At 42.0% G+C, this 57,671-nt stretch carries 31 protein-coding genes (2 of these 31 only partly in view); 14 read left to right on the top strand and 17 right to left on the bottom strand.

What is annotated here, in order from left to right; genetic code table 11:
- The 4 genes from FNH22_RS09035 to FNH22_RS09020 all read right to left on the bottom strand — a co-directional run.
- Positions 1–1,557: the 5' end (the start) of a TonB-dependent receptor gene (locus FNH22_RS09035; protein WP_143398029.1), read on the bottom strand. Its footprint begins 1,620 nt before the window's first position; only the first 1,557 of its 3,177 coding nucleotides appear in the window; its start codon is at positions 1,555–1,557; its stop codon lies beyond the left edge, outside the window.
- A gap of 92 nt (positions 1,558–1,649) precedes the next feature.
- Positions 1,650–3,068 carry a DUF6242 domain-containing protein gene (locus FNH22_RS09030; protein ID WP_185154142.1) on the bottom strand — a complete coding sequence of 473 codons (1,419 nt, stop codon included), beginning with the start codon at positions 3,066–3,068 and terminating at the stop codon, positions 1,650–1,652.
- A gap of 31 nt (positions 3,069–3,099) precedes the next feature.
- Positions 3,100–4,119: a FecR family protein gene (locus FNH22_RS09025; protein WP_185154141.1), complete on the bottom strand. Its 1,020-nt coding sequence runs from the start codon at positions 4,117–4,119 to the stop codon at positions 3,100–3,102.
- 107 nt (positions 4,120–4,226) lie between these two features.
- Complete coding sequence (locus FNH22_RS09020; RefSeq protein ID WP_143398026.1) at positions 4,227–4,802, bottom strand: RNA polymerase sigma-70 factor; 576 nt, start codon at positions 4,800–4,802, stop codon at positions 4,227–4,229.
- A gap of 241 nt (positions 4,803–5,043) precedes the next feature.
- On the opposite strand from FNH22_RS09020, the gene FNH22_RS09015 reads away from it, so the two are divergent.
- The 7 genes from FNH22_RS09015 to FNH22_RS08985 all read left to right on the top strand — a co-directional run bounded on the left by FNH22_RS09015 (position 5,044) and on the right by FNH22_RS08985 (position 18,831).
- Complete coding sequence (locus FNH22_RS09015) at positions 5,044–6,999, top strand: FG-GAP-like repeat-containing protein (protein ID WP_143398025.1); 1,956 nt, start codon at positions 5,044–5,046, stop codon at positions 6,997–6,999.
- Between the two features lie 332 nt (positions 7,000–7,331).
- Positions 7,332–8,528 carry a thioredoxin family protein gene (locus tag FNH22_RS09010; protein WP_143398024.1) on the top strand — a complete coding sequence of 399 codons (1,197 nt, stop codon included), beginning with the start codon at positions 7,332–7,334 and terminating at the stop codon, positions 8,526–8,528.
- A 36-nt stretch (positions 8,529–8,564) separates the two neighbouring features.
- Entirely contained in the window at positions 8,565–9,746 is a 1,182-nt protein-coding gene (locus FNH22_RS09005; RefSeq protein ID WP_143398023.1) for a thioredoxin family protein, read from the top strand.
- 340 nt (positions 9,747–10,086) lie between these two features.
- Positions 10,087–12,888 (top strand): pitrilysin family protein, encoded by a 2,802-nt coding sequence (locus FNH22_RS09000; protein WP_185154140.1) that lies wholly within the window; start codon positions 10,087–10,089, stop codon positions 12,886–12,888.
- 446 nt (positions 12,889–13,334) lie between these two features.
- Positions 13,335–15,542 (top strand): DUF6851 domain-containing protein, encoded by a 2,208-nt coding sequence (locus FNH22_RS08995; protein WP_143398021.1) that lies wholly within the window; start codon positions 13,335–13,337, stop codon positions 15,540–15,542.
- 234 nt (positions 15,543–15,776) lie between these two features.
- Positions 15,777–16,241 (top strand): endonuclease domain-containing protein, encoded by a 465-nt coding sequence (locus FNH22_RS08990; protein ID WP_255518014.1) that lies wholly within the window; start codon positions 15,777–15,779, stop codon positions 16,239–16,241.
- Positions 16,242–17,157: 916 nt separating this feature from the next.
- Complete coding sequence (locus FNH22_RS08985) at positions 17,158–18,831, top strand: carbohydrate-binding protein (RefSeq protein WP_143398020.1); 1,674 nt, start codon at positions 17,158–17,160, stop codon at positions 18,829–18,831.
- A gap of 119 nt (positions 18,832–18,950) precedes the next feature.
- Here the strand turns inward: FNH22_RS08985 and FNH22_RS08980 are convergent, their stop codons facing one another.
- A complete protein-coding gene (locus tag FNH22_RS08980; protein ID WP_143398019.1) occupies positions 18,951–21,515 on the bottom strand; it encodes a hypothetical protein in 2,565 nt (854 codons plus the stop codon).
- Positions 21,516–21,951: 436 nt separating this feature from the next.
- On the opposite strand from FNH22_RS08980, the gene FNH22_RS08975 reads away from it, so the two are divergent.
- The 7 genes from FNH22_RS08975 (at position 21,952) to FNH22_RS08945 (ending at position 37,408) form a co-directional block, all read left to right on the top strand.
- Positions 21,952–24,273 (top strand): GH92 family glycosyl hydrolase, encoded by a 2,322-nt coding sequence (locus tag FNH22_RS08975; RefSeq protein WP_143398018.1) that lies wholly within the window; start codon positions 21,952–21,954, stop codon positions 24,271–24,273.
- A 41-nt stretch (positions 24,274–24,314) separates the two neighbouring features.
- On the top strand, positions 24,315–25,598 hold the full coding sequence (locus FNH22_RS08970) for a glycoside hydrolase family 71/99-like protein (protein ID WP_143398017.1): 1,284 nt from the start codon (positions 24,315–24,317) through the stop codon (positions 25,596–25,598).
- A gap of 73 nt (positions 25,599–25,671) precedes the next feature.
- On the top strand, positions 25,672–28,971 hold the full coding sequence (locus tag FNH22_RS08965; protein ID WP_143398016.1) for a glycoside hydrolase family 2 protein: 3,300 nt from the start codon (positions 25,672–25,674) through the stop codon (positions 28,969–28,971).
- A gap of 23 nt (positions 28,972–28,994) precedes the next feature.
- A complete protein-coding gene (locus FNH22_RS08960) occupies positions 28,995–31,859 on the top strand; it encodes a glycoside hydrolase family 3 N-terminal domain-containing protein (RefSeq protein WP_143398015.1) in 2,865 nt (954 codons plus the stop codon).
- 495 nt (positions 31,860–32,354) lie between these two features.
- A complete protein-coding gene (locus tag FNH22_RS08955) occupies positions 32,355–35,411 on the top strand; it encodes a TonB-dependent receptor (RefSeq protein ID WP_143398014.1) in 3,057 nt (1,018 codons plus the stop codon).
- A gap of 17 nt (positions 35,412–35,428) precedes the next feature.
- Positions 35,429–37,021, top strand: coding sequence for a RagB/SusD family nutrient uptake outer membrane protein (locus tag FNH22_RS08950; RefSeq protein WP_143398013.1), 1,593 nt, complete (start codon positions 35,429–35,431; stop codon positions 37,019–37,021).
- Between the two features lie 27 nt (positions 37,022–37,048).
- Positions 37,049–37,408 (top strand): PKD domain-containing protein, encoded by a 360-nt coding sequence (locus tag FNH22_RS08945; protein ID WP_143398012.1) that lies wholly within the window; start codon positions 37,049–37,051, stop codon positions 37,406–37,408.
- Positions 37,409–37,834: 426 nt separating this feature from the next.
- Here the strand turns inward: FNH22_RS08945 and FNH22_RS08940 are convergent, their stop codons facing one another.
- From FNH22_RS08940 to FNH22_RS08885, 12 genes are all read right to left on the bottom strand, one after another.
- On the bottom strand, positions 37,835–40,309 hold the full coding sequence (locus FNH22_RS08940) for a glycoside hydrolase family 2 protein (RefSeq protein WP_185154139.1): 2,475 nt from the start codon (positions 40,307–40,309) through the stop codon (positions 37,835–37,837).
- Between the two features lie 140 nt (positions 40,310–40,449).
- Positions 40,450–41,895, bottom strand: coding sequence for a beta-galactosidase (locus FNH22_RS08935; protein WP_143398010.1), 1,446 nt, complete (start codon positions 41,893–41,895; stop codon positions 40,450–40,452).
- 1 nt (position 41,896) lies between these two features.
- Entirely contained in the window at positions 41,897–43,504 is a 1,608-nt protein-coding gene (locus FNH22_RS08930) for a sulfatase (RefSeq protein ID WP_143398009.1), read from the bottom strand.
- A gap of 112 nt (positions 43,505–43,616) precedes the next feature.
- The gene (locus tag FNH22_RS08925; protein WP_143398008.1) at positions 43,617–45,740 is read right to left on the bottom strand and encodes a heparinase II/III family protein; all 2,124 of its coding nucleotides are present in this window, start codon (positions 45,738–45,740) and stop codon (positions 43,617–43,619) included.
- A gap of 13 nt (positions 45,741–45,753) precedes the next feature.
- The gene (locus tag FNH22_RS08920; protein WP_143398007.1) at positions 45,754–47,406 is read right to left on the bottom strand and encodes an alpha-amylase family glycosyl hydrolase; all 1,653 of its coding nucleotides are present in this window, start codon (positions 47,404–47,406) and stop codon (positions 45,754–45,756) included.
- Between the two features lie 95 nt (positions 47,407–47,501).
- Positions 47,502–49,823, bottom strand: a complete 2,322-nt coding sequence (locus FNH22_RS08915; RefSeq protein WP_143398006.1) for an alginate lyase family protein — start codon at positions 49,821–49,823, stop codon at positions 47,502–47,504.
- 32 nt (positions 49,824–49,855) lie between these two features.
- The gene (locus FNH22_RS08910; RefSeq protein ID WP_143398092.1) at positions 49,856–51,274 is read right to left on the bottom strand and encodes a sulfatase; all 1,419 of its coding nucleotides are present in this window, start codon (positions 51,272–51,274) and stop codon (positions 49,856–49,858) included.
- A gap of 38 nt (positions 51,275–51,312) precedes the next feature.
- A complete protein-coding gene (locus tag FNH22_RS08905) occupies positions 51,313–52,161 on the bottom strand; it encodes an alpha/beta hydrolase family protein (protein ID WP_255518013.1) in 849 nt (282 codons plus the stop codon).
- 32 nt (positions 52,162–52,193) lie between these two features.
- Positions 52,194–53,042 carry a heparin lyase I family protein gene (locus FNH22_RS08900; protein ID WP_143398005.1) on the bottom strand — a complete coding sequence of 283 codons (849 nt, stop codon included), beginning with the start codon at positions 53,040–53,042 and terminating at the stop codon, positions 52,194–52,196.
- A 7-nt stretch (positions 53,043–53,049) separates the two neighbouring features.
- Positions 53,050–55,095, bottom strand: coding sequence for a glycoside hydrolase family 97 protein (locus FNH22_RS08895; RefSeq protein ID WP_143398004.1), 2,046 nt, complete (start codon positions 55,093–55,095; stop codon positions 53,050–53,052).
- A 129-nt stretch (positions 55,096–55,224) separates the two neighbouring features.
- Positions 55,225–56,703, bottom strand: coding sequence for a glycosyl hydrolase family 28 protein (locus tag FNH22_RS08890; RefSeq protein ID WP_143398003.1), 1,479 nt, complete (start codon positions 56,701–56,703; stop codon positions 55,225–55,227).
- 54 nt (positions 56,704–56,757) lie between these two features.
- Positions 56,758–57,671, bottom strand: the final stretch of a protein-coding gene (locus FNH22_RS08885; protein ID WP_143398002.1) for a GH92 family glycosyl hydrolase. The gene runs 1,357 nt beyond the window's last position; only the last 914 of its 2,271 coding nucleotides appear in the window; its start codon lies off the right edge, out of view — the gene reads right to left on this strand; the stop codon is at positions 56,758–56,760.

The following is a 57,671-nucleotide window of genomic DNA, read 5'->3' as shown; positions in this document are numbered from 1 at the left end:
AGTAGTTTCTATCGCTTCGCCATTGGGCAGAAATCCCGGAGCAGCGGCTCTTCGGCTATACGCCCGGGAGTTGTATAAATCTATACCAACTTCAGATTTCGCGGATAGCCAATCGAAGAAATCCACTGTAGCATATATTGTACTTACTGTCCTGGTATCTTCCAGTGAGTTGATGTTTTTGTTGGCTACTGCTACCGGGTTAACGTTAGGAAGCCCCAAACCATTGGTTTCGTCCAGGTCGAAATAGTATTCCCCTTCCTCATCCAGGACGGGTAAACTTGGTGATTTCAAAATAGCATCATAATAAACCTGCTGTGCATTAAGGGCCTGATTATCTGTATATGTAATTACCGTATTGGTTCCAAAGGAGATCTTTTCACTGGAATTATAGGTCAGATTTATTCTTCCGGAATAGCGTTCAAAGCCCTGGTTAATAATATAGGAGGGTTGGCTTGTGTAAGCTCCACTGACAAAATAGGAGCCCCTTTTATCTCCACCGGAGATAGAAAGTCCAACGTCACTGACGACAGGTTCCCTGATCACCTCATCTTGCCAGTTCGTATTTGGTGTAGTGTTTATATCGCGCCTGAAGTATTTGTTGTAAATATCATTATACTGTTCGCTATTGAGTAAATCATGTGTATCAACAGGTTGCAATACCCCGGTTACGTAGCTAAAATCCAATTTCGTATGGCCTCGGCTACCTTTCTTGGTCGTGATCAAAACCACTCCTGCAGCACCGCGTGAACCATAAATGGCTGTTGCATACGCATCTTTCAGGATTTCTATCGATTCGATGTCTGCCGGGTTAATATTAGCAAGCGGATTCCTTTCAAATTCAGGCTGGAGGTCAAAACTGGAAGCTACCCGTGTTCCTCCCGATACAGAAATAACCCCTGTAACTGATTCGCTAAAATTTGTTGTATTCAGGTCCTGACCGGTACCATATACCGGCACGCCATCTATTACAATCAATGGATTGTTGGCGTCACCGCTAAGTGATGTAAGCCCCCGAATGGTAATAGAAGTTGCGGAACCCGGCACACCTGAACTTGAATTAACCAAGACTCCTGCTGCTTTACCCGCAATAGCATTGTCAACGGAAAGTGACGTTGTACTTTCTATCTCCCGTGCACTGACAGAGCTTATGGAGCCTATAACTTCTTTCTTTTTTTGACTTCCGTAACCTGTTACCACCACCTCCTGCAAACTCATAATATCAGGCGTCAATTCTATCAAAGGAGCCCCTTCAATTAATCTGGCAGGTTGTTGAAGAGGGGTGAAACCTATCGCGGAGATGATTACCGAATCTTCGCTGCTGACCAATAATGAGAAATGACCATCTCTATCACATGCCGTTCCTTGTTTGGTGCTTTTTAACATAACAGTAGCTCCGGGAACAGGTTGTTTATCCTCGGCGTCCACTACCCTGCCCCTAAGTTCGATCGGGTTTTGTGTTAACCTCTTCGTAGCAGTCTGTGAAAAACAAGGCACAGCCTGAACTCCCAAAAAGACAATTAGTATTATTTGAAATCTTATGATGCTCCGATATCTCATTAATTATAGTTTAGTTAATGATCTCAGCCTGGAAAGTGGTAAAGAAAGAAGGGCTATCATATGCCCCCCTTGTTATTCAAGCAATTGAAGGGTTATTCAATCCCAACACCGCGCCATACCGAAGTGTAGTATGTGGGAAGCATGTCCGCATCGAGAGGCCCGGTACCTCCAATCATAAAGATCTCATTGCCTTCTACAAATACGGCATGATTACTTCTGGCAGTAAAGTTACTTGGTAACACAAACGGATCATTCACATCTACTTCCGTCCACGTAGCTCCATCTTCAGAAACCCACATATCAGCATATTGTACAGGATCGGTCCCGTCAGATCCCTCTCCTCCTATTAGAAACAGTTTGTCATTAAATGCAAATACGCCAGCTGATTTTCGGGCGGTAAATGCTGCAGCCGCGGTTTCCTGGGTCCATGATGCTCCGTCTGATGAGCTCCATACATCATTGAGCAATATACCTCCGGCATCAACTCCGCCAATGATGTACATTTTACCATTAAATACGATTGCTGACGGAGCTGTTCTTGCATCAAAACCCGCATCTGCTGTTACCTGGGTCCAGGTTGTGCCATTTGACGAACTCCAGACATCATTCACAGGACTACCAAGAGCGCCGAATGATCCCGGACTATTCCCTCCAATCACCCACAACTTATCATCAAACGTCAGAGCTGAAACAGCTTCTCGTTGTGAAAAGCCATCTTCAATAAAGTGACGTATCCAGTTTAAGCCATCTTCCGAGCTCCAAACATCTTTTGTCGGATCATCAAATGGAAGGCTTCCATCTTCATTTTGTCTTCCTTTCAGAAACCCGGCTATTGACCATAATTTATTATCAAAAGTCGTAAGCGCAATGCTTCTACCATAAGGAAATGGGTAGCCTTCCTCTTCATCGGCATAGTTAAACTGGTCATCTACTGCATTTTCTAACACCCAGGTTTCTCCACCATCAATAGAACTGTAGGCTTCCATTTGATCTGCGCCAAAACCACTGCCTTTGGTAAAAAGGTACACCCAAAGTTTACCTCCGAACGAAGTTGCCCTGGTAATTTCAAAGGCCGACCATTGTTCATTTGCGATTTGATTCCAGGATACAGTTTCAGGATCAATTTTGGAAACATTAACAGTAACTACATAATTTTTTTCTGTGACTCCATCTTCTGCCAGCACCTTATACGTTACCGGGTTGCTAAAGTCATTCACAGTGGTCCCACTTATTTGTTCTGTGCCATTTACGATTATTGTGGTAAGATCTATGGCCTCAAATTTTGCGGTCAGAGCGGTTATATCTGTTCCAAAAGGTAAGCTATCAGCGCCTACATTGGCGATGGTAAGTGACGATTCATCCACATCAAAGTTCACCGTATATTCTTCGAGACCATAAGAAAGTATACCGGTAAGATTACTTAGAGGTGCTTCATCATCTGAACAGGAAATGAGGGTAGTGAGTAAAAGTAGTGCAACAAAATTACAAGCGATTGTTAAAAGTTTCTTCATATCAATTAGTTTAGTTTCACTATGATTTCCATCATATACAGATTCCATTTATCAGTATATGATCTTCCTTTCTTATAAATTCCAGTGGGGGGCTTTCATTTGTCTTAATTGTCATCAGGATTTCATCAAGACTTTTACCGGCGTATTCACCGTTAAAAGTTTGCTGTCCGAGGCATCCGCTCACTGTGATATCAACACCATACCATCTCTCCAGCTTCTTGATCATTTCAACCGAATCAGCATTGTTAAAATAGATCACACCCTCCTTCCAGGCAGACACTTCTTTCTGGTCAAAATCTTCCCCTTTGCTCAGAGTATCTTCATCTTTATTGAAGGCTAAATATTCGTTGTCTCTGACGGTAATTGCAGGCCTTAATTTTGTTAGAGGAATGGTTTTGGGTTTATATAGTTTGAGTAGACGTTTATCACCCGTAACTTCGGCTTGGCCTTCCAAAACAGACACAACTACTTCTTCATCTTCCGGAAAAGCAGAAATATTAAAGGAAGATTGTGAGGCCCTGGCCTTAACATTTCCCGCAAAAATGGTTACCTCACTGTCTGATGAAATATCAAAATGAGCTTGGCCTTCAAGGTAAACAGGTTTATTACTGGCAAACTTTACAGGATAGCTAATAGTACTTCCGGCACTTAAGGTTACTTTCGAACCATCGTTAAAAGTGAATACAGACGGATTTCCTTTTTGAATGTGTTTTGTGATATAGGCATCCTCTTTCGTCTGATCATAGAAAAAGAGGACTAGTGATAAAGAAGCAACCAGTAACAAAGAGGCAGCTACCTTCATCCAGGGTTTAAGTCGGATAACTTTAGGTTGACTGTTAATTTTCTTTTGCAATTCTCCGAAGCTACGTTCGAACGTATCCTCCACAGGAAAATCATCTTCATTAATGCTCATCCAGTCCTGCTCTATCTTATGAAGCATGTTTTTATCAGACCTGTCTTTCATCCATTGCAAAACCTTGCCCTCTTCTTCAGCAGTACATTTTCCTTTAAAAAATTTTTCTAATAATTCCTTCGTCACCTTCGTTTTCATTGGTCGTTGATTATAGTTACACACAGTGAGAACCATGCACCTACTTTGTGCCTGAATATTTTTTATGAAGAAAATTATGTGGAGTGCTTTTGCCTAATAAAAGTACCTTATTGATTGCCTTTGTAGATTATTTCGGCGGTATGTCTGAGGTAATGTTTTAAAAACTTCAGACACTTATTCATTTGGTTTTCAACTGTACTCTTGGATATGTTAAGCGATTCAGCGATTTCCTGATTGCTCATTCCTGATTCCCGACTTAGCTTAAAAATGTTTTTCCTCTTGGGAGGTAATTGCTCTATGGCTTCGGAGGCTATCTTTTCTAGATCTAAATAGATAACTGACTTTTCAGTATCATTGTGAGAAAAATCGGAGCTGTCTAAGTCAGAAAGATAGGCCCTTTTATATGCACTTTTTCTAATCCCATTAAAGATCAAATTTTTGGCTATCGTTATTAAGTAGGAGTTAAAAGAATAGGCAGGATTTAACTCCTTTCTTTTCTGCCATACTTTAAAAAAAACATCCTGAACAATCTCTGAACTTTCGTCTTCGGATAGTTGATATTTCCGGCCCAGATAGTATAGTTTTCTTCCATAATAATCATATAAAGTTTTGAATGCTCGCTGATCTCCGGAACTTAATTTCCTCACTAATTCTTGTGTAATATTTGGATCAAATTTGTTCAAACAGGATGACTTTTTGAAAAAGTTATACTTCGTGCCATATTATAAAGTAAGTTGATTTTTTCTTTAAAATAAAAATCAGAGGTTATTACTATTCTTAACTAAATATAATTATTTGAAGGTGGCGGATAGGTGTAAAATACATTACGCGTGTACTACTAAGTAGGTGAATCAAATCATTTTAATTCCATTTCAGTGTCTTAGGCAACCAAAATCGAAATACAACAACACACTTTTAATAAATATGAAAAATCTGTTATATGCATCTGAAATAATACTATTCATAACGTGCATATTTTTTTTCAATCAAGGAAATTCTCAAACATTTACTAATGTAAGTGGATCTTCAGGCATCAGTCACAGCCACATATCTTCCAATCTTTTCGGTGGTGGTGTTGCCATTTTTGACTATAACAATGATGGCTTTGAAGATATCTATTTGACCGGTGGCACAAGGCAAAATAAGCTCTATCGAAATATAGGGGACGGTACATTTGAAGATGTGAGTGGAATGGCCGGTATTGTGCTCAAAGAAACGATAAAAACTTCAGGAGTAATTGCAGGAGATATCAATAATAATGGACTGGTAGATCTTTTCGTGACTACTGAAAGTTTACGCCCCAATTTACTCTACATTAACCAGGGAAACGGGACTTTCCTGGAACGATCAAATGAGGCAGGAATAACAGGCAATGTATGGAGTACGGGAGCAGCGTTTTCAGACGTTAACCGGGATGGCCTGCTCGATATTTATGTTGTTAATTATATTAAGGAGACAAAGCTGATCCGAAATATAAATGGCGAGGTGATTGGCTTTGATCATGGTTGTTACGCGGATCAATTTTATATTAATAATGGTGATGGAACCTTTACTGAATCAGCCGCTTCTTTTGGGATTGATAATGAAGGCTGTGGGCTGGCTGTGGCTTTTACCGATTATAACCATGATACGAAACCTGACATTTACATTGCGAACGATTTTGGCGGGTGGCTCACCCCTAACACGCTATATGAAAATCAATATCCTCAAACCACTTTTCACGATAAGAGTAAATCATCAGGTCTGAATGCCCGTATTTATGGTATGGGCATTGCTGTAGGAGACATCAACAATGATGGAAAATTTGATTACTACTCTACAAACCTGGGTAAAAACGTCCTTTACGAAAATCAAAATGACAACACCTTTAAAGACATCACAGACATTGCAGGCGTGGGCAATGAATTTGAGGGTGATCTTTTCTCAACCAGCTGGGGAGCCAACTTTTTCGACTACGACTTAGACGGGTACCAGGATCTGTTTGTGGCCAACGGTCATACACCAGCCGCTTCGTTCATTAAAAACGCAGAAAAAGACCCTAACAAATTATTCAAAAATTCAGGAGACAATACATTTGAAGATGTCTCTGAAAATGAAGGTGTTGCTGACTATGGTATTGCAAGAGGAAGTGCCACATTTGACTACGACAATGATGGTGACATGGATCTTATTATAACCAGTCTATCCAGAAGTTCAGGTGCCATTAATAACACATTGCTTTATAATAACAACCTGTCTACATCAAATCACTGGCTGAAAATCAAGTTGGAAGGTACGACAAGTAATAGAAGTGCCATTGGATCAAAGGTGGTTGTTTATCAACAGGATAATCTTCAGATAAGAGAACTATCGGGTGGCTCAGGTCATGCCTCTCATAACTCAAGCATCTTACACTTTGGTTTGGGGAGTAGCCAGCTCATAGATTCAATAAAGGTGATATGGCCCGGTATCCATACTCAGGTATTTAAAAATTTTGAGGCGAACGAATCCTACCATATTCTGGAAGGAAGTGATAAGGTCCGCATCATCGGATGTATGCAAACCGGTAATGACTACTACAATCCAAAAGCTTCTTATAACAATGGCTGTAAAGTATCAACGATAACATCAATCATCGATGAACAATGGGAAGATCCTGATTTCACTATATTTCCCAATCCAATATTAACTCAGGGAACAGTACGCTTCAATAGAATTGCGGGAGAACGGAATATATCGCTTATCATTTTTGATGCACATGGCAGAGTTGTATATCAACATCTCGATTTACCTGATGCTACTATCATTAAAAAAGACGGATTAAGTTCAGGTAGTTATTTTTATAAAGCCTATAGTGCTCTAAGAATTCTGGGTATTGGCCGATTAATGATCCAGGATTAACAATTACAAGTTCCCGGATAGGTGTAAAACACAATTCAGGCGTATTACCAGGTGAGAAATAAGTTTAACCTGGATATAACATCTTGAAATGTTGACACGCAGTACCTGGTTAATTACCGTTAAACAACATCAGGAGCCGTTCTTTTAATTTATTCAATATTTCCTACCTAATGGCCTTTTCAAAATAGGTGTGACACCCGGATTAAGTGTATATACTTCATAACCAAACTTAACATGTAGGATGTTTATGACAACTGTCCATTTCAGATAACAGCCCATCAACAAATCTTCATAGATGTTAAAGTATATTATAAAATAAATTCTCGGAACAATTGAATAAAACAAACAAATTCAAAGGTATCATATTGGTTTTCATATTGATCTCAACTTTTGGTTTTACACAAGGAATAGAATTCTGTGGTGGAAGCTGGGAAGAAATCAAAGCCCTGGCTAAGAAAGAAAATAAGCTAATTTTTTTCGATGCCTATACGAGTTGGTGTGGTCCATGCAAATGGATGGACAAAAACACCTTTTTGGACAAGGAAACAGGTGAATTTTATAATAAAAATGTCATTCCCTTCAAACAGGATATGGAAAAAGGGGAAGGTCCTATGCTTTCAAAGAAATTCAGGATCACTCAATATCCCACTTATTTGTTCATAGATAAAAATGAAAAGGTGGTGCATAAAGGAAGTGGTGCCAAAGGGCCAAAGGCCTTTATAGCATTTGCAAAACAAGCCATTGATCCTACAATGCGTCTCGAAGGGTTGAAGGTACAGTACAAAGAGGGAAATCGCACCCCTGAGTTTATACGGAGGTATTTATTTGCCTTACGAGATGCAAGTGAACCCAGGAAAGAAATAATAGATTGGTATTTTAACTATACTACTGACGAAGAGTTACTAACAGCAGAAAATTTCGAGCTAATAAAAAAGATGGCCGGTAATCCTCTTCACCCAAAGTTTGTTTTCCTGGAAAAGAACCGGGTCAATTATGAAAAACTTGTAGGTGCAGAAGAAGTAGAAAAAACACTGTATGATGCTTACAATACCTTACTGGTCATGGCTATGTACTCAGACGATGTTGATCGCTGGGAAAAGGCTAAGATGCGTACACACAAATCAGGATTCGAAGATGCCGGTAAACTCGTTACAAGGGTCAGCATTTACTACCATGCGCGAAACAAAAACTGGGATAACTATGTGACCACCATTAACGACTACATTAATAATTATGATATAAGTGCGGGAGATATAGGGTACTATACGTTACAGGTGGCTAAGAATGATGCCATTACACGTAAAGATCACTGGACACTGGCTTTAGAGTGGATCAACCTTTCTATAAAAATGGAAAATAAATACCGCAACAATCACGCAAAAGCCGCCCTCCTTTTAAAAATGAACAAGCCTAAAAAAGCACTTAAATCAGCAAAGACTGCACTGTCACTCGCAACTGAGGAAGAGAAAGAAAAATCATATACTTCACCCACCATAGAACTGATTACAAAGATAAAAGGATCAGTCTGATGCAACGATATTTTTATCAACTCAAATAATTGAACCATGAAGATACTAAAGTCGATCGGCGTTTTATTTTGTTCTATAATGATACCCTATTTAGTCTCAGGGCAGGGACTAGAATTTGAAGAAGGGACGTGGAATGAAATAAAGAAGCTGGCAAAAGCATCTGACAAACTGATCTTTTTTGATGCTAATACAAGTTGGTGCGGGCCCTGCAAATGGATGGTCAAAAACACATTTACCGACGAAAAAGTAGGGAAGTTTTACAAAGAGAATTTCATATCCTATGAACTGGATATGGAAAAAGGAGAAGGCATAGAACTAGCCAAAGAATTTGAGATCAAAGCTTATCCAACATTACTTTTCTTAAACAGTGATGGCGAGATAGTACACAGAACAACTGGTGCTCTCGATGCAGAAAAATTCCTTGCCCTGGGAAAAATTGCTGCAGACCCTGAAAAGAACTTTGCCGGAATGGTGAAACGCTATAAAAACGGTGATCGCTCAAGACCATTTATCAGGGAGTATATGTCAAGTCAAAAAGAAGCCGGAAAGTCAGTGCAAGAGGTTTTAGACTGGTACTTTTATCAATTACCGGATAGTGAACTACTGACCAAAGAGAATTTTGAAGTCATCAATAAGCATGTCAACCGCTCCGGTCATCCCCAGTTCGTATTCCTTCTGGAAAACAGGGAGGCATATGAAAACATCACCTCAGAAAAAGAAGTAAATGATAAAATCTATAATGTATATCGTTCCAGTCTTTTTAATGCACTATACTCCAATGATTCCTTACAATGGGAAATGAAAAAATCAGAAGTTAAGGCTTCATCGATTGATGATCCGGACAAGCTTTTGGCTTATGCTGATATCTATTACTTCTCGAGAAAGAAGGATTGGACATCTTATGTAAAAGTAGTGGACCATTATGTGACGACATATGATACCGGCAATTGGCAATCACTTAATGCATATGCTTGGCAGGTATATAAAAACAAAAATATAACAGATAAATCATCCCTGAAGTTGGCCTTATCATGGGTTAATCGCTCTATCAAACTTAAAACTTGCTATGCCAATAACGACACCAAAGCTGCACTACTTCATAAAATGGGAGATAACAAAGGAGCGTTAAAGGCGGCTACTAAAGCCATTTCAATCGCTGAACCTTCTGAGAATACCTCTGAAACAAAGAAATTAATCTCTCTAATCTCTATGCAATAGTTGGTTATGAAAGCTAATGGAAACAGCGCGAGTTTGGTTCAAATTTCTACTATACAAAATACAAATAAATAATTGATTATCAATCAAATACAAAAAAGTTATTAACAATTTTGCTGTACCGGGATGGCAAACCGATGCTCAATCCGCCTGCCGGCTATACGTCAGATAGTGATGAGTACGCTGAATTTTTGGAATGTGGATCAAAGTCATTCAAAAAGCTATAGATTTGAGCTTTACAAGAAACTCAAAAATAAGATTACAACAACCAAAGGCCATGTTATTTACATTTTACAGATCGCATATTGAACTTAATAAAAAGCTAAAGAACAAAAGAGGAATAATGAAAAAACTAAAACTGACATGGGTGCTATGTGTGTTTGGTACGCTTACCCTAACCGCCCAGGAAAGACCTCAATTGCTTGATCCTGATATTCGATATGGGGTACTGGAGAATGGCATGACTTATTATATCCTTCATAATGAAGAGCCAAAAGACAGAGCTAGTTTCTACCTGGTTCAGAATGTAGGTGCTATACTGGAAGAAGATCACCAGAATGGGCTGGCACATATGCTTGAGCATCTTGCTTTCAACGGGTCTGATAACTTCAAAGGTAAAGGGGTTAAAGATTTCCTCGAAAGACAGGGTGTGCAATTTGGGAAAAATATCAATGCTTATACCAATACAGATGAAACCGTGTACAACTTCAGTAATGTACCCACAGGAAACCCCGACGTGATGGATTCCTGTGTGTTGATTTTGCACGACTGGTCCGGTTCGCTGACATTGGCAGGTGAAGAAATCGATGCAGAACGGGGCGTGATCAAAGAGGAATGGAGAACAAGAAACAACGCAGGAAGGCGTATGTCAAAAAAATTAGCGCCAATCACTTATTATGAGTCCAAGTATGCCATCAGAGATGTGATCGGTGATATGGATGTTGTAGAAAACAGCCCTTATAGTGCGATCCGTTCTTTTTATAAAAAGTGGTATCGCCCGGACTTGCAGGCAGTTGTGATCGTTGGCGATTTTGATTCGGACAAAATGGAGGAACGTGTTAAGAGAATACTCTCCGGAATTGGTGCTCCAAATGATCCTGCTAAAAGGTTAGAATACCCTGTTGGTGATAATGAAGGTATTATCTATGATTTTGCTACCGATGAAGAAGCACAGTACGTGCAATTCACCATCATGATCAAGCACCCCACTACTAAGAGGGAGAATAGAGATATTGACTACTTGCGCGATGACCTTTTGACGTCGTTGCACAGATCTATCATGGCCGAGAGATTGAACAATATCCAGCAAAAACCCCATACACCCTTTAAGGGCGCGCAAATAGGATACTACAATTTTGTAAGGACCTCGGATGTCTTTTATATGGGTGGAGCTAAACCTGATCATAAGGATGTATTGGGGGCTATGAAGGCATTGCTTATCGAAAATGAGCGGGTAAAAAGACATGGCTTCACTCCTACTGAATTGGAAAGAGCTAAAATAAAAATGTTAACTGCTTACGAAGAGGCATTCAAAAACCGAAAGGAAGTGAGTAATGACAGGTTAGCAAGAAGTATCCAAAATCATTATTTAGTAGGTGAGCCAAAGCCGGGAGTAGCCTTTGAGCTGGACTTTGTGAAGAATGAATTACCAAAAATCACTGTGGGAGAAGTTGGCATTTTAGCCAAAAAATGGAGCACAGAGGATAATGTGACTGTTAAAATCACCGGTCCTAAAAATGTGGATTTTGAATATCCATCCAAAGAGCAAATTGAAGGAATATTCAAAGAAGTGAAAAAAGAGCCTGTTGAAGTATTTGTGGACCATGTAGTAAGTAGTCCTTTGGTTGCCAATGAACTCACTCCCGGGAAAACTGTAGCTACAGCCACTCTAAATGGGTTGGAAGCCAAAGAATATACATTGAGTAACGGAGCAAAAGTGGTGGTCTACCCTACCGATAAAAATGAAAACCAGATCCTGTTTAATGCTTACAGTCGAGGAGGTATGTCTTTACTTGCAGATGACGCCTTGCCAACCGCCAGTGCAACAGCTCAGATCGCTGATGAAAGCGGCATTGGTGAACATAATTTAGAAAATTTAAAAAAACTGCTGGTAGGCAAACAAGTTAGCATTTGGGCGCGGATCAGTCAATTTTCAGAAGGATTAAACGGGTCGTCTACACCAAAGGATATTGAAACCCTGATGAAGTTAATTTACCTGACTTTTGAAGCACCTCGTTTTGATAGGGAAAGCTATGAAACCGTAGTGGCCAACATGAAGCTACGCCTTAAAAATGCTGCTACAAACCCTCAAAAGATTATGAGAGATTCGATTTTAGTAACCATGTCCGGAGATAACCTATCGAGAAGACCCATTCAGAGCCTTGAATTTGTAGATAATATTGCTTTTGAGAAAGTAGAAGGAATTTACCGTGACAGGATCAGTAACGCGGGAGACTTTGTCTTTGCTTTTGTTGGGGCCATTGATGAAGCCTCCTTCATTCCGTTAGTAGAAAAATACATCGGAGCTATTTCCGATAACGGGAGAAGAGAACATTGGAAAGATGACGGGGTTCGTCCGCATGGTAATGGATACATAAAAATGTTTTCGCAGCCCATGGAAGTTTCGAAGCAGACGAATTTTATAAAATACCAGGGGGAAGCAAAATATTCAAGAGAATCCGCCATGGTATTAGCCATAGCTAAAGGAATACTTTCACAACGATACTTTGAAACCATAAGAGAACAGGAAGGAGGAAGCTACGGGGTGAGCGTCTACAATTCATTCTCCAGCATTCCTTATGATAGTTATAGTCTCACCATGTATTTTGACTGTAATCCTGATAAAGCGGATAAACTCGTTGGAATTATTCATGCAGAAATGAAGAACCTTCTGGACAACGGCCCGAAAGAAGAAGATTACAAAAAAGCTGTAGAAGAAATGATCAAAAGCCGGGAGCAGTCGTTAGAGCAAAATAATACATTCCTTTCCGGAATCATTAATCAATATCAAATTGGATATAATACAGCGCTATCAGAAAATTATGAAACTATTTTAAACAAAATGACCATTGAGAAATTCACAAAGAAATTGAGGGATATCATGAATACCAGCAATACTGTAAGTGTTATTATGAAACCTGAGTAAAATATCAGCTCGTCAGTATAGGTCTCGGTGCAGACCTTGTGTCAGCAGATGGAGTAACTTCTACCCTATAAGGAAACTTCTTCTTCACTCTTACCTTGATTCGGCAGTGACGATAAGTGGTAATGGTCTTTTCTGAAATGGTCATCCCGAACTCATACTCTGATGTTGATTTTCTTGGCATTGATTAACTTGTTGTGTCATTTTTTTTGAATAATATTATCGCGAGTTTTTTGGATTTAAACCTATTAACCGTATTAGCAAACGTCTTTAGGAAGCTTTTGGGTAGGGTTTCGTGTTGAAAAGCTGGAGCAATCTCCTCAAACAGGGAGGATGCCACCTCTTTACCTACTCTTATGCCCGCAAAAAGCATGGTGACAAGAAATGTTTTATATTCGGATTTACATTAATATTAAGTTCACTATCTCATGGATATTAAACTGAAAGACATGAAAAAAACATTACTTTTTTCTCTTTTAATCTACTTGCTAACTGTTGGTTATTCTTCCAGTGCCCAGCATACTGTGGCCAGAATGTGGAATGAAGTGCTTTTGGAGGGTATTCGAAATGATTTCGCCAGACCTACGGTTCATGCCCGTAACTTGTTCCATATTTCTGCGGCCATGTATGACTGCTGGTCGGTATATGACCCCGGGTCAGTCAATTTTTTTCTGGGAAGAAGTATAGGAGGGTTTAAGATTGATTTTGATGGAGTTTCTTTGCCTTCAAACATTGCTGAAGCACAAAAAGAAGCTTTAAGCTATGCCTCTTACAGACTTATTACCCACCGATTCAAAAATTCTCCCGGTTCAGTAGAAACGAATACCCTGGCAAACGATTTAATGATTACGTTAGGCTATAATATCAACGAGGAATCGCAGGATTACACTTCCGGTTCGCCTGCAGCTTTGGGAAATTATTTGGCAGCAAAAATAATCGAATTTGGACTTCAGGACGGCTCAAATGAAGTAGATGAATATGAAAACCTGTTTTATGAACCTGCCAACGTCCCCATGGTTGTCGCCAAACCAGGCAGCCAGAATATAACGGACCCTAATCGGTGGCAACCATTGGCTTTTGACGTGTTTATAGACCAGGCAGGAAATGAGATCCCAGGGGAAATCCCGGAGTTTTTAAGCCCTGAATGGGGAAATACCGTTCCATTTTCATTGACAGAAGAAGATGCTATCACCTATGATAAAGATGGAGTAGAATATAAGGTCTATCATGATCCGGGTGCACCAGCTTATATCAACCCTGCCAACAATGCTGCTTCAGACGATTATAAATGGGGATTTAACCTGGTTTCAATCTGGTCTTCCCACCTGGACCCATCGGATGGGATAATGTGGGATATTTCTCCCGGTGGTATCGGAAACCTTAATATTTCAGACTTTCCAACTACTATAGCCGGACTCAAAGCGTTTTATAATCAAATAGAAGGAGGAGATCCTGGTAGCGGGTATACGATAAACCCCAAAACAGGACAACCTTACCCGGAGCAACTTGTTTCGCGTGGCGATTATGGCCGTGTATTAGCAGAGTTTTGGGCCGATGGGCCAGACTCAGAAACACCTCCGGGCCATTGGTTCACTATTCTGAACTACGTAAATGATCACCCTGAGCTCGTCAAGAAGTTTAAGGGACAAGGCGATGTGATGGACGATTTGGAATGGGACGTCAAGAGTTACTTTATGCTTGGTGGCGCTATGCATGATGCCGCTATTAGTGCATGGGGAATCAAAGGGTATTACGACTATATCAGGCCCATTTCAGCCATCCGATACATGGCGGATAAAGGGCAGGCTTCAGACCCTGCTAAAATGAATTATAATGAAGCGGGTGTACCATTGGTAGAAGGATATATTGAATTAGTGGAAGAAGGTGACCCTCTTGCCGGATCGATGAATGAAAATGTTGGGAAAATAAAGTTGCTGGCATGGAAGGGACCTGATTTTATCGTCGACCCTAAAGTAGATGAAGCCGGAGTCGGATGGATACTGGCCGAGAATTGGTGGCCTTACCAGCGACCTACTTTTGTTACCCCTCCTTTTGCCGGATATGTTTCAGGTCACTCCACTTATTCGAGAGCTGCCGCTGAGGTACTGTCCTTATTTACCGGAGATGAATATTTCCCCGGAGGAGTAGGTGAGTTTATCGCTGCTAAAAATGAGTTTCTTGTTTTTGAAGAGGGGCCCAGTGAAGATATAATACTTCAATGGGCGAAGTACTATGATGCCTCCGATCAGTGTAGCTTGTCCCGCATATGGGGAGGTATACATCCTCCGGTTGATGATATTCCCGGCAGGTTGATAGGCGAAAAGGTTGGAAAAAATGCTTTTGAATATGGTGAAAAATTCTTCGATGGCACCATTGTAAGCATAGAAAGAGATCTGGAAGGAGCATTTAGTCTGTATCCCAATCCTGTATCCGGAGGGTCATTTATACATTTGACTGATATGGATCCGTTACCGTTGAAAAAAGTTCATCTCGTCAGTGCCAACGGACAAAATATTGACCTCTCCTACCAGTTTACAACAAGTCAGCCGTCAAATTCCATCAAAATAAAACTGCCACATTTACCAAAAGGTATTTATGTTTTGAGATTATTATCTGAGGACAATTCATTTTCCAGAAGGTTAAGTATTTTGGATTAAACGTAATTCATTATAGAAGATCAAAAGCAAGTATGATCTCTCCTGACTTCCGCAACCTAAATTCAATGATTTCATAACTTACTAATTATTATACTTTTAAGTTTTCATTCTGTCTTAATAGGGTGTTCCAACGGTTATTTGTGTAAGTTTTTGGGCGTTTGTTTGTGAAAAAGCTAACAAAGGCTGTCTTAGATAAAAGTGAGATTTTTGCATTGGATGATTTAATTTCAGCTAATGGAAATATTGAAAAACTGGATTGATTTCTATCGAAATGTTTCCCCCGCTGGCGGGGGCCAGGGGGTGGATCTTCACATAACTCTAAACATAAACCCAAATAATATGACCAACCAAAACAATAGTCATTGCAACAAGAAGCTTCAGCCATTCGCCAAAGCGCTAAGATCAGATATGACTAAGGCTGAAGCGTGCTTATGGAAGTATGTGTTGAAAGCAAGAATGATGAAGAGATACCAATTCCGCAGACAAAGGCCTGTTCTAAACTATATCGACGATTTTATGTGTAAGGAGTTAAATCTCATTATAGAAGTTGATGGAATTACACATACCTACCAGGGTATAGCTCTAAACGACAAGAAGAGAACCTCAGACCTCGAAAAACATGGTTTCACGGTTTTGAAGTATACTGATGAAGAAGTGCTACAGCAAATAGATCGAGTTTTCAGTAGCATTGCGAGTTGAATTGAAAAACATGCCAAAGCTCCACCCACTGGCCCCCGCCAGCTGGGGAAAATCATAACGCAGACATATCGGTTTAAAGTAATGGGTGTCCCAGTGTGGAAGTCAGGAAAGAAGTTCATCTCGTCAGTGCCAACGGATACAATATTGACCTCTCCTACCAGTTTACAACAAGTCAGCCGTCAAATTCCATCAAAATAAAACTGCCACATTTACCAAAAGGCATTTATGTTTTAAGGTTGATATTAGATGACAATTCATTTTCCAGAAGGTTAAGTGTTTTGGATTAAATGTTAATTTATCGTCGCGATGGCGTCAAGAGTAAAAGAAAGTATCCTCTCTGTCTTTTATTTTTCTCGTCGTCGCGGACACAGTTGCGCTGGCCAAAGCACGGTGTGAAGCGATCCCACAATCAGAAAACGTGAGCAGAAGATACAACGTTAACGAAAAAGGGATGTCCCGGTAATACCTCATATTAAACACTGCCATCTCACTGCTGCCATCATCAACACGGTCTCATTCAAATGAGTCCAGTTTTTCAAAATGCAGATATCCTAAATGATCGTATGTTGATTGTTTTGCACGTGTTCAGTTTTTGTCCAGTTGACTTTCTTCGAGTTTTAAGTTTTTATTAAAATATTGACAGCGTAACCGATGACCAAAGTGAATAACCAACGGCCGATGGATAGTCACTTATGGGTTAATTATTTTCAAATCCAAACATTAAAACTATGTCAATAAAAAAATTTACTCAAGTAAACATTACAAAAAACGACCTCCTAAGCCAGTCAAAAAGAATCTCTTGTAACTGGCCTCTTTGACGCTTTCATACTACTTAACCTGAACCTTATTCATCGGGATTTTCTAACCTCAGAAGTTAGTTGACCCGGTTTTAAGAACAACGAAAATTTAAAGAACAATGAAACAAATAATATATATAACGTTTGTGCTCGTTTATTTCAGTAATGGTGTTAAAGCACAAGACTGGAACGGAATACCTGTTCCCGCAAATGCCGGAGCCGGCAAAGTATGGCAACTCCAATCAGACATTTCAGATAATTTTAACTACACATTTAATCCTACCTCAAATGTTGCCACATTTGGTAATAAGTGGACCAACTTCTATCACAATTCTTGGGAAGGCCCCGGCCCTACGATATGGAGAAGAGATCACACTGCGGTATCCGGAGGTGTTCTAAACATTTGGGCATCCCGGGCAAATGGAGAAATGAAATCATTTGACGCGGATTGTAATGGAGATGGAACTTCAGAGACCTGGAACCTTCCCGCTACCCGAGCCGGGTGTATTACCTCTACAAGAAGGGTGAAATATCCTGTCTTTGTAGAAGCCCGTGTCAAAATTGCCAATGCTGTTATGGCTTCGGATGTCTGGCTACTCAGCCCTGATGATACCCAGGAAATTGACATTTTGGAAGCTTACGGTGGTAAAGCACAGCGCAATGACTGGCTGTCAAGACGATTGCACTTAAGCCATCATGTATTTATTCGTAACCCTTTCCTGGATTACCAACCCAGGGATGCCAGCACGTGGTACACAAGAAGCGACGTAACTTATTGGACAGATGCATGGCATCGTATCGGGGTATACTGGAAAAGTCCCACTCACCTGGAGTACTATGTAGACGGTCAGTTGGTCAAGGTCATGGACAATCTGGACAACGTAAATGGCAAGGACGGAATTGACCCTTTAAATATCACCTCCCCAACACGCCAGGCCTATAACAGAACGGGTCTTAACAAAGAGATGGACATTATTATCAACATGGAAGACCAGAATTGGAACGCCTGTCAGGGTCGCACACCTACCAACGATGAGATCACAAACTTCGACAACCATAATTTCACCGTAGATTGGATCCGTGTATACAAACCTGTAGACTCTCCAGGCGGTCCTGGTTCCTCCTTAATCATTGAAGCAGAAAGTTTTGGTGCCACAGGAGGCACCTACCACGATGGAGTAGTACCTTTAGGAGCGAACAAAGCGGGTAACATCATCAATTATGTGAATGGGGGTGATTGGATGGATTACAATGTGGTCATCCCCGAAGATGGGGCTTATGAGGTAGTTTATCAATATGCTACTCCTGCTGACAATCGTACCGTTCAGTTTTCAGTTTCAGGGACCCCGTTTTTCACCACCACACTACCCAACACCGGAAGTTGGAGTACCTATCAAAACCAAACCGCCGGTCAAACCGCTAATTTTACAGCAGGTAACCACATCATTCGATTGACCGGAGGAAGCGCAGACTGGCAGTGGAACCTTGATAAAGTGATACTGACAAGGAAAGGAGCTATGAACATCCGAATCGCTGATTACAAAACTTCTTCTGACCCTTTTGATATGAGCGGGGTGTCCATATATCCAAACCCTACAGAAGGCGTATTGCATATTCAGGGGTTGCAAGAGGGCCATCAGTCATTATCTATCCTTGATCCTTCAGGCAAAAAAGTATTGAGCGTAACTATCGATGTATACAAAGGGCAGGCACAACTAGAGGTGGAAACCTTACGGTCCGGTGTTTATTACCTGCTGGCAGCAGAAAAGGAAATAAGATTCGTCATCGAATAAGGTAAAAGTACCGTTATCTTAATGTGAGAAACCACTCTGGTTTTTGGAAAGCTTCATCGAAAACCTATGACCAGGGTGGTTTGGCATTCCACAGCTGTGGCAAGGTCTCGAATTTCCTGCTAAGAGAGTAGAGACCACCTGGCATCTAACCTTTTAAGTAATTCCTGAAAAGAAATATCAAAATCTGTTCCCATTAAATTTCTATATTCCAGGCAAAACGAATCGTACGCATGCTTAGCTTGTCCTTTTTTCCCGGAATTGTAAAGGGCCGAACATTTGATGGCTATAGCTTCATCGTTTATGCTGTCATGTTTTAGCAGACATTTAGCCATAGAATAAAGCAGATCATAGTCAGGTTCCTTTTCATAGATACGCTCGGCCAGCAAAAGAAATACTTCAATGAGCAGGTTTGAAAAGTCTTCCTTGAATACATCTATCCATTCATTTTGAACATCAGGGAGCAATTTTCCTACGGAAGCGATTGCAATGACTCTATGAATTTCATTAACCGGTAATTCTGTTGATTGTTGTATTTTTTTGAGTAAATACATGACCTCAATGTAATCGCAGTACAACTCCTGTTGGAGGTTGATTTTCCAGAATGTACCCTCCTTTGACAATTCAATACAACCAACGCCTTCCAGTAGTGGCCTGAGTTTACTCATATTCACATTTCGATTGTTCCGGGCACTATCTCCTGATTTATCAAACCATAGTGTTTCATTGAGTATTTGAGAGGATACTCCTTTCCCGTTTTTAAAAGAATTCAGGAATATCAGCAGAAATAATTCTTTCAGTGTAGGAGTAAAATGACTGGTAATAACCTGCCCTGATTTATCAAAGACCTGGAATCCTGCAAACAAATAGAAAGCTGACCGTTTTTGATCTTCTGCTGGTTTTTGTGAATTAAAAGCTACGTCATAACTGGCTACAGGAGTTGTTTGAGAGGGTGATGAAAGCGCTGTTCTCTTCTTTTTCCTCCTGTTCCAAAATATGGATAACATAAGTATAGTTATTGATGACAGGGAGATCAGGATCCAAAGCTTTGACCTGGAATTAAGCAAATTTCCCTCCTGGTAAACCTCCCTGGCTAATAAAGGCGGGCAGGCTAACGAATAAAGGTTCATCTCGGAGTTGTAGACCGTAACAGCGATCAGTTCTGATTTTGTTTTATTCATATAGAGATTACACCAGGATTTTGTATCGAGAAATTTATAGGGTATGGAATCTCCAAATACCTGTTTTTCAGGAGCATCAAGCCCAAAGCTGACAAGCTTGAGGGAAGTATCAAAATAATTACTGTTGTACAATAATGTTAGAAATTTTCCCGAGGTCGAATCAAAGAGCAGATCGTTACAAGGCACAAAACCTGAAGTGTTTTTAGCAGACCAGCGTTTATCAACAGACAGTTTTTCAATATCAACAGTATACAAGTCGTAGTAGAATTCAGGTGAAAGTTCCTGCCTCCCCGATTTACTTCCATACCCACCGAAAATCAAAACATTACTTTTATCAAGAAATCCTATGCCGCTTAAGTATCTGGGAGAGATTTTTTTACTGACATCAAGCTTTTCCCATAGTTCTTTTTGAGGATGAAAACGGTTAAATATACTTTTATAAGTGTAATGGCCGTATCCACCAAAAGTGATCAAAGAGGAGTCGTATGGTGAAATAAACCTGTTATGATGCCATAAATCAGGCTCAGCACAACTGGTATCCGATTCAGACCATTTTCGAGAGGCAAAATCAAACCTGTTTACATAGTTCTTATTAAAGTCATAGGACCAGAGTTCGTTGGAATAGGCATAATAAAAAATATGATTGTTTAGACAATGGAAGGGTGTTCCACCCAGGTATTTGAGCGTATCTAACTTATCGGAATCGGTGGAATAGCTGTATAAAACCTCATCATCTGCAAAAAAGATCTCTCCAGTGGCCTTATTTTGTGCTACACCAATTAAGTTATTGAACATTATTCTTTTCCGATGACGCCATTGGGTGTGCCTGTCAATCAACCAAGAAGGGTTCAACACCTCTGCCGGAGCATGAGCCACCTCATCATAAACATTCTGCTCTCCATGCCTGTACAATTTCCAATGTCTGTAGAGTTTTTGTTTGTCATCGTATAAGCGGACGTCTTTCAACGTCATAGGGGCCACATCTGAGTTGAGAAATGAGGTATAATTACAAGCTCCAAAAACGATATTGAGATGAGACAGGTCCAACTGACCATCGAATGTCTTTACTTGTTTATGATTATTGAGCGAAAGAGAAATTTGCGCATTGTGAGGGTCAACATGAAATTCAACTTTCATCCATTGATCAAATCCACCATTAGGAATATCTTTCCACTGATATGAAATAAGTGTGGTGTCTTTTAATATCAACCAAAAATTAACGGAATCCGCACCCAGATTGGAAACCAGGTCAATATTATTTTTTGTATCGATCATGCGGAATACATAGCCGTAATAGCCATCACCCGACCTAAAGTTTGCATCAAATGTTAAGGTAAACCCATTGGAAAGATCAAAAGCCTCATCTGCTGTAAGGTTAAGTGAAGTGCGTTTGTCTTTAATAACTTCGTACGAAGAAAAGTAAAGTCCTGACCAAAGTGCGTCCTGGGCCCTGACAGCATCAGAGATAAAAAATAAGATAAGCAGGAAAGGTACCTTCATTTTCATGACAGATCGGGTCTTGTTCTCTGAAAGTGGTTAAAAAAATTCTTCAGATGTATAGATTGTGCTGTTAAAAAACCCTGTTTCCGTTGTTAGAGAATGAATATAAAATTTATATCCATGAAATGCAATATGTAATGGATTCTTGTCTTTTTGACTTCTTGAAAAGGAATATTACCCCCAATTGTCATCTTTTTTTTATCCTATTTTATGCAACAATCGATTTATTCACAGCTTGATACACCTCCCTGGTTCCTGAATACAGATTCAAGCCCAACCAAAAATATAGTGAAACTTTCCAGGACATTTTATTTAGAAAAGGCCCAAAAACGATCATTAGATAAAAGTTAAGCGAAAAACAGGCTTTCGTTAATCAAATATTAACTCTTTTTTAATAGGGTCCGGCCTATGTTTGATCACATTTCAAACTAAAAATCACATTATGAAAATTTGCCGGAATTTAGTCTGGATGAGTCTGGTCTTAGGGTTGAGTTGTACAACTAAAAATTCGGAGGAAAGCGTTGTTGATTATACTCCATTTGTCAATACATTTATAGGAACAGGAGGCCACGGTCATACTTTTCCGGGTGCTACATTGCCTTATGGTATGGTTCAGTTGAGTCCTGATACGCGTCTCACCGGGTGGGACGCCTGTGCGGGTTATCATTATAGCGATGATACAATTCTTGGTTTTAGCCATACCCATTTAAGTGGGACTGGTATAGGTGATTATGGGGATATCTTGTTTATGCCCTTCACTTTCCCTACTGATGACAAGCATGCAGCCCCAGGTACCCAGCCGGTCAGTTTTGGTTCAAAATTCTCCCATAAAAATGAGACGGCAAGCCCGGGTTATTACCAGGTGCACCTGGATGATTATAATATCGATGTAGCACTTACGGCCACGAAAAGAGCCGGATTTCACAAATATATATATCCCGAAGATAAAGAAGCCGCGCTTTTGATAGACCTTACACATCACCTGCACCACCAAAAAAATGAAGATCTGCTAATAGAAGTTATAGGAAACAACACCATCAGAGGGTTAAAACGTACTTCCGGTTGGGCGAAAGATCAGTTTGTATATTTTTACGCTGAGTTTTCTCAACCTTTCCGTCATACTTTTACTACCAACACCCCGCCTTCTCCGAATCAAAAAAAGCTTACGGGTAAAAATGTCCAGGTCCTTTTGCATTTTGACACTAAAAATCAGCCAACGGTCCTGGCAAAGGTGGGGATATCGAGCGTTGACTATGCCGGTGCTGAAAAGAATTTGAAAAGTGAAATACCCGATTGGGATTTTAACCGGATCAGGCAGAAAGCAAAATCTACCTGGAACCACCAGTTGGGAAAAATTGACGTAAAAACAGATAATAAGCAACAAAAGACGATTTTCTATACCTCTTTATATCATGCTTCCATTTCTCCTAATCTCTTTGAAGATGTAGATAACAGGTATCGGGCGATGGATCATCAGATCTATACCTCTGAACAACATACCAATTATACGGTATTTTCATTGTGGGATACTTTCAGGGCCCTTCATCCCTTACTGACGATCATTGATCCGGAACGGGCCAAGGACATGGTCAGGTCTTTAATCGATAAGTATGACAAGGGTGGCGTTTTACCCAAGTGGGAACTATCCTCTAACTATACCGGCACCATGATTGGTTATCATGCCGTTCCGGTGATCGTTGACGCATATGCAAAAGGTATCCGGGATTTTGATGTTGAAAAAGCGTATGAAGCTTGCGTGCATGCTTCTTCATATGATACTTCCGGTATCACGAAGGTTATGCACAGCAGTATTTTACACCATAAGCTAATGCCTGCAGCCAAACATTATAAAAACAGCTTGGGTTACATTCCTTCCGATAAGGAAAATGAGTCAGTGGCCAGAGGACTTGAATATGCCTATAATGACTGGTGTATTGCCCGGTTTGCCGGGATGCTTGGTAAAAAAGAAGACTCTGAAAAATTTTTCACCCTAAGTAAGCATTATGAAAACTATTATGATCCTGAAAGCGGGTTTATGCGGGGTAAATTACTGAATGGTTCCTGGCGCACTCCTTTTAACCCTAAAGCTTCCAATCACCGGAGTGATGATTATTGTGAAGGCAATGCATGGCAATGGCTTTGGTTTGTCCCTCAAGACATCCAGGGCCTGGCTGGTTTGATGGGAGGCAGGGAAAAGCTTATCACTAAATTAGATTCACTATTTTCTATGGATTCTTCTCTGGAAGGAAGAAATGTCTCTGCAGATATCTCAGGCCTGATCGGGCAATATGCACATGGGAATGAACCGGGACATCACACAACACATATTTATAACCAGGTAGGTCAGCCCTGGAAAGTTCAGGAACGTGTAGATCAAATCTTACAATCACTTTATTTCAATGACCCTAATGGGTTACCGGGTAATGAAGACTGCGGACAAATGTCTGCCTGGTACATCCTCAATGCCATGGGTTTTTATTCTTTTCTGCCTGGTTCGGATCAATATTCCATCGGACGTCCGCTTTTTGATGAGGTCACCCTTCATCTTAAAGAGGGAAAAACATTTAAAATTAAAGCAGCAAACAATTCGAAGGAGAATAAATACATTCAGTCTGTAACATTGAACGGGAGAGATTTAGAGCAACCATTCTTTAGCCATGAGGAGATCGTGTCCGGTGGTGAGTTGTCTTTCATTATGGGGGATACTCCCAATAAACAATGGGGTACCAAGTCTCCCCTGCTACATGATGTACACCCGAGATAAAGATCAAACAATAATTTTTTGATGTAAGGCTTCAAAATCGAATGTACAAAGTAAATCCATATTTTCTATTATCCCTGCCCCTACTGCTTTTAAGCTGTTCTGCTGGTGAAGAAAACAGCCAGGGCTCTACGTACGACGAAACGGGGTTGCTATATACTGCCTATGAAAACCTGATCATGGCAGGCTACCAGGGTTGGTTTGCCGCAGAAGGCGATGATTCCGGAAGAGGCTGGTATCACTATGGAGGGGCCTGTGGGTTTGACTCTGGCTGTTCAACCATCGATTTTTGGCCTGACGTTTCTGAATATACTAAAAAGTATGTGACACCATTCAAACATGCGGATGGATCCAATGCCTATTTATACAGCCCTTACGATGAAGAGAGTGTTGACCTGCACTTTAAATGGATGAAAACCTACGGAATTGACGGGGTTTTTATGCAACGGTTTGTAGGGGAAATAAAAGACCCCAAAGGGAAACGGCATTTTAACAAAGTGCTTAAAAATGCTCTCAAAGCTGCTAAGAAATATGAAAGAGCCCTTTGCATCATGTACGATCTGAGTGGCACATCAGGTAAAGATATGGTCTTTTTGCTGCAAGATTGGGATGAATTACAAAAGCAATTTGACCTTTTCAATCATCAGGAAAATCCTACCTACCTGAGACACAATGGACGCCCGTTGTTGGCTGTATGGGGTGCAGGGTTCAATGATAATCGCAAATACGCTATTCCGGATATACAACAATTGGTATCTGATCTTAAAGGCCCTGAAAATAGAGTGTCGGTGATGTTAGGTGTGCCCTATTACTGGAGAACCCTGGATAAGGACACCCGGCATGACCCTTCGTTACATTCCCTGATCAAGCGTTGTGATATTGTGATGCCCTGGGCAGTAGGTCGCTACAATTCAGAGAGTTATAACATCGCAAAAGAAGTCCTGGCCGGCGATATTCAGTGGTGTAAAACCAATAATGTTGATTATGTCCCTCTGGTGTTTCCTGGCTTCAGCTGGGGTAACCTAAAAAATGATCCTGGTAAGTATACTATAGCCCCACGTAACCATGGGGATTTTCTGTGGAAACAAATTGCCGGGGCAAAACTTTCGGGAGCTAAATCATTGTATGTGGCCATGTTTGATGAGGTGGATGAGGGAACTGCGATTTTCAAATCAGTGAATCAACGTGATACGCCGGACCATGGGAATCGCAAATTTATAGGCATAGAAGATGACTTGCAGACAGACTATTATCTGTGGCTTACCGGGCAAGGTACGCGGTGGTTTCACGGAGACGATTCTTTTAGTACTGTCAAACCCAAACGATAATCGTTTGAGCAAGATATTTTCAGTCGTTTATGTTCAGAATTATTTAATAATTATCCGGTAAAACCAATTAGAGATGTTGAAAAGCGCGCAATTTTTCCGTTGTGTTTCCCTTTTAGTGTTTTTTCTTATATATGGAAAAACGTCCGCACAACAGATTTATGATCATGTCTTTAACCCTATGAAAGGCATGGTGAGTGAAGTGGAGAAGCCATTTCGTGAAGAACTAAGTTTAAATGGCAGGTGGCAGTTTATGCCGGTCTATACGAAAGATATCAGCCTCTTCCAAAAACCCGGATCTTTTGATTGGGATGCCATTCCGTTAAAAGTACCTTCTCCGTGGAATGTAAATTCCTTTGCCGAAGGTAACGGTGGTGATTTTCTGACTTACCCTTCTTATCCGAAAGCCTGGGAAAAAGCAGCTATGGGTTGGATGAAAAAAGAATTTATGCTACCCAAAAGCTGGGATAACAAACAGATCAAACTACACTTTGAAGCCATTGCCGGTTTTGCCAAGATCTATATAAATGGCCAACTGGCGGGGGAAAACCTTGATATATTTTTTCCTACAGAAATAGATGCTACCCCTTTTCTGAAAAATGGAAAAAATGAACTGCTTGTGGGTATCGCAAAGGCCAGCCTTACAGATGAACAAGGCAAATACGGACGGCGTAACTACGTGGCCGGCTCATTTTGGGGGCAACACATTGCCGGGATCTGGCAGGATGTTTCCCTGATTGCACTGCCTAAGCTCTCTATTTCTGATGTCTTCGTACAGCCGGATGTACAAAAGGATCAATTAACATTGGCGGTTAGTATTGAAAACAATACAAAGAAGCTCCGGACATTTACCATACAAGCTGCTGTAAGAGGCTGGGAAAAACCTGCATCACAGCATGTAAACATAGCCCCAGCAGACAACGGTATTTTGAGGGAAGAAGTTTTGCAAATGGAAGGTTCAGGTAAAGTAAAGCTGCAGGCCGGCGAAAGTATTACGGTGAAGCTTCATACGAAAGTAGCCGGTAAGTTGAAAAACTGGACTCCTGACGCACCCAACCTTTATGGGGCTGTCGTTCGTTTACAGACCTCTAAAACGAAAGCAATAGATGTCTGTTATACTCGTTTTGGCTGGCGCCAGTTTACCATGGAGGGTACACAACTGCTTTTGAATGGAGCACCTATTGTGCTGAAGGGAGATTCCTGGCATTTTATGGGGATCCCTCAAATGACACGTCGTTATGCCTGGGGGTGGTTCAGAATGTTGAAAGATGCTCATGCCAATGCCGTGCGTTTGCACGCCCAGCCCTTTCCGTCTTTTTACCTGGACGTAGCTGATGAAATGGGGATCTGTGTGCTCGATGAAACCGGCATTTGGTCCAGCGATGGTGGTCCGAAAATGGATTCGGACGATTATTGGGATTACTGCCGGGAACATGTAAAAAGCCTGGTAATGCGTGACCGGAACCATCCTTCAATATTTGGATGGAGTGTGTGCAATGAAACTCTTCCGGTAGCTCTGCATGTTTTTCATGCGCCTGAAAATATTGTTCAACGTCAGATCGACGAGATCAACAATTGGGTGAATATTGTCAGAGCATTGGATCCTACACGTGCCTGGATATCCGGGGATGGTGAGACATCACGCCCTACCACTCTTCCTACGGTGATCGGCCATTATGGTGATGAAAATTCTATGAAAAACTGGTCGTCTCAAGGCAAACCATGGGGGGTCGGTGAGACCGGTATGGGATATTACGGGACACCGAGACAGGTATCCAAGATCAATGGCAACCGGGCTTACGAATCACAGCTGGGACGCATGGAAGGCCTGGCTATTGAAGCCTACAATCTCATTCAACTACAGCAAAAATACGGTGCCACCTATAGTAGTGTGTTCAATATAATCTGGTACGGACTTAAACCTCTGGCATTCGGACTACCCGATACTACTCGCCCTCCCCTACCTGAAGATGGTATTTTCTTCCCCGAATTCAAAGAAGGTATCCCTGGCGTCCAGCCCGAACGCATTGGCCCTTATACAAGCACCATTAACCCCGGTTATGATGTTGACTTGCCTCTGTATAAACCCTGGCCACTGTTTGATGCGGTGCAGGCAGCCAATTCCAGCCCAATGAAAGCATTTAATATTCATAGCGATGCTCCCTTAGAGAAAACCCCAATACCGGAGGCTTCTGTCCATACCGTAGGCATCCTACCAGGTAACAGCCCTCTGTTGAAAGATCAGTGGGCAAACCTGGGTGTTCCATTCGTAAAAGCTGTTTCCGGAAAGGAATTGAAAATGATCGTTATCGATGGAACGGCACCTACTCTCGACCAGACTGACTTTAAGATCATTGATAATTGCCTGGCTCATGGGGGTAAAGTACTGGTCTGGAATGTTACCCCACAGAGTATAGAAAAACTGAACCACATATTGCCATACCCATTGAAGTTAACTGACAGAAAGGCAACTTCTTTTATTGTAAAAACTGATGATACTATGTTGGGCATGCTGAATAACAAAGATTTCTATTTTACGGAATGGATACAGAAACCGGTAATGAAGTATGGGCTTAGTGGTGAAATGGTCGAAAAAGGCAATGTTCTACTGGAAGCCTGTAATACGGATTGGAGCACATGGAACTCCAGGCCTGAGTATTTAAAAACTGCTGCGGTGTATCGAAGTGAGCTGGAATCCAAAACGGATGGCGCCGCCATGATCAGGATAAACAGTGGAAATGGACAAATATATTTAAGCACGCTTGATCTGTTGGCCCTTAAGGGAGAAGGGGAAGAGTTACAGAAAACCTTATTGAAAAACCTGGGCATCTCGTTAAGGAATGTACCCGTAAGAAACCAGCAGGCATTGTCTGCCGAAGCTGAACTGGAGCGTGCTTTGGTTTTGCGGGAATCCGACATTTCAGCCACAGCCATAGAAAAAATGACAAACGAACAGTTCAGTCAGCTATATGAATCAAAGCGTAAACCTGAAATGATCAAGACGAATGCAAGGGGCTTTTTGGATATTGGAAAGTTAAAAGGTCTGAGGCGTGAGAAGGACACGGTATACCTCAGTTTCTGGTTGCATAGTCCACGTTCGTTGGTAAATCTATTGGTTGAGCCAGACATGCCGAAGTTAGATCTGCTGGTAGAAGGCAGCCAACAAGTAAAGGTATCTGTCAACGGGGTATTGTGTTCTTCCGAAAGACCTGTGGAACATGAAAAGTTTGAAAACCTCCCTTTAGAAAAAGGATGGAATCATGTACTTATAAAACTTTCCTGTGAAAAGGATGTCCGCCATTGGAAAACAAAGATTCAATTAACTTCTAATGACCAGGATTTTATGAGCAAGTTGAATTCATCCGTCGGTCAATAAAAGTATATACTCCAGCAAAACAAATGACAGCATTCAGACTAAAATTAATCGCAACCTTACTGGTTTTTAATAGTTTTACCTCTTTAGCACAAAACCATGACTTCACCTCTGTTTCGGCTTCACTTCATCCCCGGGAGGCAGGAAAGGTATTTGACGGAGACAGGAGTACCGGATGGAAACTGGGAGGTAAAGAATTGGATACAGATCAGCACCTCCTATTTACATTGAGTACACCGGGAGATGTAAATAAGGTTCTTTTGCGTATCATCGGAATCTCAAAGGCGACATTAAAAAATTCGATACGATTGTTCGTGACCTATGACCCGATGAACCTGGGAGAGTCAATAACCTACGATGTGAGCGGCAATACCGATTTTATTTTAAACTTTCCGGCAAAATACGGCGCACACTTAAAAGTGCAGCTATTAGGAGGAAGAATCAAAAAAGCGATCTCCATCAATGAAATTGCCTTAGAATATACGAAAGAAATCAGTCAGCCAGTCGATGTAACTGGTCATGAAAGACCGTGGCTAAATCCTCAAATGCCGCTGGAAGAAAGGGTGAAAAATCTGATGGATGTCATGACTCCTGAGGATAAAATGGAGCTGCTTCGGGAAGGGTGGGGAATTCCGGGTATTCCACACTTAGGTGTCCCCTTCTTGAATAAAGTGGAAGCCATCCATGGTTTTTCCTATGGCAGCGGCGCCACTATTTTTCCTCAATCCATTGGACTGGGGGCCACCTGGAACAAAAAACTAATCGAAGAAGTAGCCGGTGTCATTGCTGATGAAACGGTGAGCGCCAAAACAGTACAAGCCTGGTCGCCCGTATTGGATGTAGCGCAGGATGCCCGTTGGGGGCGCTGTGAAGAAACCTATGGAGAAGACCCTACTCTGGTGTCGGAAATAGGAGGCGCCTGGATCAAAGGCTTTCAATCGCGGGATTTATTTGCAACACCAAAGCACTTTGCCGCGCATGGGGCGCCACTTGGAGGAAGGGACTCACACGATATCGGCTTGTCGGAGCGGGAAATGCGGGAAATACACCTGGTTCCTTTCCGCCACGTAATACAAAAATATAAGTGCCAGTCGGTGATGGAATCTTATTCTGATTATTTAGGCGTGCCAGTAGCCAAAAGTAAGGAATTGCTACAGGGTATTTTACGTGAAGAATGGGGATTTGACGGATTCGTCGTCAGTGATTGTGGTGCTTTAGGAAACCTCATGTCTCGAAAGCATTATACAGCTATTGACTATGTGGAAGCCGCAAATCAATCACTGGCAGCTGGTGTAGCTACCAATTGCGGTGATACTTATAACCATAAAAAAGTTATTGAAGCGGCAAAAAACGGACAACTGGACCAAGTGGCTCTTGATCGTGTTTGTCAGGGGATGTTACGTATGATGTTTAGAAACGGTTTTTTTGATTATAACCGTGCAGAGCCATTGGACTGGAACAAAATTTACCCGGGATGGAATAGTCCCGCACATAAAAAGGTAGCGCATCGTGCTGCGTTGGAATCAATGGTTTTATTGGAAAACAAGCAAGATATCCTTCCGTTATCAAAAACTGCCAATACCATTGCTGTTATCGGTCCGGGAGCTGATGACCTGCAGCCCGGTGACTATACAGCTAAGCTGCAACCGGGACAATTGAAATCGGTGCTTTCCGGTATAAAATCAAGTGTAGGCAAAGGCACAAAGGTGAACTATGCAAAAGGTTGTGCATTTGTTTCATCTGGGGAAACCGATATCGAAAGTGCCGTTAAGACAGCCCTTGCATCAGAGGTGACAGTACTGGTATTGGGAGATCGCTCCACCAGTGAATCTATCAAAGAAGCCAGGAAAACTTCCGGTGAAGGCAATGATCATGCTACACTCATACTGTCGGGAGATCAGCAAAAACTATTGCAGGCAATTTGTAAAACAGGAAAGCCTGTTATTTTGGTGTTACAGGCCGGTCGCCCGTATAATTTGACCTATGCCTCAAAGCATTGCCAGGCTATTCTTGTAAACTGGTTGCCCGGCCAGGAAGGAGGCCCGGCTACGGCTGATGTTTTATTTGGAGATTATAACCCTGCCGGTCGTTTGCCAATGACTTTCCCTCGTCATGTAGGGCAATTACCGCTTTATTATAACTTTAAAACCTCCGGAAGAGGATATCACTATGTCGATATGGATTTTTATCCTCTTTACTCTTTTGGGTATGGTTTGAGCTATACCAAATTTAATTATTCGGACTTGAAAACAATGGTAGACAAGAACGGCGTGATCACGGTAATTGCAAAAATAACCAATACCGGTACAGTGGCAGGTGATGAAGTGGTACAGCTTTATGTAACGGATATGTATGCCAGTGTGAAGACACGTATTATGGAGTTAAAGGATTTTACGAGAATTACACTATCTGCCGGTGAATCAAAAGAAGTTACTTTTCGACTTACACCTTATCAGCTGTCGCTGTTGAATGACCAAATGGACCGGGTGGTAGAACCTGGTACATTTAAGATCATGGTGGGCGGACGCAGCCCTTCTTTTATCGCCCATGACAGAATAAAAGATAGCGTGGGGTTTAGAACGCCCCGGGATGGTGTTATCGGTGTCTTGAACTATGACTCGTCTTTCATGGCAGATTTCACCCTTACATTTCAACGCTTTGTGACCAAACAAAACGGTGAAGGCATGTCGGTTTTTGTAAAGGTAAAGAATGAGGGAACTCTGACCGATGTAGGTAAAATAAAGATGTATGCTGATGGAATTCAAAAAGGAACTCAGCATTTTGAGCTTCAACCGAAACAGGAAAAAATCATTCAATTTGAGTTACCCAACACAAATTTGAATCAGGTGGCGGCTACCTCAAAATACAAATACATATCTCATAGGTTTTAGTCGTCCGTTAAACCAGCCATTCTTGGATGAGCATGTTGAAGAACAGGTTCTGTATTTCAATGCTTCAATACGTTGCATTTCTCTTTACGCATTTATTCTCCATACTTTTCGGATTACTACGGTTCTTCCAACTTGAGATCTCTTGCCACATTCCAAACTACAGTCTGAAATACTCAAACAGAACAGCGCTTTCAGGGATTTTATGAAAAAAAGAAATAAAAAAGCCACTAAAATGAAAATTAGGCGAAATATACGTCTATGTTAAGCGAAAATTAAGTCTTTTTTAATGCTCCAAAAATAAGTTTGTCAGCACCTGATAGACATGTGGCGGCTTTTCGACCTCCTTAGCCCAACAATGCCCGTCCAGACAACATAAAAAGGTAACACTATTTATCACTAATAAACCCTATGGCTTATGGAACATCATTTCAGTGAAGGAGCAACGTATTTCAACTCCTTTTCAATACTTCATTTTAACTTTTTAAATGCTACACTATGAAAAACAACTACAGTTTAAAAAAAGGAGATCTCATCAGTGGAATGAAATGGCTCTTGTTAGGTTGTGTGTTTTTATTTGGTTTTTTCTCCACTGCACTGAAGGCTCAGGATACTACTACCAGACGAATAACCGGTACTGTGAAAGATGAAACCGGTTCGGGGTTACCAGGAGTGGCCGTCTTGATCAAAGAAACCACCCAGGGCACGATTACTGATGTCAATGGTGCGTTTGTCATGGATGTATCCGGCGCCCGGACTGTTTTAGTATTCAGCTACCTGGGATATCATGCAGAAGAAATTGTGGTGGGAAATCAGTCCGTTTTTGACGTGGTGATGACACCGGATATTACTTCGCTGGAAGAGGTAGTAGTAATTGGGTATGGCACCTCGAAAAAATCTGATTTAACAGGTGCCGTTCAGTCTATGAATGCGGAGAATATTGCTGAAACACCTAATGTAACCGCTATGGGAGCCATGCAGGGGAAAATGGCCGGTGTGGATATTATACGCGCTAATAATAAACCGGGAGGAGGCCTGGAAATTCAGATCCGAGGGGTAAACGCTGTATTCAATTTTGATGACGATAATCAGACCGCACCTCAGCCTTTATTTGTGGTTGACGGCATTTTTGTGGATAACATAGATGATCTCAATCCGGCTGACATTGAAAAGATCGACGTATTAAAAGATGCATCAGCTACAGCCATTTACGGCTCCAGAGGTGCCAACGGAGTGGTGATTGTTTCTACTAAAAAAGGTACACCCGGAAGGGCAAAGGTTGAGTATAAAGGATTTACCAGTATAAGCGAGGCTATGAATCTACCGGATATGATGACCGGAGAGGAATTTATAGAGTATGCTTTTGATGCAGCTGTGGGGTCAGATAGAGCAGACTGGACCCTGGATAGGATTTTTGGGGCCGACGAGCTGGAAAACATCCGTACCGGCAATTATACGGATTGGGTAGATCTGTTGGTGGATGATTTTGGTGTCAAGACCAATCACTCCTTGTCTTTTTCCGGGGGTGATAATGGTATGAATTATAGTTTTGGAGGCGCTTACACCTCAGATGAGGGTATCGTCGGAGATGAAAAATACGAACGATATAACCTTCGTGCCAGTGTAGATAAAAAGATCAATGACCTGTTTGACATCGGATTTAAGATCTATGCATCCTATTCTGTACGGGATGAGGATAGTTTCGAAGCGATGAGAAATGCTTACCGCCTGAGACCCACAGCAGATCCCTACGATGAAAACGGAGAATTGCAATTCTGGCCTACTGAACGAGAACAGCAAATTTCCAATCCGCTTTTTGAAGCTGATAATATTACCCGCGAAAGACGCACCAACCGGACATTCGGCAACCTATATTTAAAAGTAAGCCCGTTGGAGGGTTTGAGTTATAAGATGAGCTTCTCCCCCGAAACCGAATTTAATAGATACGGGGAGTACAGAGGGCGTTATTCGAAGAGCTCCAGGGGGCAGTCGCAAAGAACAAGGGCTTATTATAATTCCTTTAACCGTTTACAGTACTCCTTTGACAATATCATTGATTATCAAAGGAATATTACAAACGAACATCATGTATCGGCCACCCTGATCTCCTCCATATGGTACAAGAGGCAAGATGAAGGAATAAGTCAGGTCAGAAACTTTGAGGATGACAGAGCTCAATTCTACAATACAGGCAACGGGCTTGAACTTCGTGAGATCAGATCCGACTTTATACAGGAGACCTTAGCCTCCTATGCAGCCCGAATACAATACAACTACAAGGGCAAATACCTGCTGACTGCCTCAGGCCGTTATGACGGCTCATCAAAACTGGCTAAAGATAACAAATGGCATTTCTTCCCTTCGGCGGCATTCGCCTGGAAGGCCAGCGAAGAAGAAGTGATCAAGGATAATCTCTCTTTTTTATCCAATCTTAAATTCAGAATTAGTTACGGAGAAACAGGAAACAATAATGTTTCACCCTATAGTTCAGGAGCCAGAATTGATAACGCATCATTTGCTTTTGGTCAAGAGGTGGTAGGTAGCTCCCAGATCGGTTCCATTAGCAATGATGAATTGACATGGGAAATTGGAAAGGAAGTGAACTTTGGTGTTGATTTCGGAATATTTGAGAACAGAATTTCCGGTAGCCTGGAACTTTATAACAAAAAGGTAGATGGTATTATTTTAAACCGCCAGATACCCAGAATTTCAGGGTTCGAATTTACCAGGTCAAATATCGGGAAAATAGAAAACAAAGGGGTTGAACTAGGTTTAAACCTGTCACCGATACAAACCCCTGCTTTTACCTGGACCGCTACCATTACCTATTCCCGAAATAGAAATGAACTACTTGAATTATTTGGTGACGGAAAAGATGATATCGGCAACCGATGGTTTATAGGAAAACCGGTATCGGTCTACTATGACTACGAGGTGGCAGGCATATGGCAAGAGTCTGAAGCTATCGAAGCCGAGGAGTATGGTCAAAGGCCAGGGCAGGTAAAAGTGGTGGATCAGAATGATGACGGTACGATTGATGCCGACAATGATCGCGTGGTTTTGGGGTCTCCGGATCCTGACTGGCATGGTGGAATTACCAATCGGTTTAAATACAAGAATTTTGACCTGTCCGTTTTTGCTTATACCCGTAAAACGCAGATGCTTCGTAGCGAATTTCACAGCAAGTTTGTATTCGACCAGGCGATTCACGGACCTTTTCCCGCCCGTTTTAATGGTTTAAATGCTGATTACTGGACACCGGAAAACCCCAACGGGGAATACGCTATGCCAGGATTCGGTGATTTTAATAACCTGACCCACTACAGGACAGATGTTAACTTTATTAAGGTAGGGTATATCACATTGGGATATCGTTTGCCAAAGCAATTGCTGGAAAAGTTAAAAATGAGCAGGCTAAGAATTTATACTACGGTAGAGAACCCTTTCATATTTACTGAATATGAGGGTTGGGATCCGGAAAATGCCCACAGGAACACCTGGGGGTACGGTTTTATGAGAAGATCCTATCAGTTGGGTTTGGAAGTAACATTTTAGATTTTAAAGATTTTACAATGAAAGCAAAATATATTTATAAACTATGCCTGGGATTGGCCATGCTGTTTCTTGCCACTGCCTGTGAAAATTTTTTGGAGGAAGAAAACTTATCTGGTGTCGATAGCAATAACTTTTTTATAAATGAAGAAAGCTTTGACAGGGCAATTGCTTCAATTTATCTTGAATTACGAGATGCTTACAAAACGTATCCCACAGATCTGCTAGGGACCGATATCTTTACTTTTACAGGCTTCCCTTTGAATAAGTATGATGATCTATCCGTACGTGAAGACCAGGTAAAAAAGGCCTGGGAAGAATATTACAAGGTGATCCAAAACTGTAATACCATTATTTCAAGGGCCACTGGCATTGATCTTTTAGAAGAAGTGAGAAAGAAAGGCGTGGCTGAGGCAAAAACCATTCGGGCGCTGATGTACTTTAAATTAGTACAACAGTTTGGGGATGTCCCATTGGTATTGGAAGAAGTAAGGACCGATAAGATCGATTATGTACGTGAAAGTGAAGCAATCGTTTATCAGCAGATCATTTCTGACCTGGAAGCTTCTATTCAGGTGTTGCCGGTCAGCCAGGAGTTATTTGGAAGAGCCACCAAGGGAATGGCGCAACACCTGTTGTCTAAAATATATTTGACCAGGGGGTATCTTCCTTATGGCAGTACTGCCGATTTTACGAAATCTGCCGGGTTGGCCGACTCCGTTATCGAATCGAATCAGTATCGCCTGCTTAGTACTTACCAAGAAGTATTCAACGACAACAATCAGATGAATGATGAAGTGATTTTCTCCGTTCAGTACACAACAGATGTGAGCGCCAACGGAGATGGTAATAACAAACATCAAATTGGCAAGTATTCACTGGACGGCCAGGACGGGTACGCCAGAATTAATTCTGTTTATTCCCGTCCTGGCGGATTTACCAACATTGCACCTTATCTATTTTCACTCTTTGACGAGTTTGACGCAGAAGATACGCGCAATGAAGCTTCTTTTCACTATACCCTGTTTGCCATAGTAGATGGAACAAATGTTTCTGTAGGAGATACCATCACCCATTATCCCAGGGTTCCATGGACTGATGAACAGAAGGCGGCAGTTTCCTATCTGGTAGTGAACCCCGACCAATACAATGATAATGCCTATCCTCTTTTTAAGAAATTTGATGATTTCACACCATATGGGGATAATGAAGGCACACGGGACACCTATGTATTTCGGTTGGCTGAAACCTATTTATTAGGAGCCGAAGCGCATTTAAAAGCTAACAATACGGCGAAAGCGCTGGAATATATCAATACCATCCGCCGCAGGGCTGCTATTTCTGATAGTGATAAATCGGCTATGGAGATTTCCTTAGACCAGTTAAGCATTGATTTTATCCTGGAAGAAAGTGCAAGAGAACTAGCCGGTGAAACAGCGCGCTGGAATGATCTGAAAAGAACCGGAAAGTTGATTGAACGAGCCATGGCTTTTAACGAAGATGTCCTGTTTCATAATACTTTGAAAGAATATCACCTGTTACGACCTATTCCACAAACTGAAGTTGATCTATCAGGCACCAGTTTGAAACAAAATCCGGGATATGGATTCTAAGTGTTTATAAACTTTAATATCAAGAAAATGAAAAATAAAATAGTTAGATACCTCCTGGCCGTATTAATGGGATCAGTTGTTTCTATTCAATATTCCTGTCGTGATGAATTTGAAAGAGAGCTTAAGATGAGAAGCTTTTTCAAGGTACATGAGGGAAATGAAGATAATATTTACTTCCAAAATGAACCCGTACAATTTTATAATTACTCTCTCCATGCCACCGGTTATTTGTGGGATTTCAACGACGGAACATCGACAAGTACGGAAAAAGAACCTATCCATACCTTTACTGAAGAGGGTAAATATGGGGTTTCACTAAAGGTTTCCAATGGAGTAGAAGAAGTAGTGTTTACAGATACTCTGACCATTGTGGTAGAACCGGGCTAATCTTCACGCCAGGTATTACAATAGGTTTACAAATTGGGACTTTCATCCTTGAAAAAAACAGTGTGAAGCATAACCGCTTGTTGCTACAATTGGGTGTTGTATGTCCCAAACCATATACTTAAAGCATTCCTTCATTTTTTGTTCGACAGCATAAGAACGAGAGAGGAGGAATGTCTTTCATAAACTTTGTTAGCTATAGTCTGATCTCTCTCCTATCGGGCACAACTAAAAATAGAGAAATTTGGTTTTGACATTACTTCTTCTACATAATCTGCGATTATAGTTAATTAACTACCTTCATAGCGCTATACTCTCTACAAATATACCGGGTTGTTAAAAACGGTTTTGTCGCCCTTCCTTTGAGTTGCAAAGGGTTACATATAAGTAGGAAGACTAAAAGGTTTAGATGTTCATTTCGGTCAACTCCTATTTATGCCTTGTCCCATTCAATGTCATTACCTTTATTCTATTTTGTAAATTTTCCAACGATATTTCATCATCAGTAACATAGGCTATCTCTCTGATTTCTCCAGGGTTCAGGTCAAAGAAATTAGCTTCAAACCTTCCGTTACCTTCCACGACTGTGAGGTAAACATTTTTTGCTAATACAGCAGACGAAGCTTTGACGGTATGTTTGCCTTCTTTCTCCATTACCTCTAATTTAACCCGTGCATCTGTCAGCCGAAGCTTCTTGTATTCTGTAAAAAAGAGCCTGTTATCACTTACTTTATTGCCTTTTTCATCACTTAGCTTCACATAAATAAAACTACTTGTTTCATTACCTTGAATAGACAGACTGCCCAATGGAATACGCTCAATAACATCACTATGATTTGCCTGTAATTCGTAGTGTTGTGATGAGTGTTTCAGTGTGTCTCCCTGAAAAGTAAGAAAATACCAGTCCAGCGCTACTTTTTGGACCTTCCTATGGTCTGAAACGGCATAGATATCAATCCTGTCATTTTCCTGTTTTGGACTGACCAAAACAGGACTGAAAAAGTCACGGGTGTAATACTGCAAGGCTTTCCAATTACCATAGTAATCCAGTCCTGCCCAGCTGGCTCCGGGCCAGCAGTCGTTGATCTGCCAATACAAGCTACCCATCGTGTAGGGCATCATTCTTCGATGATGTTCTACAGCTACTTTCATTGCTTCAGCCTGTAAAAGCTGACTTACATACAGGAAAGAGCTAAAATCATCCGGGACGCCATAGTATTTTTCCATATAGTTTTTGATCCTTCTGTTGCCTCCGTTATTCTTTTGATGAGATTTCATCACTTCCGATGCTATATCAAAATCATGCGGTTCGGCAAAAGTTTTTATGGTGGCCAGGGAAGGAAAAGACTGAAACCCGTATTCACTTACAAACCTACCGGTATTCTTATGCTCCAGGAAGGAAGAAAAAGGCTCTTCTCCATGCCAGACGCCCCAATAATGGATATCTCCGTAACGGCTATCCCGTGGCATATGGACCGTGTCATTGGACGTAGGTGAGCTTCTGTGGTAGTATCTTTGTGGGTCGTATGTTGCTACCATTTCAGAAAGCAATTCATGAAACAATTTTTTATAATCCTCCCAGAAGTAATTTGGAGAACGTTCCTTCAGGCCCCAATGATGCCACGCTTCTTCTATCTCATTATTTCCACACCATAAGGCTATACTTGGATGGTTTCTCAACCGTTTGATGTTATCAATGGCTTCTTGTCTTACATTTTCAAGGAACGCAGTATCTCCGGGATACATGCTACAGGCAAACATAAAATCCTGCCAAACCAGTATGCCATTTTCATCACATAATTCATAGAATACGTCTCTTTCATAAATACCACCTCCCCAAACACGGAGCATATTCATATTTGTGTTTTTACAATTTTCAATCAATTCGCGATAGTCATTTTCACTCACCCGGGGAGTGAAATTATCCATAGGGATATAATTTCCCCCTTTCATAAATACCGGTTGGTCGTTCACCCAAACCTCGAAGCTTCTTCCGGCGCTATCGGGCAGTTGTTTTATTTCCACCGTACGAAGGCCCGTTTTTAACCTCCGGGTGTCTGTCACTGCATTGTCTATGATCAGTTCTGTTTTTATTTCATATAAATTCGGAGCTCCTAAACCATTCGGCCACCAGCGTTTGGGGGCCAGCACTTCGGCTTGTACTATAGTGGTATTTTCACCTTTTTTTAATATGACTTCCTGTGTAAAGATCTTGCGGTCCACCTCAACTTGCAGTGTAGCAGCCGTTTCTCTAGTAGATTGAACTTCATGTGAGATCTCTAAAACCGCTGATTCATCCGTCAATGATTTTTGTACAACCGCCAAGCCTGAAAGCTTTGCTGTACTCCATGCTTCCAGGTATACAGGCTTCCAGATCCCGGAAGTAACAAACCTGGGACCCCAGTCCCACCCATAGTGGTAAGGAGCTTTACGTGTAAATACACTTAGTTTTTTTTCATGCCGATCGTTTCCGGCAAAATACTTTATTTGCATGGTATCATATCTTGCTCCGACCTCTTTCATGGGTGAGCGGAATTGAATGACCAACTGATTTTCACCTTTGCGCAGCAGTTCTTTGACCGACCGGCGCCATTCCCTGAACATGTTATACGTTTTTAATACCAGGGTATCGTTAAGGTAAACATCAGCATAAGTGTCCAGCCCTTCTAAGACAAGCTCTATTTCGTCGTAATTCGAAAGGTCGTCGGATCCAAAGGTAGTTCTATAGGTCCAGTTCTCATCTTCTATCCATTGCAGGTTGTGCTCATTGGTACGATAGAATGGATCTTCGATTTTAGTATTGGTCAGTAAATCGGTATGAACTGTACCAGGAACCCGGGCCTTCATCCATTCTTCTTTTCCCGTCTGCTGAAATTGCCAGTTATCATGAATAGTATGTTTCAAAGCATGAGGGTTTTGATTTGTACAGGAGAAGACCGCTATTATGCAACAAATTACAATCAGTATATTTTTAAGGATGGTGATCATTTCAGGTGCGTTATTCTAATTTTAGAGAAAAATTATTTAGACAAAATTGCTACTATTTAATTGTTTTTGAGCTTAATTAAGCCTTTATCCACAATCAAAATTGGCGAATCATATACAGGAATATCTTTAAAAATGTAATGGGTTCCATTCTTTTCCCATTGGTCCGACGGAATATTATACACCTTACCGGTTCTAACATCCAAATAGACAGGGTTTTCAAAGATTCCATTATTAAACTGAAAGTTGGCAGGGACCTTTTTTATTGAGCTATCAGGGACATAAGCGTCAAACCAAATGGCCACAAGCTGTTGATCAAAGTATTTTTTCCTGTAGCCGAAAACGGCTAAAGAGCTATCAATATCCGTCTTGTAGCTGTAATTAGGAATGCGTTCAAACGTATGATCAAAAATCGCCGTAACATGTTGATAGGCATGATAAGCCTGTTTTTTTCTGACAATTTCCCTCTTGAAATTAGCTTCTAACAACCCTTTTGAGTTTCGTGTATTTTCATCCAGTGGTCGTACCCCATCGTGTGTATAAATAATATCGGCAATCGTAAAGTATAATGACGGGATATCATGTCCTAAATCTCCCAAAAGCTTTCTTAGCAGCCATTTACTCTGAGAGACTTCTGTCCAGTCGTAGTTTTTAAGGGCATAGTAAGGAATGTTGGTAGAAGGGCACCCTAATTCGCCCTGGTTTAGCCTGATCCTGTCACTATAGCGCGCGATAACCTCATACAGTTTTTGGTAATGCGGATAGGTATCTTCCGGCCGGTAGGTATATCCATGCACAGTGATGTCGTCTACCAGTCTCAACTTATTTTCACGTGTTAAAATAGCGAGGAAACTCTCGAGGTAATCTGTCTTTTTTATCTCTGCCATCGACAGAGCGTATAGTGTAGCGGAAGGTATTTCCTTTCGGATAATTTCTGCGGTACGTACGTACAACCCGGCATAATCTTCTACGCTGTTTTTTTCCGGTTCATTCCATACTTCCCAAATATTCACCTTACCACGATATCGATTTGCTAAAGCGTACACCCATTTATCCCACGCGTCAAGCGCTTCTTTTGAGCGTGGAAATCCTGCATTTAAATGAATACCTCCCCCACTCTCATAAATCGGGTTTCCGTAGGAAGTCTGTAACCAGGGCTCGATGTCATTGGAGACCAAATAATCTATGATCTCATCGAGCCACTCAAAATCATACACTCCTTTTTGCTTTTCACATTTTGCCCATCCTGCCTGTAATCTCATTTTTTTAGCACCTAAGGGAGAGAGGTACTCCTTCCAATGGTCAAAGACCGTCAGGTCCCTGTCTAATGTTTCACCACCAATTGACCAGTTTGAAGCAATGATCTGCCTTGAGCTACGGACTTCAAGGTTTCCCAGGTATGGAAGGGGTGTCTCGTCTTCATTTTGAGCCATTGCATTGGATAGACAGATAAAAAAAAGAAAGGAAAACAGCAAAAAGTCATATTGAGGTTTGGTTGGTTCCATTTTATTCTCGATTATAAACCTTGGTTTTGTTCGAATCTATATCAGTGTATTTTATCTTTAACTTCTTTAATTTCTGGTGAAGGTCTTCCCGAATATCCCGATACCCTTCGGTGTTGTAGAGATTATTCATTTCCTCCGAATCATTTTTTAGATCATACAGTTCCCATGTGTCTATGTCATGATAAAAGTGGATGAGTTTGTACCTTTCCGTACGTACACCATAATGCTTTTTAACACTGTGCCAACCTTTCAACCCTTCATAATAATGATAATATAGCGCTTCACGAAAAGGGGCATGATCAGGATCGAGCATTACCGGTCGTAGCGACTTACCCTGCACCTCACCGGGAATATCAATGCCCGCAAAATCCAGGAAAGTAGCGGCATGATCTATGTTCTGGACTAACTGTTTAGCCACAGTACCGGCTTTAATCTCTTTTGGGTACCGTACTATGAGCGGTGTACGCATAGACTCTTCATACATAAATCGTTTGTCGTACCAGCCATGCTCTCCGAGGTAAAACCCCTGATCTGAGGTATATACCACGATGGTATTTTCCGCTAAGCCGCTTTTATCCAGGTGACCCAGCACCCTACCCACGTTGTCATCCACTGATTTGATGCAGCGTAGGTAATCCTTCATATACCGTTGATACTTCCATTCGGCCAGTTCCTTTCCCGTAAGCTTTGATTCAGCAAATGCTTTGTTGAGAGGCATATAATGTGCATCCCAGGCCTCTCGCTGCTTTTCATTCATACGATTGTAATTGGCTTTCCATGCACGTTCTGCGTCATAGTGATCGTTTCCCCCCGTACCGCTTTCACTATCGTAATCGTCAGGCATCAATTTCATATCTGCTGATAAGAACATGTCTGCTATTCTCATGTCGGCCGCTTCAGCAGCTTGCCGATTGTTATATTGATCAAAGAAGTTAGCCGGGAGTGGCAGGTTTTCATCTGCATACAGGTGAAGATCAGAAACATTGGGCATCCAGTTACGATGGGGTGCTTTGTGATGGTAAAAAAGACAGAATGGCTGCTTAGTATCTCTTCGGTTTAAAAAATCCAATACATAGTCAGTAATTACATCGGTGACATAGCCATCCACCCTGGTGGTATCGGACCCACTCACAAACCGAGGGGAATAATAATTGCCCTGACCAATCAGTATATTCCACTCGTCAAACCCCTGTGGCGTCGATTTTAAATGCCACTTTCCTATCATGGCAGTAGTATAACCTGCCCTCCGAAGCAACTTGGGAAATGTTTCCTGATCGCCATCAAATACATCCAGGTTGTCACGTTTACCATTGATATGGCTGAATTTTCCCGTAAGTATAGCCGCCCGACTGGGGGCACAAATAGAATTTGTCACGAAGCTGTTTCGAAACAACATACCTTCTTTAGCCAGACGATCAATGTTAGGCGTCTCGATCAAGTCATGCCCGTAAGCGCTTATAGCTTTTTCTGCATGATCGTCCGCCATAATAAAGATAATATTGGGACGAGTGGCGGCACTAGACTCCCGGGTAGTTTGTCCTTCCTTTTTGACACAACTCCACAAACATAGCAGAGTAATGAGGATGGATATATTCGTTCGTTCAGACATAATTTTTTTGTTTTCAAACCATTTATAATGAGACTCTTATGACTTAATTCAATCTGATTGACTCTCTTTTAGGTAGAATCGCTCCATTTCAATCTTTGAATTTCATCAACTTTTATAAATACTGAATATAAGCCTTCGAATAATTTCGCCCCTTATATTTCACTTCTTTCCCAGTCAGGTTGACCCCAATTTGTATGGACTCACCATTTTTTTCAATTTCAACCCGGTAAACTCCGGCATTATCGATTTGCTTCAACCGGATCTGCGGCTGTCTTCCGTCCAGTGCGATCAGATGAGCCGCTGCCTGAAAATTCCCTGTATTTCTAAAAATGACTGCGGGCACTTTTACTCCATTTGCATCCACACCATCTGCGGTAATGCAACTGGAATACCTGGCCAGACTGGTAGCCATATAAACCGGAACAGATCCTGTAGTTGTACTCAATCTAAATTCCTTTTTAGCTTTTGTTATCCTCGGTTCTTTCAGGTATTTATATCCATTTGCATCAAAATCTAACGGTTCTCCGACAGGGCGATCATTCCATTCACCTTCCATATGCAAGGCCAGATCGATGGTGTCCTTTCCAGTTGTTTTTATCTGATCAAAAAGTAAAAGGGTGTTTTCATCAATGACCATTACAGCGCGTGTAAACTCAAAGTTATCATACCCTTCGGAGGTTTGATATACCCCATAATTTGTCAGGCTATCAAAGGCCAGACACTTACCCTTGACCCCCATGACCTCCTGGTTTGATTGATTAAGCACAACCGTATTATGAGCCACGGACGTTTTGTACCATCCCTGATGTAGGTAAGAACTGTATCGGCCATGCCCTGGGTCAACCAGTAGCTGATGCTTACCCTTATAAATTGAGAATCCCAAAATATCAGGATGGGAATGCCATCCGTCAGGGTTCATGTATTTTAAGGTGACATTAAGTTGATCGAGTCCTGCACCACTTCTCAATATGGATACTCCGGAACCGGTCAAATTGGCACTTTTAGTGGGCTGCACTTGTGATTTTGGTAGATGATGGGCTCCGTAAAGAATGGGCAATTCCATGAACTGACCCTCAAAGTGCGGAACAGATGAGCGTTTATGACCTTTTAAGACGGCGAGAAATTTCTTATCTCTGAAACGACCATACCCCAAATCATAATAAGGCGCATACTTTTCAAGGTTGACCGGTTTGGAATCATTCATTTGCGGAAGTTCCAATTGAGAATTAGCCATGAGCAGCGGACCACTGAGCATCTTCCGGATTCCAGACCAATTCATTTTAATGCCGTAGTTTTCTGCCATTTGGGTGACTACCCAAAGGGGATAAAAACTGTAGAAGTGATAGCTGGGGGCCATTTCCCACCATAAACCTTCTGATGTAAGCCCTTCATTCAGCTGACGATAGTAACCCCTGGTTGTATCGCTGAGCGCACTGTTGATCAAAAACGTATTGTCATATAAAAAGCCCACAGCTGCCACTGCTGAGTTTTTCCAGCATTCGATATTATGTATCTCATCTCTCATGTGATGTGCTATGATCAGGTCAGTTGCTGGTCTGAACAGGCTATCATACAACACCTGACGATCATTTAATGTGAGTTTGTCCCAAACAAAGTCTGTCCCGATGGCCAATTGAAGCGTCCAAAGTGACTCTCCCAACGACTGTACGTGTACGCGCCCCGCCCCGGTCCATGCATTAATGTCCGATAGTCCGTTTTTATCACGAATGGGGTACTTTGGATACTTACGCGTGTAATCACGGAGTAATTCGATGGCTTTTTTCGCATATTGCTCTTCTCCGGATACCTGGTAAGCGAACCCAAGCATGGCGGTGGTATTAGCAAGTTTGTGATGATAGTAAAAAAGTGTTACCCCATCATAATCAGTAACCAGGTTGGAAGGGTCGCCATAATAGGCCTTTCCTGTTTGGGTACTTAAATGTTCCCATTGCCATTCTGCGATTTGTTTTCCCGTCTTTAGCACCTGGCCATCATCGGGGCTCACATAATAGTGCGACCAGCTACCACCTCTCGGAGGCACCTTTAATTCTTCTTGAAGTAAGCTATCACAGTGTTGTTTGATGCGCTCCCAGGACCTTTCCGCCCATGGCGCTGTCTTTATTTTTTCACGGATCTGATCCATGGCATTCGGGGTGACTAAAAGGCGCGGTTGGCTCAATCCCTTTAAAGCGAGTAAGACAAGCCCCAATAGCCATATTTTCCTAAATGTATTCATTAACCTTTACTTTTCAATACCGGAATATCCCGTAAGACCTTCCATCACAGGCCACTTGAGTGTATCCCTTTGACCGTTTCAGCTTAACGCCATCGCCCATCAACAGACGAAAATCACCTGTAGTTTTGACACCTACGGGCACATTAACCGGTTTTTCCGATGGATTCAATACTACCAGTATCTTTTCATCTTCATCGGTACGACTAAAAATAAAGGGATATGCCTTCTTCTTAGCGTAGACGATATCAAAGGCAGCATAGGCCTGCAAGGCTTTTTCCGTTTTTCTAAGCTCCACCAGTTTTTTGGTTTTCGCCAACAACCCCTGGTCATCACTTAATTGCCGGGCCACTGTGGGGGCATCTTTGGCCCCATCCTGTGGCAGGTAAAGCTTGTCTTTATCAGCTGTTGAAAACCCATAATTCTTGCTCGCATCCCATTGCATAGGTGTCCTGTTACCCGAACGCCCGCCATAGGAACCTTCCACGGCCGGAGCGTCTTCCAAAGGCAACTGCCGCATGCCTATTTCATCTCCATAATAAATAAATGGAATGGAGGGAAAGGTCATTTGAAAGGCATAAATAATCTCCAGGTCACGATCATCGCGATCGTAACTCTTCACCCTTATCATGTCGTGGTTATCAACCGGTATGGATATATACCCATTATCTTTTAGCTGCTGGTATTGATCATAAAACACATCCAGAAAAACTGTGATATCCCCTTTCCCGGCCGGCTCGAAAAAACTGTAAGTATCCTCATCATAGGTAAACCATTTCTTATGAAACAAATCGTCATAACCTTTAAACCAATGCATAAAATCAGCGTGAAATCCAGCCTCAATAGCCAGTGCAGGGTCACCCCATTCGGAGATCAACAAAGCTTCGGGGTAATCTTCATCAAACATCCGTCTTACGTCCAGCCAAAAGTCCTTACCGGCACTATAAGCCATATCCACTCTGAAGCCATCTACCCCCTGTGCAAGCCAGTATTTCAGCACATTTTTCATTTCTTCTTTCAGTGCTAACACATCGGGATGGTCGATCGGAAGCTGCCAGTCATACTTGATCTCGTCTTTTTCAAAACCGTAATTAAGCTTAGGCTGGCACCAGAAAAAATTAGTCATATAGGCACCATCACGGCTGGAATAGCCCCGGATAAATTTACTGGCATATTCTTTAGGTGTTTTCCAGGTATTGTCCGTCCAGATAAACCAGTTCTTATATTTGGGGTCTTCCCCGATGGAACCCTTAAACCAGGTGTGCTCTACAGAGGTATGACCGATCACGAAATCCAGGATGACCTTAATATCTCGTTTGTGTGCTTCTTCAAATAGCTTTTTAGCTAGTGCGTTGTTCCCATAACGCGGATCAACCTGATAAAAATCAGCCACGTCGTAACCCGCATCGCAAAAAGGAGAAAGGTAAAACGGATTCAACCACAGCGCATTGATTCCCAGGCTTTTTACGTAGTCAAGTTTGGAAATGATACCTTGAAGGTCGCCAATTCCATCCCCATCAGAGTCTTTAAATGTCTGTGGGTAGATCTGATAGAACACCGCCGAAGTGATCCATTCAGGTGTTTCTGGTTTTATTCTGCCTTGAGCAAATCCCTCCAACTGGTTTAAAATGCATGAGAGGAATACGGTATAAATAAGTGTTCTGTTCATTGTAATTTTTTTTAATATATGAGGTAAAAAATGTCTGACATGCGGCTCGGTCCCTTTGATTTCAACCCTTCCCTATCTACCAGGCCTTCCCAATTTCACATAGACCAATCTCGTTTATAGATGTTCCAAAATTGGTTACCGTATTGACCGGGATAACGCTGCTTTATCTCCTTCGCCTTTTGATCATAGGCATTGTCAGGCCATTTTTCAGCTGCAATGGCCAGTAAAGTGAGTAAGCCATCGTATCTGGCCGGTTTTATTTGTGGATAGGACCAACCGTTTTTATCCAGTACTTCGTCGAGCAAAAAATCCAGTGCGTCACGAATCCCTGTATCTTCTGAGTTTTTGTAGTTCCATAGATCTATATCAACTTCTTCTGCCAAAAGCGCCAGGTGAAAACAGGCCATCAGATTCATGGTACTGTAGGAGAAACTCAACGTCCTGCTGAGTTCTTCCGGTTGCCCCCCTCCTTTTTCCAGTTGTGAGTTCAACACATTTAACTTCGTGTCTTCAATGATATTGGTTAATACAAGCTCCCTTTCGCAAATAAGAGCAAGATGGCCTACTTGCGCATTGTACCAGCTATGGTGATTGTTACGTGTTTGACTTTCCAGTTTTCCCAGTTCACTGGTCAATAACCAATCTAAAAAGTCGTTAAACCAGGCCTTTAGCTGATCATGATCTTCATCCCCCCAATGCCCTGAATTTTGTATTAAATCAGCGGCTTGATATGCCTGCCACAGGTCTCTGGTTTCAATAATGCCGTACCTTCGGCCTTTGTGCCTTCCCGGCACTCCTTGTCCATAGTTAAGGTGCGGATTCATCTTAGTAGAGTCATTGGTAAACCAGCTTTTCAGCAGCTCTGATGCTTTTAAAGCAAATCGATCATCGGCGGTATTTTGATATGCCAAAGCACAATCAAAGGCATAAGCGACTGTTTTCATCATGTACTGCCAATCTGTGATTTTGTATACTTCCGGGTTGATCTGTCCGTCTTTCCTGATGTAGGGTAAGCCATCTTCTTTTGCTTCATCTGGCCACCAATAGATCCCCATACTCATGTAATCGTTCTTGTCGGCACCAGGAGGCATGAAGTCCTTTTGTAATACTGAAAACGGTCCCCGGTTCAGGGCGTCTCTTATATCAGAATAGATCTCCGGAAGTAAATCAAAAGATAATGTCTTAGTATGTATTTCACTGATAAAATCCGGTTCCCTGTAGATATCCAATTTTATCAAACGGACCAATGCTTCTGCGAAATAGTATTCCGCATAAATAAGAGGCATATCTATTTCGCTATTGCGGGGCTTGTGACCTGTACTGTGGTCCAGAAAAAAGCTACGATTACTTTCATTTTTATCCCTGTAGTTATTGTTGACAGTAGTCAGTATTTCCCGGGCGGTTAACTTGTATTCATCTGATTTTTCAGTGTTTGAATAGGCCTGTAATTCGAGCAAAGCAGAGGTAATAATAACGGCTGCAGATACGTCCCGAGGTGTATCTTTCGAAGCTTCATCGTCAAAGTCCCAGTAAGGCACTTTGTCTTCGGGCAGGTTTGAATGGTCCAGAACAAAATCAGCAATTTGATGTGCTTTCTCTAAAAAAGTGCTATCGCCTGTTTCTCTAAAGGCCACTGTAAAGCCATATAGTCCCCAGGCCTGCCCCCTCGCCCATGCTGTGTGATCAGCCATTCCCTGAAATGTGCCTTTCCAACGAGGTGCCCCGGTTGTTGTGTCATAATCCACGACGTGGTAACTACTGTGGTCTTCACGAAAGTGATTTTTTAACGTAGTTTTTGCATGGCGATAGGCCATCTCATAAAAAGCAGTATCATGGGTGGCTTTGGCTGCCCAAAAGAGGTATTCGAGATTCATCATATTATCAATGATCACCGGATATTGCCAATCCTCTTTTGCCCCCCAGTCCCAGCTTTTAATAGCCTCGATAGTATTATCGTACCTCGAAGCCAGGCTATAGGCTCCTTCAATAAGTACGGCTCTGTAGGTGGAGTCACCGGTTAGTTTATACCCGTTCCCAAAGCTATTGTACAGCATAAATCCCAGATCATGGGTTCTCCTATAAGTCTTGAGCCCCTCGAGTGGCATAGTAAACCGATGTGCGGTCTCTCTCCACAATTCTGAATCGTTTTGACTTGCCAGGTACCAAAGTATACCCGGTAAGAAACCGCTTGTCCAATCCTCTATACGGACGTCTGGCTTCTCCGGTGACCTGGGAAAAAAGGCCGAATCCCGATCTTGCAGGAAATGGTAGTGGTCACTCAGTTCTTTCAGTACCTTCTTGTGGTCAATGGTTCCATTTGTTGTATGACAAGTGGAAAGCAATGTGATTGCCAAAAGGGCAACCAACAAAACAGTAGTAACAGTCAGTGAGCGATGGATTTGTGTGTGTCTTCTCATTTTTATAGGAGTAGTAGCTATAACAGATTCAATTACCAACTTAAAGCCGGTCTGATTTCTTTATTCAGTTGCTTGTTATAATCAAGGATCATTTGCCTCATAGCCACGGTTTTTTCAGGATACATTTCCGCCAGGTTATATTGCTCTTCCGGATCATCTTGAATATTGTAAAGTGCCAGGTCACTTTTAAGCGTTTGCACTTCTGTTCTTTCCCCGTCCTGGTATGACACGTGCTTGTATTTGTGAGGTAGATGTAACTTCCATGGGCCTAGCCTGACTGCCTGCGGTTGTCCGTTCAGAAATACATAAAAGGGCTTATCTTTTATTCGTCCGCCTCTGAACAAGGGGAAAATACTGCGCCCGTCTATCTTACGTTCAGGTAATTTAGTGACCGTGACCTCAGCGATTGTGGGTAATATATCTTCCAGGGAAGATACCTGGTGACTGGAGGAATTACATTTAATTCCCCTTTCCCAGTAAGCGATAAACGGAACCCTGACCCCTCCTTCAAATGACGTACTCTTTCCTTCCCTGAATGGCCCCGCGCTTCCGGCATGGCTACCAAATTCCAGCCATGGGCCATTGTCAGAAGTAAAGATGATCAGCGTATTATCCAGGATATTAAGTGCTTCCAACTTCTTCATTATTCGTCCAACTGATGCATCCATTTCAGTGATAACATCCGAATAGATCCCATGCTGGCTTTTACCCGCAAATTGACGGGAAACAGAGAGTGGTACATGAGGCATTGCATGCGCCAGATAAAGAAAAAATGGACGTGATTTATTTCGTTCAATAAAGTCTAAAGATACTTCCGTAAAGCGTTGTGTCAGGTTGGTTTGATCTGGGTTATATTCTACTACTTTCTGGTTGGATAGCAATGGCAGATCAGGCCAGAGTATGTTATTGTCAGGCGTCATATCATTTGAATAAGGTAACCCGAAATACTCATCAAATCCCTGGCTTAAAGGAAGTACCCGGTCATCATCCCCTAAGTGCCATTTACCTACACAGGCTGCAGCATAGTTTCGTTGTTTGAGTAGTTCGGCTATGGTAAGTTCTGACGGATTAAGCCCCCTGTTAAAACGATCATGGGTCCATGCCGGCCCTTCCGGAGCAAGCACTTTTGGAACATTTACTCTCACAGGGTTACATCCGGTAAGTAATGCGGCCCTGGAAGGAGAGCACACCGGGTAGGCATAAAAATTCGTCAACTTCAGCCCTTTCAAGGCCATTTGGTCAAGGTAGGGTGTTTGATTTTTTACGGACCCATAAACACCCAGATCACCAAACCCCAGATCATCGGCCAAAATAAGGATGATATTCGGGCCATTAGCTTTCTTAGCCGTAGAATCGGCCTCGCCAGCATAACAAAAGGTGGTTAACAAAAAAATGACTACTGGTAAAACGAATTTGTAGATCTTCCTGCATTGGATAAGTAGTGTATTCATTCTATTCATAAAAGTTATTTCTGTTGATCTGAAATAAATCAATTGAATTCACCTTGTGAGAAAAACCTTCCGAAAAACAGTAATTGATAGTCTACTGCTTCCTGCCAGTATTCCCAATTGTGCCCACCAGGTCTTTCCGTATATTGATGAGGAATGTTCCTGTAAAGCATTCGCTCATGAAGCGTTCGATTTACTTTTAAAAAGAAATCTTCCGTACCACAATCGATTATAAAAGCCATTTTAAGCTTTGCCGTCAGATGTAGCATATTGATCACTGAATGTTGCTTCCAGGTGTCCGGTTGTTCACCATATTTCCCCAGGTGATGTGCTATTTCCCATTTTCCCGGGAAAGGCGTAAGGTCTACCCCGCCGCTCATACTGCCAGCTGCTCCAAACCATTCCGGATGCCTCAAGGCCAAGTACATAGCTCCATGCCCGCCCATACTTAGTCCTGTAATAGCTCTTCCTTCTCTCCCCTTCCTTGTATTATAACGCTCATCAATAAATGAAATAACCTCTTTGGTTATGTGCGTTTCGTACTGCATGGCACGGTCATCAGGGCTATCAAAATACCAACTGTTTTTGGCACCATCGGGACAAATGATCAACACATCAAATCTGTCGGTCAGCATCTTTATACGAGGCGCTTTTTTGATCCAATCCGAATAGCTGCCGTTATAGCCATGTAGCAAATAAACTGCCGGGTAGCGATTCTCATTGTTTTGATCATAACCATCAGGCTTTACTACTACGCACCTGATCGTTTTATTCATGGAACTACTTTGGATCAGCACCGTGTCCACCTGCGCAGCTACCAGGGTTAAGGGTAAGGTTATAAAAAAACAACCTATGACCTGTATCTTCATAAATTTCAAAATGTATTCCATTAGATCTCTATAAATTAAGGTGTAACATTTGATCATAGCATCACTTCATCATAGCTGGAGCCCAGTCTGTAGTTATCGATGTGAAATGAAAGTGACGAATTTTGGGTGGCCCGGTAAATACCGGTTTTGAGATCATACTGCTGCATCCATGTTTCTCCCAGGAAGCTGTCAGGCATGCCCAGATCTCCGGACCAATCTAATTCCAGGTCTCCGTCAAACCATATTTTCACTCTACCCTTATTATTCCCTTCACTGCCATCCGGTCTAAACCCTATGATTATATCATACCACCTGTTCTTCCCTATTGATTTATTCCAAACCTCTAGCGCATTTCCACCCGGACCATTTTTACGTTCCACATAGTAGTAACTGGTATTTCTTATTTTGAAACTTAATTGAAACGCCATGCCCACATCCAATAATAAAGCTGCCATAGGCGACGCGGTAAAAGGCTGTGGAAGCTGATGAAACTGCGTAAGTACTGTCCATGACACAGGAGGTTGACTGTTGTTTCCAAGAGCGAATTGAAAACCTACATACCTCCACTGATCAAACGCTATGGACCGCTTCATTATGTATTCGGTTCGCTGACTGGAATAGGAATGATCGGTAGTACCGTTAATCCGAAACTTTAGGCTTTTACCAACAACCGATTGATCTGAAGAGCTGATAACAGGCTTTTCCGTAAAGTGGGTCCACTGGTCTTTAAATTTATTCAAATGAAAGGTTGCTTCTCCGTCTGTCAATTTCCAATCCTCATCTACCCAGGCATGCTCAAAGTTGATGCTGACCTGTATAGCCCCATAAACGATCAAGCTATAAGCCATGATCGGTATCATCAACAAAGATCTGCTGCATAATTTTCGTAGTCTGTCTTTCATTTTGACACTATTTAACAGGCTCAAGACTAATAGCAATACCCCCACTTTCCATTAAAATGGCATGGATCACTGACGTTCGGTCGACTTCTGTTTCCAGGATCTGATACGCTCCCGGGTTGTTATCCAGATCCGTTTCAGGTGCATCCTCATAGATACGTGCCGAATACCTTTTTCCTTTTTCTAAAAAGTCCAGCTCAATCTGTAGCTGTTTTGAATGCTTACCGGTAGCGCCACCTATGTACCAATTTTCCCTCGTACGCCTGGCAATGACCAGATGTTGACCGATTTCTGCTTCCAATACCAGCGTGTGATCATAATCCACTTCCAGATCTTCAATGAATTGAAAGGCCGGGTGAGCTTCATAAATATCGATCATATCGGCAGCCATTTGCATCGGACTATACAGTATCACCATCAAAGCCAGCTGTTTGGCCAATGTTGTTTTTACACGCATGTCAGTGATATCACCGCGACTGGGGTGCCATTTACGCCGTTTGTCATCATAGCTCTCATACTTCAGATCAAATATGCCTGGCGTATAGTCCATTGGCCCGGCCAGTATGCGTGTAAAAGGCAATATCAGCGTATGCTCAGGGGTGATATCATGCGACCACCCGTTCCATTCCATTCCCTGTGCTCCTTCCCGGGTCATCATATTGGGCATAGTCCTTTCTATTCCGGTAGGTTTTATGGGCTCATGGGCATTGATCATAACCTTATGTTGAGCCGCTACTTCCAGAACCCGGCGATAATGCCTGACCATATACTGGTTATGATGAACATGACCTTCAGGTTGTATCGGACCGGCATACCCGGTTTTCAATGCGTGAATTCCAAATTTTTCCAGTTGATCAAAGGCTTTTTGCAGGTTACTTTCATAGCTGGTAACGTTACCTCCGGTTTCATGATGGCTTATCAACGAGACCCCTTTTTCATTGGCATAGGCCACCACTTCTTTCAGGTCATAGTCTGCATATGGCGTTATAAAGTCAAATACATTTGCTTTGCCCCAGTTTTCCCAGCCCTGGTTCCATCCCTCAGCCATTACACCTTTGATGTTGTGCTTCGCAGCAAAGTCAATGTGCTTTTTCATGTTTTCTGTTGTGGCGCCGTGTTCAGGCCCCATAGTCCAGGTTTCAACCCCTTGGTGCAGGCTCCACCATATCCCCACGTATTTCATAGGTGTGATCCAGCTAACATCGTCCAGCTTATTTGGCTCATTGAGGTTAAGGAGCAGGCCGGAGGTAATTAAGTCAGCCGGATTATCTGTTATTTGAAGTGTCCGCCACGGGGTTTTGAAAGGGGTCTTGTTTTTCACCTTTATACCGTCAGGCCAGGGGGCCAGGTCTGCTTCGTAGGTCAATGGAGATCCTTCTTTTGCCTTGACAGACATACCTGCATAATCTGTAAGGTTAGCTTCATGAAGGCTTATATAAACACCCTCAGCCGTTTTCAGAGTGAAGGGTGTATTGGCACTTTCCATTTCACTCAAGAGTGTGCTGTTATATTTTAATTCGTAGGTATCAAAATCTGCTTTGGTGTACCATGCTTTATGGTCACCGGTAAATTGGAATTCAGTCAACTCGTCCAGGATCAAAACACTGTCCAGGTTGGGTTGCTCAGGGAATTCATAGCGGAAGCCTATGCCATCATCAAACACACGTGCTGTAATGATCAGTGCCCTCTCAGTCCCTGACCTTTCTTTCAAGGTGATCTTAACTTCATTGTAGTGATTGCGATAACTTGAAAACTGTCCCCAGGCCGTATTCCATGTTTCATCGAATGTGCTTTCCTCCATGGACTGGATAAAAAAACCGCTCTTCAAATCTTCCGTACCCTTCAGATCAAAACCCAGGGCAGATGGTGAAAGGAGTTCACCACCCGACTTGTTCACCGAGTAAAAAGGCACACCATCAGTATTCAGACTCAATGCAAAGCGAATGGACTGATCAGGTGAAGCTACCCGGACTTCCTTTATTTCCTTCTTACAGCTCATGGTTAACAATGCTATGAGCAGTGTGAATATCAGACTCTTATTAATTACTATGTTCATATTTTGCTACAGTGCTATTACACCGTGATGTTTAAATCCAACAAACCCCGTGATCGCAATGAGCGTATAATAGTGCCTTAAGTTTTGGCATATGTCCCTCAATGTCGTTCTGTTTTCAATCATTCGGCATCAGTCCTTTTTCACCAGTTCCCGGGGTGTGTCCATTGGTTTTCGAACATTTGAATACCTGACCCTTGAATAATCAAAGTCTGTGATGTTTGAACCCTGATCTATTTTAATACCGGTGTTGTAATCGTTGATTTTAATATTATGCAGAAAAAGGCCTTCGATTTTTGCCGTGTTGTATACTCTTAGTGCAATAGGATATTCTTTGGAAGTGGTTTTTCCGTTGAAATTGAAAATAGTATTGCTAATGGTAACGTCCCGGACCAATTCGTGGTCAAATGCAATGGTGCCGGGAGGGTCTTGAATAAAAGTGCCTTTGTACTCCTTACTGAGCGTATAGATCTTTTTGGCAATCAGTGCGCTAAAAAAATCCGTTACCAGGGTTTCAGGGGGATGACCTGTTAGCGTCGAGTGGCAATTATCTATGGTCAATCCATCCACTTCATGTTCCAGGTTATAGAAAAAAGGTCCTTCATGCGTAGCAGTCACATTTCGCAATGTCAGGTTTTTGACTGAGTTCTGAACGGTGACTACGGGTCCCTTCCAATAGGGCACATAGAGATTTTCGATCACGATGTTCTTATGTTCTTCAGGAGGTGGTTGCTCCCAGTTTTCGTAGTGCTTCAACTTGCCGTCCCATCCGATTTTAACAGCTGCATCGCTGCCTCCTCCTTCAGTGAAAAAGGTCATATTCGTGCAATAAACCCCTTCCACCGGTTTTCCTTTCGCGGCTATCGTTCTCAAAATAGCCGCTCCCCAAACATTGGTGGCCACCACGTTCGTAACGGTCACACCACGAACCGGCCCGCCTTTTCCTTTATGTCCCATGGCCGAATCCACCACAATAACATCATCACCAAATGTGCCCGTAATATTATTGATCACTACGGAATGGGCCGGTCCTACTACATGAATACCGTCCTGCCATGGATGTTCGTTACCCTGAAAAAAGTGTAAGTCACTTATATGGAGGTTTCTGACATCTTCTAACCTCAAAGCCCATCCGCTGGTCTTACCGATTTGAAAACCTTTTAAGGTCAGGTTATCAACTTTATAAAAATAAACTGCTCCTCCGCTACGTTCGGGTTCTCTTCTCGCATTTCCGTCTAATTTAGCTTCCCCCCAACCTATCACATGGATATCCGTATTCCCATGGACAGGATCAGCGTTTTCAAGCAGTAACATTTTTATCCCATCAGCCGCCTTTACATAAGCGCCTGCCAATATCAGTGTAGTATGGCTTGGTAACTTTATGCTTTCCGTCAATACCCATTCTCCGTTTTTGCCAGGCCCGTTGGCTCCTAAGCCAATAACATTGTTACCAGGGCTTTCTAATGCACGCTTAATAGCATTATTGATCTTTTCATTGGCCGTTTTACCTGGATAATCAGATGCCCAATGAATGTTTTTATCAGTAGCATTTTGACCAAAGACGGTGAGTCCTGTACAAGCCAATAATGCGATCATCATGATTTTTTTCACTTTCTGTTTTGTTATGTCTAAAATTTCTATTTCTCTTCAGCATGTAGTCCCTGCTTAATCAGCCTTGACAGGCTCCTTGCCCATGGTAAAAACCAGGCGACCACCCGCCACAATATCTTTGTGAAGGAGATAATCCTTGTCATATTCCTTTCCATTGAGCTGTATCGATTGGACGTAGATATTGGTGTCTGACACGTTTTCAGCAATGATCTCAAACGATTTTCCGTTCTCCAGGTAGATAGTGGCTTTCGGGAACATCGGGGTGCCAACGCTGTAATTACCAGAAGCAGGGTTGACAGGGTAAAAACCCAGGGCACTGAAAATATACCAGGCAGACATCTGTCCGCAATCTTCATTCCCCGAAAGCCCTCCTGGAGTATTATTGTATAGTTCTGTGATGATCTGATGCACCCTTTCCTGTGTTTTCCAGGCCTGACCGCCATAATTATAGAGGTAAGCGACATGATGGCTGGGTTCATTGCCATGCGCATACTGACCGATCAGGCCAGTGATGTCTACAGGGGCACCTTCCACTACCTCATCCACTTCATTAAACAGGTCATCGAGTTTTTGGGTAAAGGCCTTTTTGCCACCCATCAATTTGATCAGACCGGGAATATCATGAGGTACAAACCAGCTGTACTGCCAGCTGTTCCCTTCTATAAAATCACTCTTTCCATAAGAGGCAAACTTCGGGTCAAATCCAGGTTGCCACTCGCCATTGGCCGCTTTACCTCTCATAAAACCAGTAGCCGGATCGAATACATTGACATAGGATTTGGACCGCTCTAAGAAATATTCATACTCTTCGGTTTTACCAAGCGCCTGAGCCATTTGGGCAATACACCAATCGTCAAAAGCATATTCCAGAGTCTTCGAAACAGATTTGTTATCCAGGTCGGCAGGGATGTAGTTATATTCTTTGAGGTATTTCACCCCAAAGTCATCCTGCATAGCGCTGGTTTTCA

It is taken from the genome of Fulvivirga sp. M361, from assembly GCF_007097395.1.
In the GTDB taxonomy this organism is placed as follows: domain Bacteria; phylum Bacteroidota; class Bacteroidia; order Cytophagales; family Cyclobacteriaceae; genus Fulvivirga.
This window is presented reverse-complemented; position numbering and strand designations above follow the sequence as displayed.

Coding starts and splice junctions, on each gene's coding strand:
- FNH22_RS09030 (WP_185154142.1), bottom strand. CDS start 3,068: ATGAAGAAACTTTTAACAATCGCTTGTAATTTTGTTGCACTACTTTTA.
- FNH22_RS09025 (WP_185154141.1), bottom strand. CDS start 4,119: ATGAAAACGAAGGTGACGAAGGAATTATTAGAAAAATTTTTTAAAGGA.
- FNH22_RS09015 (WP_143398025.1), top strand. CDS start 5,044: ATGAAAAATCTGTTATATGCATCTGAAATAATACTATTCATAACGTGC.
- FNH22_RS09005 (WP_143398023.1), top strand. CDS start 8,565: ATGAAGATACTAAAGTCGATCGGCGTTTTATTTTGTTCTATAATGATA.
- FNH22_RS09000 (WP_185154140.1), top strand. CDS start 10,087: ATGAAAAAACTAAAACTGACATGGGTGCTATGTGTGTTTGGTACGCTT.
- FNH22_RS08995 (WP_143398021.1), top strand. CDS start 13,335: ATGAAAAAAACATTACTTTTTTCTCTTTTAATCTACTTGCTAACTGTT.
- FNH22_RS08990 (WP_255518014.1), top strand. CDS start 15,777: ATGGAAATATTGAAAAACTGGATTGATTTCTATCGAAATGTTTCCCCC.
- FNH22_RS08985 (WP_143398020.1), top strand. CDS start 17,158: ATGAAACAAATAATATATATAACGTTTGTGCTCGTTTATTTCAGTAAT.
- FNH22_RS08980 (WP_143398019.1), bottom strand. CDS start 21,515: ATGAAAATGAAGGTACCTTTCCTGCTTATCTTATTTTTTATCTCTGAT.
- FNH22_RS08975 (WP_143398018.1), top strand. CDS start 21,952: ATGAAAATTTGCCGGAATTTAGTCTGGATGAGTCTGGTCTTAGGGTTG.
- FNH22_RS08970 (WP_143398017.1), top strand. CDS start 24,315: ATGTACAAAGTAAATCCATATTTTCTATTATCCCTGCCCCTACTGCTT.
- FNH22_RS08965 (WP_143398016.1), top strand. CDS start 25,672: ATGTTGAAAAGCGCGCAATTTTTCCGTTGTGTTTCCCTTTTAGTGTTT.
- FNH22_RS08960 (WP_143398015.1), top strand. CDS start 28,995: ATGACAGCATTCAGACTAAAATTAATCGCAACCTTACTGGTTTTTAAT.
- FNH22_RS08955 (WP_143398014.1), top strand. CDS start 32,355: ATGAAAAACAACTACAGTTTAAAAAAAGGAGATCTCATCAGTGGAATG.
- FNH22_RS08950 (WP_143398013.1), top strand. CDS start 35,429: ATGAAAGCAAAATATATTTATAAACTATGCCTGGGATTGGCCATGCTG.
- FNH22_RS08945 (WP_143398012.1), top strand. CDS start 37,049: ATGAAAAATAAAATAGTTAGATACCTCCTGGCCGTATTAATGGGATCA.
- FNH22_RS08935 (WP_143398010.1), bottom strand. CDS start 41,895: ATGGAACCAACCAAACCTCAATATGACTTTTTGCTGTTTTCCTTTCTT.
- FNH22_RS08930 (WP_143398009.1), bottom strand. CDS start 43,504: ATGTCTGAACGAACGAATATATCCATCCTCATTACTCTGCTATGTTTG.
- FNH22_RS08925 (WP_143398008.1), bottom strand. CDS start 45,740: ATGAATACATTTAGGAAAATATGGCTATTGGGGCTTGTCTTACTCGCT.
- FNH22_RS08920 (WP_143398007.1), bottom strand. CDS start 47,406: ATGAACAGAACACTTATTTATACCGTATTCCTCTCATGCATTTTAAAC.
- FNH22_RS08915 (WP_143398006.1), bottom strand. CDS start 49,823: ATGAGAAGACACACACAAATCCATCGCTCACTGACTGTTACTACTGTT.
- FNH22_RS08910 (WP_143398092.1), bottom strand. CDS start 51,274: ATGAATACACTACTTATCCAATGCAGGAAGATCTACAAATTCGTTTTA.
- FNH22_RS08905 (WP_255518013.1), bottom strand. CDS start 52,161: ATGGAATACATTTTGAAATTTATGAAGATACAGGTCATAGGTTGTTTT.
- FNH22_RS08900 (WP_143398005.1), bottom strand. CDS start 53,042: ATGAAAGACAGACTACGAAAATTATGCAGCAGATCTTTGTTGATGATA.
- FNH22_RS08895 (WP_143398004.1), bottom strand. CDS start 55,095: ATGAACATAGTAATTAATAAGAGTCTGATATTCACACTGCTCATAGCA.